This window comes from Geobacillus sp. TFV-3 (genome assembly GCF_009901865.1).
Lineage (GTDB): Bacteria > Bacillota > Bacilli > Bacillales > Anoxybacillaceae > Geobacillus > Geobacillus thermoleovorans_A.
The window spans coordinates 1,400,001-1,457,295 of the sequence record NZ_MPSP01000001.1; the positions used below are offsets into that span (position 1 = coordinate 1,400,001).

The 57,295-nt window shown below is 49.7% G+C and carries 53 protein-coding genes, 5 tRNA genes, 1 rRNA gene and 4 pseudogenes (2 of these 63 only partly in view); 47 read left to right on the plus strand and 16 right to left on the minus strand.

What is annotated here, in order from left to right; all coding sequences use genetic code 11:
• The 5 genes from BJQ97_RS07125 to BJQ97_RS07145 all read left to right on the plus strand — a co-directional run.
• A 23S ribosomal RNA gene (locus BJQ97_RS07125) occupies nt 1-1,333 on the plus strand; it begins 1,597 nt to the left of the window's first position.
• 56 nt (nt 1,334-1,389) lie between these two features.
• Nucleotides 1,390-1,461, plus strand: a tRNA-Gly gene (locus BJQ97_RS07130).
• Between the two features lie 10 nt (nt 1,462-1,471).
• A tRNA-Arg gene (locus BJQ97_RS07135) sits at nt 1,472-1,545 on the plus strand.
• 101 nt (nt 1,546-1,646) lie between these two features.
• Nucleotides 1,647-1,717 (plus strand) — tRNA-Gly (locus BJQ97_RS07140).
• A 313-nt stretch (nt 1,718-2,030) separates the two neighbouring features.
• A tRNA-Arg gene (locus BJQ97_RS07145) sits at nt 2,031-2,107 on the plus strand.
• Between the two features lie 132 nt (nt 2,108-2,239).
• On the opposite strand, the gene BJQ97_RS07150 is transcribed toward BJQ97_RS07145, so the two are convergent.
• From BJQ97_RS07150 to BJQ97_RS17625, 5 genes and pseudogenes are all read right to left on the minus strand, one after another.
• Nucleotides 2,240-3,376 carry a tyrosine-type recombinase/integrase gene (locus BJQ97_RS07150; protein WP_160156047.1) on the minus strand — a complete coding sequence of 379 codons (1,137 nt, stop codon included), beginning with the start codon at nt 3,374-3,376 and terminating at the stop codon, nt 2,240-2,242.
• 199 nt (nt 3,377-3,575) lie between these two features.
• The gene (locus BJQ97_RS07155; RefSeq protein ID WP_160156048.1) at nt 3,576-3,872 is read right to left on the minus strand and encodes a hypothetical protein; all 297 of its coding nucleotides are present in this window, start codon (nt 3,870-3,872) and stop codon (nt 3,576-3,578) included.
• Between the two features lie 44 nt (nt 3,873-3,916).
• Nucleotides 3,917-5,380, minus strand: a complete 1,464-nt coding sequence (locus BJQ97_RS07160) for a transposase (protein WP_160156049.1) — start codon at nt 5,378-5,380, stop codon at nt 3,917-3,919.
• Between the two features lie 311 nt (nt 5,381-5,691).
• A pseudogene (locus tag BJQ97_RS07165) lies at nt 5,692-6,069 on the minus strand (helix-turn-helix domain-containing protein); the annotation flags it as partial.
• A 152-nt stretch (nt 6,070-6,221) separates the two neighbouring features.
• Complete coding sequence (locus tag BJQ97_RS17625) at nt 6,222-6,767, minus strand: DUF6431 domain-containing protein (RefSeq protein ID WP_160156050.1); 546 nt, start codon at nt 6,765-6,767, stop codon at nt 6,222-6,224.
• A gap of 298 nt (nt 6,768-7,065) precedes the next feature.
• On the opposite strand from BJQ97_RS17625, the gene BJQ97_RS07175 reads away from it, so the two are divergent.
• The 12 genes and pseudogenes from BJQ97_RS07175 to BJQ97_RS07230 all read left to right on the plus strand — a co-directional run.
• The gene (locus BJQ97_RS07175) at nt 7,066-7,341 is read left to right on the plus strand and encodes a hypothetical protein (RefSeq protein WP_033011808.1); all 276 of its coding nucleotides are present in this window, start codon (nt 7,066-7,068) and stop codon (nt 7,339-7,341) included.
• 272 nt (nt 7,342-7,613) lie between these two features.
• Nucleotides 7,614-8,801, plus strand: a complete 1,188-nt coding sequence (locus BJQ97_RS07180) for an MFS transporter (RefSeq protein ID WP_160156051.1) — start codon at nt 7,614-7,616, stop codon at nt 8,799-8,801.
• Nucleotides 8,802-8,863: 62 nt separating this feature from the next.
• The gene (locus BJQ97_RS17885; RefSeq protein WP_201451656.1) at nt 8,864-9,394 is read left to right on the plus strand and encodes an IS630 family transposase; all 531 of its coding nucleotides are present in this window, start codon (nt 8,864-8,866) and stop codon (nt 9,392-9,394) included.
• Nucleotides 9,391-9,930, plus strand: a complete 540-nt coding sequence (locus tag BJQ97_RS17890) for an IS630 family transposase (RefSeq protein ID WP_268892780.1) — start codon at nt 9,391-9,393, stop codon at nt 9,928-9,930. Before BJQ97_RS17885 ends, BJQ97_RS17890 begins: the two co-directional genes overlap by 4 nt.
• A gap of 107 nt (nt 9,931-10,037) precedes the next feature.
• On the plus strand, nt 10,038-10,649 hold the full coding sequence (locus BJQ97_RS07190) for a flavoprotein (RefSeq protein ID WP_053414193.1): 612 nt from the start codon (nt 10,038-10,040) through the stop codon (nt 10,647-10,649).
• Between the two features lie 149 nt (nt 10,650-10,798).
• Nucleotides 10,799-12,193 carry a radical SAM/SPASM domain-containing protein gene (locus BJQ97_RS07195; RefSeq protein WP_066234541.1) on the plus strand — a complete coding sequence of 465 codons (1,395 nt, stop codon included), beginning with the start codon at nt 10,799-10,801 and terminating at the stop codon, nt 12,191-12,193.
• Nucleotides 12,194-12,746: 553 nt separating this feature from the next.
• Nucleotides 12,747-14,381 (plus strand): annotated as a pseudogene (locus BJQ97_RS07200) (IS1634 family transposase).
• Entirely contained in the window at nt 14,375-14,812 is a 438-nt protein-coding gene (locus BJQ97_RS07205; RefSeq protein WP_066234546.1) for an MFS transporter, read from the plus strand. Before BJQ97_RS07200 ends, BJQ97_RS07205 begins: the two are co-directional and overlap by 7 nt.
• Nucleotides 14,809-15,207, plus strand: a complete 399-nt coding sequence (locus BJQ97_RS07210) for a YvaD family protein (RefSeq protein WP_066234552.1) — start codon at nt 14,809-14,811, stop codon at nt 15,205-15,207. Before BJQ97_RS07205 ends, BJQ97_RS07210 begins: the two co-directional genes overlap by 4 nt.
• A gap of 363 nt (nt 15,208-15,570) precedes the next feature.
• Entirely contained in the window at nt 15,571-17,100 is a 1,530-nt protein-coding gene (gene istA / locus BJQ97_RS07220; RefSeq protein WP_160156053.1) for an IS21 family transposase, read from the plus strand.
• Complete coding sequence (gene istB, locus BJQ97_RS07225; protein ID WP_160156054.1) at nt 17,072-17,824, plus strand: IS21-like element helper ATPase IstB; 753 nt, start codon at nt 17,072-17,074, stop codon at nt 17,822-17,824. The genes istA and istB overlap by 29 nt, the downstream gene beginning before the upstream one ends.
• A 52-nt stretch (nt 17,825-17,876) precedes the next feature.
• Nucleotides 17,877-18,197: pseudogene (locus BJQ97_RS07230) on the plus strand (sigma-70 family RNA polymerase sigma factor); the annotation flags it as partial.
• A 26-nt stretch (nt 18,198-18,223) separates the two neighbouring features.
• Here the strand turns inward: BJQ97_RS07230 and BJQ97_RS07235 are convergent.
• The 3 genes from BJQ97_RS07235 to BJQ97_RS07245 all read right to left on the minus strand — a co-directional run bounded on the left by BJQ97_RS07235 (nt 18,224) and on the right by BJQ97_RS07245 (nt 19,092).
• Nucleotides 18,224-18,634, minus strand: a complete 411-nt coding sequence (locus BJQ97_RS07235) for a type II toxin-antitoxin system HicB family antitoxin (RefSeq protein WP_160156056.1) — start codon at nt 18,632-18,634, stop codon at nt 18,224-18,226.
• Between the two features lie 25 nt (nt 18,635-18,659).
• Nucleotides 18,660-18,764, minus strand: coding sequence for a type II toxin-antitoxin system HicA family toxin (locus tag BJQ97_RS07240; protein WP_236567151.1), 105 nt, complete (start codon nt 18,762-18,764; stop codon nt 18,660-18,662).
• A 223-nt stretch (nt 18,765-18,987) separates the two neighbouring features.
• Nucleotides 18,988-19,092 carry a type II toxin-antitoxin system HicA family toxin gene (locus BJQ97_RS07245; protein ID WP_160156057.1) on the minus strand — a complete coding sequence of 35 codons (105 nt, stop codon included), beginning with the start codon at nt 19,090-19,092 and terminating at the stop codon, nt 18,988-18,990.
• A 230-nt stretch (nt 19,093-19,322) separates the two neighbouring features.
• Here BJQ97_RS07245 and BJQ97_RS17635 point away from each other — a divergent pair, with 230 nt between their 5' ends.
• From BJQ97_RS17635 to BJQ97_RS07260, 4 genes are all read left to right on the plus strand, one after another.
• The gene (locus tag BJQ97_RS17635; protein ID WP_236567152.1) at nt 19,323-19,532 is read left to right on the plus strand and encodes a hypothetical protein; all 210 of its coding nucleotides are present in this window, start codon (nt 19,323-19,325) and stop codon (nt 19,530-19,532) included.
• Nucleotides 19,484-19,849 (plus strand): IS630 family transposase, encoded by a 366-nt coding sequence (locus BJQ97_RS17640; RefSeq protein ID WP_236567153.1) that lies wholly within the window; start codon nt 19,484-19,486, stop codon nt 19,847-19,849. Before BJQ97_RS17635 ends, BJQ97_RS17640 begins: the two co-directional genes overlap by 49 nt.
• A gap of 488 nt (nt 19,850-20,337) precedes the next feature.
• Nucleotides 20,338-20,562: a phage scaffolding protein gene (locus BJQ97_RS07255; RefSeq protein WP_236567155.1), complete on the plus strand. Its 225-nt coding sequence runs from the start codon at nt 20,338-20,340 to the stop codon at nt 20,560-20,562.
• 193 nt (nt 20,563-20,755) lie between these two features.
• Nucleotides 20,756-23,569 (plus strand): tetratricopeptide repeat protein, encoded by a 2,814-nt coding sequence (locus BJQ97_RS07260; protein ID WP_160156058.1) that lies wholly within the window; start codon nt 20,756-20,758, stop codon nt 23,567-23,569.
• Nucleotides 23,570-23,672: 103 nt separating this feature from the next.
• Here the strand turns inward: BJQ97_RS07260 and BJQ97_RS07265 are convergent, their stop codons facing one another.
• Nucleotides 23,673-24,914 (minus strand): aminopeptidase, encoded by a 1,242-nt coding sequence (locus tag BJQ97_RS07265; RefSeq protein ID WP_160156059.1) that lies wholly within the window; start codon nt 24,912-24,914, stop codon nt 23,673-23,675.
• 288 nt (nt 24,915-25,202) lie between these two features.
• Here BJQ97_RS07265 and BJQ97_RS07270 point away from each other — a divergent pair, with 288 nt between their 5' ends.
• From BJQ97_RS07270 to BJQ97_RS17370, 8 genes are all read left to right on the plus strand, one after another.
• The gene (locus tag BJQ97_RS07270; RefSeq protein ID WP_160156060.1) at nt 25,203-26,639 is read left to right on the plus strand and encodes a sodium/proline symporter; all 1,437 of its coding nucleotides are present in this window, start codon (nt 25,203-25,205) and stop codon (nt 26,637-26,639) included.
• 515 nt (nt 26,640-27,154) lie between these two features.
• Nucleotides 27,155-28,810, plus strand: a complete 1,656-nt coding sequence (locus BJQ97_RS07275) for a class I adenylate-forming enzyme family protein (RefSeq protein WP_160156061.1) — start codon at nt 27,155-27,157, stop codon at nt 28,808-28,810.
• 58 nt (nt 28,811-28,868) lie between these two features.
• On the plus strand, nt 28,869-30,419 hold the full coding sequence (locus tag BJQ97_RS07280; protein WP_160156062.1) for an acyl-CoA carboxylase subunit beta: 1,551 nt from the start codon (nt 28,869-28,871) through the stop codon (nt 30,417-30,419).
• 347 nt (nt 30,420-30,766) lie between these two features.
• Nucleotides 30,767-31,051 (plus strand): autorepressor SdpR family transcription factor, encoded by a 285-nt coding sequence (locus BJQ97_RS07285; protein ID WP_160156063.1) that lies wholly within the window; start codon nt 30,767-30,769, stop codon nt 31,049-31,051.
• Entirely contained in the window at nt 31,041-31,673 is a 633-nt protein-coding gene (locus BJQ97_RS07290; RefSeq protein ID WP_160156064.1) for an SdpI family protein, read from the plus strand. The genes BJQ97_RS07285 and BJQ97_RS07290 overlap by 11 nt, the downstream gene beginning before the upstream one ends.
• 22 nt (nt 31,674-31,695) lie before the next feature.
• Nucleotides 31,696-32,478 carry a YhfC family intramembrane metalloprotease gene (locus BJQ97_RS07295; protein ID WP_160156065.1) on the plus strand — a complete coding sequence of 261 codons (783 nt, stop codon included), beginning with the start codon at nt 31,696-31,698 and terminating at the stop codon, nt 32,476-32,478.
• Entirely contained in the window at nt 32,475-32,843 is a 369-nt protein-coding gene (locus tag BJQ97_RS07300) for a VOC family protein (RefSeq protein WP_160156066.1), read from the plus strand. Before BJQ97_RS07295 ends, BJQ97_RS07300 begins: the two co-directional genes overlap by 4 nt.
• 13 nt (nt 32,844-32,856) lie before the next feature.
• On the plus strand, nt 32,857-33,063 hold the full coding sequence (locus BJQ97_RS17370) for a hypothetical protein (protein ID WP_201451744.1): 207 nt from the start codon (nt 32,857-32,859) through the stop codon (nt 33,061-33,063).
• A gap of 46 nt (nt 33,064-33,109) precedes the next feature.
• Here BJQ97_RS17370 and BJQ97_RS07305 read toward each other — a convergent pair whose 3' ends face one another.
• Nucleotides 33,110-33,292 carry a small acid-soluble spore protein H gene (locus BJQ97_RS07305; RefSeq protein WP_011231614.1) on the minus strand — a complete coding sequence of 61 codons (183 nt, stop codon included), beginning with the start codon at nt 33,290-33,292 and terminating at the stop codon, nt 33,110-33,112.
• 207 nt (nt 33,293-33,499) lie between these two features.
• Here BJQ97_RS07305 and bioF point away from each other — a divergent pair, with 207 nt between their 5' ends.
• A complete protein-coding gene (gene bioF, locus BJQ97_RS07310) occupies nt 33,500-34,669 on the plus strand; it encodes an 8-amino-7-oxononanoate synthase (protein WP_160156067.1) in 1,170 nt (389 codons plus the stop codon).
• 142 nt (nt 34,670-34,811) lie between these two features.
• On the opposite strand, the gene BJQ97_RS07315 is transcribed toward bioF, so the two are convergent.
• The 3 genes from BJQ97_RS07315 to BJQ97_RS07325 all read right to left on the minus strand — a co-directional run bounded on the left by BJQ97_RS07315 (nt 34,812) and on the right by BJQ97_RS07325 (nt 35,870).
• Nucleotides 34,812-34,885, minus strand: a tRNA-Pro gene (locus BJQ97_RS07315).
• Between the two features lie 295 nt (nt 34,886-35,180).
• Entirely contained in the window at nt 35,181-35,408 is a 228-nt protein-coding gene (locus BJQ97_RS07320; protein ID WP_160156068.1) for an MBL fold metallo-hydrolase, read from the minus strand.
• Complete coding sequence (locus tag BJQ97_RS07325) at nt 35,409-35,870, minus strand: Uma2 family endonuclease (protein WP_160156069.1); 462 nt, start codon at nt 35,868-35,870, stop codon at nt 35,409-35,411.
• Between the two features lie 222 nt (nt 35,871-36,092).
• Here BJQ97_RS07325 and BJQ97_RS07330 point away from each other — a divergent pair, with 222 nt between their 5' ends.
• The 8 genes from BJQ97_RS07330 to BJQ97_RS07365 all read left to right on the plus strand — a co-directional run bounded on the left by BJQ97_RS07330 (nt 36,093) and on the right by BJQ97_RS07365 (nt 44,707).
• Nucleotides 36,093-36,668 carry a Uma2 family endonuclease gene (locus tag BJQ97_RS07330; protein WP_160156070.1) on the plus strand — a complete coding sequence of 192 codons (576 nt, stop codon included), beginning with the start codon at nt 36,093-36,095 and terminating at the stop codon, nt 36,666-36,668.
• A gap of 173 nt (nt 36,669-36,841) precedes the next feature.
• Nucleotides 36,842-37,768, plus strand: coding sequence for a glutaminase A (glsA, locus tag BJQ97_RS07335; RefSeq protein WP_160157565.1), 927 nt, complete (start codon nt 36,842-36,844; stop codon nt 37,766-37,768).
• Nucleotides 37,769-38,022: 254 nt separating this feature from the next.
• The gene (locus tag BJQ97_RS07340; RefSeq protein ID WP_160156071.1) at nt 38,023-38,427 is read left to right on the plus strand and encodes a cytosolic protein; all 405 of its coding nucleotides are present in this window, start codon (nt 38,023-38,025) and stop codon (nt 38,425-38,427) included.
• Nucleotides 38,428-38,858: 431 nt separating this feature from the next.
• Nucleotides 38,859-40,172: an ABC transporter substrate-binding protein gene (locus tag BJQ97_RS07345; RefSeq protein WP_201451668.1), complete on the plus strand. Its 1,314-nt coding sequence runs from the start codon at nt 38,859-38,861 to the stop codon at nt 40,170-40,172.
• 182 nt (nt 40,173-40,354) lie between these two features.
• A complete protein-coding gene (locus BJQ97_RS07350) occupies nt 40,355-41,662 on the plus strand; it encodes a carbohydrate ABC transporter permease (RefSeq protein WP_160156073.1) in 1,308 nt (435 codons plus the stop codon).
• A gap of 15 nt (nt 41,663-41,677) precedes the next feature.
• Nucleotides 41,678-42,505, plus strand: coding sequence for a carbohydrate ABC transporter permease (locus BJQ97_RS07355; protein ID WP_160156074.1), 828 nt, complete (start codon nt 41,678-41,680; stop codon nt 42,503-42,505).
• Between the two features lie 247 nt (nt 42,506-42,752).
• Nucleotides 42,753-43,199, plus strand: a complete 447-nt coding sequence (locus tag BJQ97_RS07360) for a MaoC/PaaZ C-terminal domain-containing protein (protein ID WP_160156075.1) — start codon at nt 42,753-42,755, stop codon at nt 43,197-43,199.
• 212 nt (nt 43,200-43,411) lie between these two features.
• Nucleotides 43,412-44,707, plus strand: coding sequence for an MFS transporter (locus BJQ97_RS07365; protein WP_160156076.1), 1,296 nt, complete (start codon nt 43,412-43,414; stop codon nt 44,705-44,707).
• Nucleotides 44,708-44,785: 78 nt separating this feature from the next.
• Here the strand turns inward: BJQ97_RS07365 and BJQ97_RS07370 are convergent, their stop codons facing one another.
• Complete coding sequence (locus BJQ97_RS07370; protein WP_160156077.1) at nt 44,786-45,223, minus strand: GNAT family N-acetyltransferase; 438 nt, start codon at nt 45,221-45,223, stop codon at nt 44,786-44,788.
• Between the two features lie 708 nt (nt 45,224-45,931).
• Between BJQ97_RS07370 and BJQ97_RS07375 the strand changes: the two genes are divergently transcribed.
• The 5 genes from BJQ97_RS07375 (at nt 45,932) to BJQ97_RS07395 (ending at nt 51,234) form a co-directional block, all read left to right on the plus strand.
• A complete protein-coding gene (locus BJQ97_RS07375) occupies nt 45,932-46,936 on the plus strand; it encodes a LacI family DNA-binding transcriptional regulator (protein ID WP_160156078.1) in 1,005 nt (334 codons plus the stop codon).
• Between the two features lie 140 nt (nt 46,937-47,076).
• A complete protein-coding gene (locus tag BJQ97_RS07380) occupies nt 47,077-48,156 on the plus strand; it encodes a Gfo/Idh/MocA family protein (RefSeq protein ID WP_160156079.1) in 1,080 nt (359 codons plus the stop codon).
• A 78-nt stretch (nt 48,157-48,234) separates the two neighbouring features.
• On the plus strand, nt 48,235-48,984 hold the full coding sequence (locus BJQ97_RS07385; protein WP_160156080.1) for a ThuA domain-containing protein: 750 nt from the start codon (nt 48,235-48,237) through the stop codon (nt 48,982-48,984).
• Nucleotides 48,981-50,135 carry a Gfo/Idh/MocA family protein gene (locus BJQ97_RS07390; RefSeq protein WP_160156081.1) on the plus strand — a complete coding sequence of 385 codons (1,155 nt, stop codon included), beginning with the start codon at nt 48,981-48,983 and terminating at the stop codon, nt 50,133-50,135. The genes BJQ97_RS07385 and BJQ97_RS07390 overlap by 4 nt, the downstream gene beginning before the upstream one ends.
• Before the next feature lie 127 nt (nt 50,136-50,262).
• Nucleotides 50,263-51,234, plus strand: a complete 972-nt coding sequence (locus BJQ97_RS07395; RefSeq protein ID WP_160156082.1) for a sugar phosphate isomerase/epimerase family protein — start codon at nt 50,263-50,265, stop codon at nt 51,232-51,234.
• A gap of 180 nt (nt 51,235-51,414) precedes the next feature.
• On the opposite strand, the gene BJQ97_RS07400 is transcribed toward BJQ97_RS07395, so the two are convergent.
• Both BJQ97_RS07400 and BJQ97_RS07405 read right to left on the minus strand, forming a co-directional pair.
• Entirely contained in the window at nt 51,415-51,891 is a 477-nt protein-coding gene (locus BJQ97_RS07400) for a CBO0543 family protein (RefSeq protein WP_160156083.1), read from the minus strand.
• A gap of 149 nt (nt 51,892-52,040) precedes the next feature.
• Complete coding sequence (locus tag BJQ97_RS07405) at nt 52,041-52,340, minus strand: hypothetical protein (RefSeq protein ID WP_160156084.1); 300 nt, start codon at nt 52,338-52,340, stop codon at nt 52,041-52,043.
• Between BJQ97_RS07405 and BJQ97_RS07410 the strand changes: the two are divergent.
• The 4 genes and pseudogenes from BJQ97_RS07410 to cas7i form a co-directional block, all read left to right on the plus strand.
• Nucleotides 52,317-53,768, plus strand: a pseudogene (locus tag BJQ97_RS07410) (DEAD/DEAH box helicase); the annotation flags it as partial. The gene BJQ97_RS07405 and the pseudogene BJQ97_RS07410 overlap by 24 nt on opposite strands.
• A gap of 483 nt (nt 53,769-54,251) precedes the next feature.
• On the plus strand, nt 54,252-54,977 hold the full coding sequence (cas6, locus tag BJQ97_RS07415; RefSeq protein ID WP_160156085.1) for a CRISPR-associated endoribonuclease Cas6: 726 nt from the start codon (nt 54,252-54,254) through the stop codon (nt 54,975-54,977).
• Entirely contained in the window at nt 54,974-56,773 is a 1,800-nt protein-coding gene (locus BJQ97_RS07420) for a type I-B CRISPR-associated protein Cas8b1/Cst1 (RefSeq protein ID WP_160156086.1), read from the plus strand. Before cas6 ends, BJQ97_RS07420 begins: the two co-directional genes overlap by 4 nt.
• On the plus strand, nt 56,770-57,295 hold the 5' portion of the coding sequence (gene cas7i, locus BJQ97_RS07425) for a type I-B CRISPR-associated protein Cas7/Cst2/DevR (RefSeq protein ID WP_044737285.1). The gene runs 362 nt beyond the window's last position; only the first 526 of its 888 coding nucleotides appear in the window; its start codon is at nt 56,770-56,772; the stop codon falls past the right edge of the window. The genes BJQ97_RS07420 and cas7i overlap by 4 nt, the downstream gene beginning before the upstream one ends.

The following is a 57,295-nucleotide window of genomic DNA, read 5'->3' on the forward strand; positions in this document are numbered from 1 at the left end:
CCTGATTCCACACTGCCAAGAAAAGCCTCTAGCGAGGGAAGAGGTGCCCGTACCGCAAACCGACACAGGTAGGCGAGGAGAGAATCCTAAGGCGCGCGGGAGAACTCTCGTTAAGGAACTCGGCAAAATGACCCCGTAACTTCGGGAGAAGGGGTGCTCTTTCGGGTGAAGAGCCTGGAAGAGCCGCAGTGAAAAGGCCCAAGCGACTGTTTATCAAAAACACAGGTCTCTGCGAAGCCGAAAGGCGACGTATAGGGGCTGACACCTGCCCGGTGCTGGAAGGTTAAGGGGAGCGCTTAGCGGAAGCGAAGGTGCGAACCGAAGCCCCAGTAAACGGCGGCCGTAACTATAACGGTCCTAAGGTAGCGAAATTCCTTGTCGGGTAAGTTCCGACCCGCACGAAAGGTGTAACGACTTGGGCGCTGTCTCAACGAGAGACCCGGTGAAATTATACTACCTGTGAAGATGCAGGTTACCCGCGACAGGACGGAAAGACCCCGTGGAGCTTTACTGCAGCCTGATATGGAATTTTGGTATCGCTTGTACAGGATAGGTGGGAGCCTGGGAAGCCGGAGCGCCAGCTTCGGTGGAGGCGGCGGTGGGATACCACCCTGGCGGTATTGAAATTCTAACCCGCACCCCTTAGCGGGGTGGGAGACAGTGTCAGGCGGGCAGTTTGACTGGGGCGGTCGCCTCCCAAAAGGTAACGGAGGCGCCCAAAGGTTCCCTCAGAATGGTTGGAAATCATTCGGAGAGTGCAAAGGCACAAGGGAGCTTGACTGCGAGACGGACAGGTCGAGCAGGGACGAAAGTCGGGCTTAGTGATCCGGTGGTTCCGCATGGAAGGGCCATCGCTCAACGGATAAAAGCTACCCCGGGGATAACAGGCTGATCTCCCCCAAGAGTCCACATCGACGGGGAGGTTTGGCACCTCGATGTCGGCTCATCGCATCCTGGGGCTGTAGTCGGTCCCAAGGGTTGGGCTGTTCGCCCATTAAAGCGGTACGCGAGCTGGGTTCAGAACGTCGTGAGACAGTTCGGTCCCTATCCGTCGCGGGCGGAGGAAATTTGAGAGGAGCTGTCCTTAGTACGAGAGGACCGGGATGGACGCACCGCTGGTGTACCAGTTGTCCCGCCAGGGGCACCGCTGGGTAGCTATGTGCGGACGGGATAAGCGCTGAAAGCATCTAAGCGTGAAGCCCCCCTCAAGATGAGATTTCCCACCGCGTGAAGCGGGTAAGATCCCTCGAAGATGACGAGGTCGATAGGTCCGAGGTGGAAGCGTGGCGACACGTGGAGCTGACGGATACTAATCGATCGAGGGCTTGACCTATGAGCGGCTTCTTCCGACGGTTATCTAGTTTTGAAGGAACGAATTTTTATCATGATGCGGAAGTAGTTCAGCGGTAGAACACCACCTTGCCAAGGTGGGGGTCGCGGGTTCGAGTCCCGTCTTCCGCTTTTCCATCATGCGCTCGTAGCTCAATTGGATAGAGCATCTGACTACGGATCAGAAGGTTAGGGGTTCGAATCCTCTCGAGCGCGTTTATTCATTAACTTCAAAAAAGATATTGACAAAAAAAACAATTAGTGATTATATTCTTATTGCAGTCGTTTTTGAAGACAAGTTTAATGATATCGATCATGCGGGTGTAGTTTAATGGTAAAACCTCAGCTTCCCAAGCTGAAGTCGTGGGTTCGATTCCCATCACCCGCTTTCCTTTATTTTATCGTGAATATCGTATAGATATTGTTCCGGAAGCTCAGCAGGATAGAGCAACGAGCCGAGGCTTCTGTGAACCAGCAGCGAGTTGCCCCGACACATCTGGCTTCATCGAATAAGCTTGCAGAGGAAGGGGCAGCGGGATGATGAGAGTGTTATGATCGCCATGTCCCAGTAGCTCAGCAGGATAGAGCAACAAGCAAAGTCATCTTCGAAATGGCTGCGAGTTGTCCCGACGCACCATGCTTCCTTGAATGGGATTGTAGAGGAAGGGACAGCGGGAATATTGGAGTGTACTGTTGATTATGTCCCAGTAGCTCAGTCGGATAGAGCAGCGGCCTTCTAAGCCGTCGGTCGGGAGTTCGAGTCTCTCCTGGGACGCCACTTACATACGATCGGTTCGGGTTAACAGTGCTGAAACCCTTGATATGACCGCGTTTGCGGTCATTTTTCATTTTTTGGGAATCCCGAAAAAAACGATAGAATCCGAAAAAATTTTGCACGAATTTTGCACGGCTATTTAGCATGGTACAGCTCCTCCATTGCAAGGTCAACTTGCCGAGACTCTTTTTGCTCCATCTCATCTAAAATATGCGAGTACGTTTGTAGAGTGGTTACAATATCTTTATGGCCAAGTCGCCGAGATACATACTTAATGTTCACGCCTTTATATAAAAGCATGGAAGCGTGCGTATGACGAAGCCCGTGGCAGGTGATGGTTTTAACCCCGACTTTTTTGCATAGTGCACGCAATGTTTTATTAACCGCGTTATTCGTTACAACTTCCATTTTTGTGTTGATGAATACTAAATTTTTCGTATTTCTCAATCCAGTCTTCATCGCCAATTCGTTTTGATGTTTTCGCAGTTCTTTGAGCATATTTAACGTCTCGTTATCGACCGTAATGGTTCGTTTTGAATCGAATGTCTTTGTATCGCTAAAGTCATTTGCCCCTTTAAAGTCCCAAGTCTTATTAATCGTGATTGTTTTGTTTTTGAAATCAACGCAATCCCATGTCAGGCCCATGATTTCCGAGAAACGAGCGCCAGTGGCGATTGCGAATAAAATGATGTATCGAGAGATATATTTAGGTTTCATGTCCTTTTTTATTTCTGCTATCAACTTCTTCACTTCGTCAAAATTGAGATATTTCAATTCTTCCGATTTTGCTTCTACTTCTCCCTTTATGACCACTTTATACGTGGGATCACGGGTGATAATTCCTTCTTCAATCGCATCACGGAGGCACGACTTAATATATGTGTGTCGTTTTCGTACTGTCGCTGTGGTATGGTTTTTGCCGATTTCGTTGATGAACTTTTGGTACATATCGCGCGTCAAATCTTTCAATTTAACCCCAGCGAAATATTCTTCAACCAATTGAACGGATAACTCAATGTTTCTTTCGTGCGCTAAGCTGTATTTCCCCTTTTTATACAACTCGAACCAATTCCGCATATATTCAGAGAAGAGTTGATCCCCTGCGTTGATGTCGTATCCTTTGTGTAGCTGTCTCTCCAATTCAGCGGCCGCAAGCTCTGCCTCTTTCTTGGTGCGGAAGCCGCCTTTTGTTTTCGTTTTATATTTTCCGTTTTCTTTGTACGAAACGCGATAGCGCCAACGGCCATTTTTCATCTTTTGAATACTGGCCATGTCATCTCCCTCCCTTTGAAGCAATGTAGAATATATGTTTGGTTTAGAAGTCAAAGTTTTTTAGATGCACCACCTCCTTTGAAAGAGCGTGCAAACGTTCCGAAAGAATGTGCAAAATCCGGAACAATCCGCAAACATTTTGCACATTATTTCAGAATCCATCTGAAATAATTTGAAAAAGTGATTCTGAAATAATGTGCTAATTTACAAGCGGGATTGCAAATACAATACCTGGTTCAATGTTAGGAGCCTTTTTTCTCTTTTTCAATTTAAATTTTACATCGGTGATTTCCATTTCCTCCAATTGTTCGGCTATATTTGAATCAAGTTGCATTGCCTCCATAATCAATGCTTCCAATTCAGCTACAGTTGGTTTTCTTTCTAAATCTTCCTCATAAATCTTTCTTATCTCTAAAAGAGTATCACTTAGTAAATCGACTGCATCTTCACTTAAAATAACTGTTTCTTTATTCTTAATACTCTTCCAAAACGCCATGAAATCACCACCCATATCCTCTTATTACTTCTTTATAAATACTTCTAGAAGGCCGGTGAATTAATGGGGCATAGACTTCCCTCATGTCGAATTTTGGAGACCATTCTCCCCGCTATTTGGCGCCAAAGGACGGGAGGACGAGCAGGACTTCCTGCTCCAAATTCCGTTTTTGCGCACGCCAAAGAGCCGGTCCCCCTCGTTTTTTTTCGAAACCGGCACAATCGCTTCAGATTTTGCACGACGGCGGTCAACAACACCTGTTCTCCCATGGCGTCCAGGCCCCGGCTTCGGGCCCGATCCAGCCCATGACATTCCTTCCCTTCGGCGAACACATGCTCACAACGCGTACGAAGGGCTTGAATGGATCGATAACCGCCCTGTTGCGGAAGGAGCCTCGCTTGGTTGCGAATCTGAACGTCTCGGACTTTCGCCTGGCGTTGTGCTTCCTGAGCGGGATCCTTCGCCCGGCGCTTCCAGGTTGGAATCTCCTCCATCTCCTTGCGGCGCAGCGACACGAGCGGCGTAATGCCTTGGGCGAAGAGCGCTTCCAAATACTCCGTGGTGCCATATGCTTTGTCCGTAATCGACGGGTGGCGGAATCGAATCGAAGCCAGCTGCTCCAAACTCGTCTCCCGTTCCGCCGTTCCGGTGGCCACGCTCGCTTTTCGAGATAACATGACGCGTGACCGGACATCGATGACATCGTGTACCCAATACCGAGGATACGCTTCCTGCCCTTTGCCTTTCTTGTACAACCGAGCATCCGGAGCCGTCACGCTTCGACGGGTTTGATTGGAAAACGTGGTTCCACGGAAGTTTCCTCGTTCTTCGGCATGGGCGCGCTCTCCTGATTGGGGAGACGGAGAAGGCGGATCGTCATCGGGATCCCGGTCCGCCTTCGGGGACTCAGTCTGTTCATCTTCCCGAGCGGTGCGGGCCAGGTAGTCTTCCAACGTCTCCACCGGAGCGAGCTTGACCTCCCGCAAGCTGTGGATCGAAGCATTCGCCCGCACTTGGGTGCCATCAGCCGCCGCATGGACATCCGGAGAGACCAGCCCCGCCGCGATGCACTGGTCCACCACATAGGTCATCAGCCGATCAAAGATTCCGTGTTGACGCCAGCGTTTCCGTGTTTTCACGAGCGTCGTTCGATCCGGAAGCGTGGGATGATGCGGGTCGGGATGGAACACGGATTCAAAGTCAAGACCGCAAAACCACAGGTATCCGGCATGCATCGGGAGGATCTCATACAACTCCCGCTCGGAGTGATTAAACAAATACGAGAGCAGCATCAGGCGAAGCAGCCGTTCCGGATCCGCCGCCGGGCGACCCGTTTTTTTCGTGTACAGGGGAGCCGCCCAATCGTGAATGACGGAAAAGTCAACCGCTTCGTTGATTTGGCGCAGGATATGATGTGGGGGAACCAGGTCCTCCATGTCGATGACTTGAAACAGCCGAGGCTGAGTCGAAGGGTTTTTGGGGGCTTTCATGATCCAGTCACGCTCCATTCCAACGGTTTTTCCTCCTTTTTCGACATAAGCCCCCTAAATCCCTGCCTTAGAGTGTACTTTTTCACCGGCCTTCTAAATCTATATAAGTTGCAATTTTGTTTTACATGGCATTGTTCGCTCTTCTTGTCACCGTGCCAGCTTGTCAGGTGATAAAGACGGGACATGGAGATCGGAAATTCTTTATTACAACCTATATAAGTTGCAATAAAGAATTTCCGATTTTTCGTTTCCGTTTTCATCTAAATACAAACCGATATGATATAACGTGGTGAAGTGATCCGCTGGATGTAAAACAAAATTTCAACTTATATAGTAAAGTAAGAGGTATGGTTTTCTGGGATTTCCCCCTGCTCGATTAGGTGTTCGTAGAACACCGTCACGGGCATGGTGGGATGTTCTTTTCTTAGGGCTAAAATATGATCCTCATCATCGGGCGACAGACGCCTTGAGCGGCCGCGGTCCGAACGGCGCTTCGGCTTTAAGGCGTCAAAGCCCCCTTTTTTGTATCGGGTGCACCAATCGAGGATCGTCTTGGCTGCGATTCGTTTGTCGCCTTGGTGGGGAACATGGTGCACTCGCTCGCTCACCTCTTTCAGATACGTCTTCGGTTCCACCTGCCCATTCACCAACGGAGCGATTAGCCCGTACCGAAACAGGGCAATGTCGTGTCTCATCGACTCATCCATTCGAATCTCCTCCTTGTCTCACTTGGAATCAGGACCGTTCCGGTCCTCCTGCCCTTATCGTACCGAATTGCTTTTTCTCCGTCGATAGGAAAGGTTTGTGGGAACCTAAATCATTTCCAATTTAGGATATGTATGTAAAATCAGGACCCCATTTAATTCGCAAAAGGGTGTCGGAATCCGTCCTCCCACATGTCTCTGATGACCGAATAGAGACCGTGTTCCTCCAACGTTCGGATCCACCAGGAAGCCCGTTCCTTTTCTTTTTTCACGATAGGGCCTATAATCCTCCACCGCCTTGCAAAAAAGCTGTGAAGGTTTGATAGGTTTCGGAAGAACCGTCGGACATAAAAGATGATGCCGTCCTTTGTCGGGAGGAACGGATCTTGGTTCGTTCCCTCGGTCAATCCCAACTGCTCTTTCACGACTTGCCATATAGCGGACAACGTATACTGAAAATACGGGAGGAGAAAGGAAGGCAGCACACTCACCGTCTTCAAGCATTCCCGGCAGCGATACCGGACAATCCAAATGCGATCATCACCATGTGGGGTCAATGCGTTTCGCTCATAGTAACCGTGGCGGTGCAACGGGCGCTTGGCCCGGCAATGCGGACACTGTGTCAGAAGAGGGAAGTCGTTTTCTTTTCCACGCTCTGCATACGTTTGGACGTCAATGCCAAAGTCATGAAATTGAATCACGTCCTCCTCCCCTCCTCTGAACCGATGGATTTTCTCTTCCGAAATAATTCACAAAAAATTTAGCACATTCTTTCAGAAAAGGGGAGAGGGCTTTCTGAAGGAATGTGCAAAAAAATGGCTCTTTTGTTCCGAAATAAAGTGATAATTTACACCTACTAAACGCCTTAAAATCGATGCGGTTGTTTTTTGGAGGACGACATCGTATTTTAAATGATTGATTCAGATTTCTTTCATAACTATTCCCTTTGATAAATATAATCTATGGCGAATGTCCATTTACGAGGGGGATACGATACGTATGGAGAGTAAGTTTACAATTTCTGCAGCTCGGGAAATTCGCGAGAGACTGGACGAAATTCAATTCTTAGCAGTTAAACACCGTTCCGACAACGGCGAACTTTTTGATATCATCGACCATTTAGCTAGGGTAGGCGGCATGTTTGCGGATGTGAAAGTACAGGAATTAGAAGGGTACGTGCAAACAGCTGATCCTCAAGATTACATTTTAAAAAAGTTATCCATCGCTTACAGTTTAATGAAGCGGTATGATGAAAAGTCGGAAAAAGTTCTATAAAAGCGGTAAAGAAGCCACTCGTTGGCTTCTTTTTTTGTGTTTTCAATTATTCAACATAACAAAAGATATGTTGCATTCAACGATATCCGACAAAACGAGACGAGGTATTACAAAAAAACTCTTTACATTACCGTATTTTCCCGATAAAATAATTATTGTAATAATTGTAATATAATGAATCTTTAGTTATATTAAAACCGCCCCTTATCCTATGTTTTGATTTTGTTCTGTTTCACAAGTGCATTACATGCCTAGTCTCAATCTTTCTAAGGGTGATCATTTTGAACGCTACAAAATTTTGTATAGCAACGTTTCTTTCAAACTTGGGGGATGTCATATACAGTGTTGTTATAGCTTGGTATATTGCTGATGTTTTACAATCAGGTTTTTTGATGGGAGCAGTTTTATTTTCCCTAGGTTTGTCGAGATTTATTGCTGGGCTTCTTTGCGGACCGGTTATTGATCGAATAGGGGCAAAGTTGTTTCTGTGGTTGTCAGACATGATAAGGGCAATCATTGTGTTAGTTTTGGCTATTCTGTTATGGGATCTTACTATCTCTTTTGTAATTCTCATAATGGTCTCCGTTTTGTTTGGAGCGATTGATGCTTTTTATTGGTCAGCCTCAGAATCAATAAAGCCAAGATTAGTCGCTACTGAATATTTGAGTCGTCTCAATAGTCAATACTTCACTGTTGTAAGAACAACGATCATTTTGGGCCCTTTAATCGCCGCTTGGATGGTTGAATCAATCTCAATAGAACATTCCTTGATAGCCATTTCTATCTTATATGTATTTTCAACTTTTTTAATTTTGTTTATTGACTCTAAAAATAGTCATCTTGAAAATATGAACGATAATAATGACAAAACTTCTTACTTTTCGGATTTAAGACTTGGTTTTAGTTTTTTGAATAGACAAAAAATGATTTTTTATTTGGTTATAACTATGTTTTTTGTAAATATTGGAGCAAACGGGGTTAATGTATTGTTCCCTTTTTTAGCTAAAAATGTTAGTGGTGATGCTAAGTATTTAGGATATATATATTCATCGATGTCAATGGGAAGTTTGTTAACTGGTTTAATCTTTTCAGTTAAAAGCATTCACAAGGTTGAATTGAAGATTATTTATTTATCTTTTCTTTTACAAGCTACTGGTATTGCCGCACTATGTTTCACCCAAAATTTTTTGATTATTCTAATTTTCGTTTTTGTAATTGGCTTAATTACTGGTTTTATAGGAGTCCTTATACCTACTTTTGTTCAACGTTCTGTGCCTATTCATTTATTAGGAAGAGTTAATAGTATTATGATGGCGATTTCAATGCTTTCAACGCCAGTAGCCCAGTTTATTTTTGGGGTCAGTGTTGATTATTTCAATATAAAATATCTTTTCTTCATTGCAGGTGCTTTGGGTATAGTTACTATATACATGCTCATTAAAAAGTTAACCTTCGTATAACCGGTGCACACTCCGGTTATCCTGTTCCTAAGGAAACCTATGGAAAAGGAGCGGGATCATTCATGAAACGTCTCAACATCACCCATGATCACGGATGGACGCCACGGACGCTTCGCAAACAGGAACGGAAAATCAAAAACGCGCTTCTTCGCCAACGGGTGATGGCGGTTCGTTTGGTCATGGAAGGTTATTTGGGCAAAGAGGCGGCCTCCATGGTCAACGTGTGCCGACAAACCGTTTCCCATTATGTGTCGCTGTTCAACGAAGGCGGTCTGGAGCTCTTGCTTCATCGGGATTTCGCCCCCGGACGGGAGCCGTTTCTCACCGAAGAACAGCAGGAAGAGATCAAACAGCTTGTGTTGACCACCACTCCCGCGGAACTGGGCTGGGACGTCGCTTCGGCGTGGAACACCAAACTCCTGCAATCCTATGTCGAAAAGCACTTTGGTGTTTGGCTTTCCCGTGAAGCGCTGCGAAAACTCCTGCACCGTCAAGGTCTGTCATGGACTCGCCCTACGTACACGCTGGCGAAAGGGAATCCGGATGAGCAAAAGCAATTTGAAAAGCAAATGGATTTGATAAAAAAAACTTGATCACCAAGGAGACAGAAGATGCCGTTCTTCTGTACATCGATGAAACGCATATCCGCTCTTATCATGTCTTGCGATCCACTTGGTCCGAGGTCGGCCGTCAAAAACGTGTGCCGACATTCGGCCATCATGCCCATGTTTCGGTATTTGGCGCCGTGAACGTCCACGATGGGGACACCGTGCTTCACCAAGCAGAAGCCGCCAACGCCACGACGTTCTTGGATTTCTTGCGCCTGCTCAAAGAGCGGCATCCCAACCGGATGATTGCGCTCGTCTTGGACAATGCCCGGATTCATCACGCTCGAATGGTGAAGGACTTTTTGCGAGAAGAAGGACAATGTTTTCATTTCCTGTATCTGCCGCCCTACTCGCCGCAGCTCAACCCGATCGAGCGTTTGTGGAAATGGCTGAAGGATACGGTGATCGCCAACGCCTTTCACAAAGACCGCCACGAGATCCTGCAAGCGGTTCAACGATTTGCTCATTACATTCAGGAACGCCCGGAGGAAGTGTTGCGGCGCTTGGGGTGTGCCGCGTAATCGAAAAGTTAACTTTTCAAGGTGCATTTATATAGTTTATCTTCGTTATTAATTAATGAGAGAAAAGGTACGCCAAGAGAAACTGTAATGTAAAGGAGGTGTTAAGCTTGAATATATTAGTTGGCGTTACAGGTTCTTCAGGAGTTGTTGAACTACCTATGTATTTACGAGTTTTTAGAGAAAAACTAGATGCTAACATTAGACTAGTTTGTACATCGAACGTTCAGAAATTTATTGATGTCAATTTTTTAGCGGCGCACGCTGATGCTCCTGCATATCAGGATATGTACGATTTTCCAAAGGAGTATACACGAAATAGAGTTCCTCATTCCTTTTTACATGACTGGGCGGATATTTTCATCATTTTGCCTTGTACTGCTAATACTTTAGCGAAGTGTGCAAACGGAATAGCTGATAATTTGTTAACCATGCTGGTTTTATGCTCTCCAAGACCTGTTGTCTTTTTCCCAAATATGGGGCCAAACATGTGGGATGCAAAAGTTACACAATACAATGCTAAAAAGCTGATCAGTTTTGGACATAAAGTTGTATTTCCTAGTGGAAATGCATGGATAACTGCAACCGGAGAAAAAGTAGATTATGGACATGTACCTCCCCCATATACAGTAGCTGAGTATATACAGAGACATATACAGCAGTCAGACAATGAATTGAAAGGAGGTGAATTGCATGAATCAGGAAATGCTTCAAATTCTTGATGAAGGCTTCGATGTCTTGAATCCAACAGCAGAAGACGTTCTTCTTTCTTTTGCACCGACTAACACAAACTGCGGAGGATGCTGATCATATTCTTTTGTCATCGGGGATAGCTATATTAAGCTATCCCTTGATTATAGGAGGGGTAAAAATGGAGCCGTTTTCTACTATTCCCAAAGAGGTAAAATCAGATGTGAATGATAGATGGGTAGCATCGCGATTTAATATTCTTTCCCATGAAGAGAATGGGGATCTTTATATATGTAATACTTATACGGGGGCATTTTTACGTGTTCCACAAGCTCATGCTAATAAGATTAAAAATATTCTCCGATCGGGATGTGATGAGCTTGATGATACTGCAAAGATTCTTGCTAATTATGGCTTTTTAATCAAAAGTAATGTAGACGAATTTAAAAGAGCCCGAATTTTACATGAAATCAAAGGAAGAAATCCTGAAAATATGTATTTGATTTTTTTAGTCACTGAACAGTGTAACTTTAGGTGTACATATTGTTATGAAAATTTTGAGAAAGGAAAAATGTCGGATGATGTTATTGAAGGTGTAATAAAATATGTTGAGAAAAGAGGGCCTCAACTAAAAAATTTGAATGTCCATTGGTTTGGAGGAGAACCTCTTCTCGCATTAGATGTTATTGAAAAATTATCAAATCAATTCCTTTTATTAAGTGAAAAGTACAATTTCAAGTTTCGTGCTGGTATTACTACTAATGGATTCCTTTTAAACAGTGATACGGCGACAAAATTATTAAAGCTAGGTGTTGACAATTTCCAGATAACTATAGACGGCCCTGAACATATTCATGATCAAACACGTAAGTTAGTGGGAGGACAAGGAACTTTCAAAAGAATATTTAATAATTTGAAAAATTTGAGTTGTTTGGAATATGATTTTCAGGTTAGGATACGTGTCAACTTCGATAAAAGTAATGAACCTTATATACGCGATCTTACAAAAGAGCTTTCCGAAACGTTTTCCAACGATGGAAGGTTTCACGTCAACTACTTTCCTATTGGTCGATGGGGCGGACCGAATGATGAAGATTTAGATATATTTGATACAAAAATAAGAGCAAAAGTAGCACTAAGTTTGTGTGAAGATGCTTTAAATCAGGGGTTATCGACTACATTAGGTAGCATTCTTCAACCTGGTGGTTATGTATGTTATGCGGCTGATCCTAATTCTTATGTAATTGGATCAGACGGTACTTTATATAAGTGTACAGTAGCGTTATATAATGAAAAAAATAAGATTGGAAAAGTTGAAAAAGATGGGAACTTTAGAATAGATATAGATAAATTTGCTTTGTGGGTTATGAACGATGAGTCTGAAGATGAGGGCTGTAAGAAGTGCTTCCTAAGACCTTCTTGTCAAGGATCTGCTTGTCCTCTAATTAGGATTGAAACAGGAAAAGCCCCGTGCCCACCTGAAAAACAGTATATAAAGCAAGTAGTACGGGTTGTTGGTCGACAAAAGAAATTTATTAGCGAAAGAAAAATTAAAGTGACTAAAAGCTATTCGTAATATGCGATGAGCACTTGAATCTTTGGCCTATGTGCTTTTCGGTTTTGAAAATTCTAGTGAAACCGGGTACCGTCAAGAATTTTGTGTAATGTAAGATAGTAGGGTATCTCTGAAATGGATTTAAAATGGATAGGTGATGAGTTTTCTCCACTCATAAGACTGAATATTCAGTCTTATGAGTGGAGAGGGAGAATCTCCTTATCTCATCGTTTTACATTATTTGGTTAATTATAACGTTCTTCAAACATTCGTTGAAAGGCTTCCTACGCTTCGGCAAATCCTCATAAATTCGGTATACTTTTAGACATAGTTAGGGTTCTCCTTTCTCTGGAAGGTTGTTTTTAGCCAAATCAGAGAATACCCTACCTTTTTCTTTTGGTCTAGCACAATGCTTTACACAAAATTTTATACATCATCTTAAAAACCATCTTAAATACGAGATATATGCTGGATCTTACATTTCGCACCCTCTCGACAAACATCGGGAGGATTTTTTTATCTTCCTGTCGAATGAATCCTTGAAACACAAGAGAGGCAAAGGAGTTTCTACATCATGAGCGTTCAAATCCGTGCCATTTATGAAAGTTCCTATTTGAATATAATAAGCACTATTTTCAAGAACCTTGGTCTCCCTTCGTTAATCGACCGTCTGGTTCCGGTGGATCCGCAATGCCAAACCCGAGCCAGCGATGTGGTCTGGCTGCTCACCTTGGATATCTTGAGCGGTCGGCAAGCACTCGTTCATGTGGAACGATGGGCGCATGACATCGATTTGCCTAAGCTGATCCGACCAGGGCTTTCCCCTTCTTGGTTCAACGACGATGCCATCGCGCGCCATCTGGATCGGCTGTACGACGCCAATATCCACGCGGTTCTTTCGGCTTGTTTGGTGCAGATTTACAAGAAAGAGGGAATCCCTCTTCGGGTGTTCCATGCCGATACGACCGATGTATCGGTTTACGGTACGTATGAATCGGCCTCACCGGATGCTTTGCAGATTACGCATGGCTACAACCGGCATCATCGTTGGCAAAAGCAGATCGGATTTGGGCTGATTGGCAACGAGGATGGCATCCCGTTTTATGGCGATGTACACGACGGCAACCTGCCGGATAAAACGTGGAATCCCGAGGTGTTGTCCCGTGTGCAGAAACAGCTGAAGCAGGCCAAAATCGAAGACGAATGGATTTACGTAGCCGATTCTGCGGCCATGACGAAAGACACGCTGGCGCAAACGAAGGCCGCCAACGCCTTTTTGATCACAAGAGGTCCTTCTTCGCTCCGGATCGTCAAAACCGCGCTGGCTAAAGCCGATGCCCAAGACACGCCGTGGAGCGATCCGTTCTCCTTCGCAGAGAAAAACGGAGCCACCTACCGGGTGTGGGAAACGACATCGACGTACGAAGGTCATTCGGTCCGGTTGATCGTCGTCGAATCCAGCGCGCTCGACCAACGAAAAGGAAAGATGCTCGAAAAAGAGCGAAACCAAGAAGAGGAGTTTCTTCGGCAGGAACAAACCCGATGGGAAAGCCGCCTGTTTTCGTGCCGGGAAGACGCCGAACAAGCCCTAGCGTCTCTAAAGGCGTCCCTTCGTCCCCGGTTCCATCGCGTCGAGGCGTCGGTCGAAGCGATGGTGCGCCCGAAAAAACGGCGCGGACGTCCGAAAAAAGGGGCGGAACTGGACATGGAGACGGTGTACGCCCTTCGCTTGAACGTGGAATTCGACCAAGCTGCGTGGGAACAGGCGAGACGGAAAGCGTCCCGATTTGTCCTTGTCACGACCGTTCCGAAGGAATGGAAAGGTCAGCCGATGGATGCGAAAGAGATCTTGAAGTTGTATAAAGGTCAAATCTCGGTGGAAATGAACTTTTCTTTCTTGAAAGACCCGTTCTTTACGGATGAGATTTACGTGAAAAAACCGGAACGAGTCGCGGTATTAGGCTATTTGTTTCTGTTGGCCTTGGCGATTTACCGTGTCTTCCAGCGCCGAGTGCGTCCGTTCATCACCCCGGAACGCCCATGAAAGGGCGCGGGAGGTCGGAAACTGACCCGACCGACCGGACAAGCGATTTTTCAATTGTTTTGGTATGTTAGGGTCGTCCTGTTGGAACTGCCGGATGGACGAATCCAACGCGCGTTAGGTCAACCGCTCACGTACGAGCAGCGAAGGATTCTTATGGAATGGTAAGTCCCTTAGCTGGTTGGTTATCTGATCGATGCGGAACTTTTTCTTTGATGATGGCAGGCCTGCTTATTTTAGCCGTTTCTCTTCCATTGGTCATACTCCCTAACTCGTTAATATTAGAAGGAGCCGTACTTTTTTTGGTAGGGGCAGCGGCTGGTTTTGTCTTAACGCCGACTTTGCCGGAATTAGCGAATTCTGTTGATCGTTTAGGTGGGGGGCGTATGCTACTGCATTTGCTGTTTTTAATATGGCCCTATTCCTTAGGGATGATACTTGGTCCAATTGCAGGAGGAGGACTGGCCGATTTATTTGGTTTATCAACAGCTCTTTATATCATGTGTTTTGTTTTAATATGTTACAGTTTGTTTTCTAGGTTGATGAAACATGAGCAGAAAATCTGTAGAATGGATGAGTTGTGTTGGAGGAAAAAATGAAGTGTTTAAAACCGTTTTTTTTAGTAACGGATATTGGGTTTATTATATACTGGCTCATTACCTTTTTCCATCTTATACCTGAAGAAGTAGCGTTTAAAGACTATGATAACCCGATTATTATCGCATGGAACTGGTCGTTTTTCCCATTAGATATTTTCATTTCTATCACTGGTCTTTACAGTATATATTTATATAATAAAAACAACCCGGCATGGCGGAACTGGGCTCTGATTTCTCTTGTGTTGACTTTTTGTTCCGGATTGCAGGCCATTGCATTTTGGGCTTTTAGCAAGGATTTTGACATTACTTGGTGGGCTGCCAACTTGTATTTGATGATTTACCCGTTGTTTTTTATTAAAGATTTTATTGCCGAAAAGAATAAGGACCGTCTGTGAAGGTATGATGGATCAAAATCGTTGGTGAAAATGTGGTTATGACTTATTTAAGAAAAAGGGGTGTTGATCGTGTATTTTCTTATTTGGGGCTTTCTTGTTTGGTTAGGAGCAACCCTCATTTTCCGGTTTTTTGGCCATTTTTTCTTCCATCCAGAAAACGCTTTACTTCTTCTTTTGTCCTATCTGCTTGTTGTTCCAGTCATTGCTTTGTTCACCTATCCTGTTTAGTGCAAAATAAAAATACAGAGTTCTGCAACGAAACGTGCAGAGCCTAAGGCAAAGAAAAAAGGCTTGCCAGCCCCTAACATTTCCTCTACTGTGGAAGTTGTGAACACATAAACCAAACAGTGGAGGAGCGAAAGGATGCTGGCAATGCCCGAAATGAATCGTATCAGAAAACTGCGTGAAAAGAAAGGGTTATCGATTGCGGAAATTTCCCGCGAAACGGGATATAACTGGAGAACGGTCAAGAAATACGCGGATGGCGGCATTTCTGTCCAACCAACCATCAAACGCAAAAAGGGGATGATGGAGGAAGAAGGATACGGGCAAATCATTGATGACTGGTTGGAGGAGGATGCCAAGCTGCCGAGAAAACAACGGCGAACGAACAAGACGATGTTTGAAGCGCTTTGTCGTGACCATGGATTTCAAGGCTCGTATCGCACCGCTTGCGCGTACGTGCAAAAACGAAGACCGCAGCTCAAACTCGAGAAAGAACAGCGCTATGAACGACTTGAGCACCCGCCAGGCGAGGCGCAGGTGGATTTCGGGAAGATGACGGTGGTGACGAAGGAGGGGAAGGAAGAAGAACGATCGGTTTTGATCGTAAGCTTCCCGTATAGCAACGCTGCGTTTGCTTATCCGCTGCCGGCGGAAAACAGTGAATGCTTCCTCCATGGGTTGACGCAGCTGTTTCGTCAGGCTGGGGGAGTGCCAAAGGCATTGCGCATTGACAATTTGTCCGCGGCCATCGTGTCGATTCGAAAAGGGGGAGAACGCCAATTCACCGAGGCTTTTGAGAAATTTCAACTCTACTATCGGTTTGATGTACAAGTGTGCAATCCATACAGCGGACATGAGAAAGGAAATGCGGAGCGAAAAGTCTATTACACTCGCAACCTTTGTTTCGTCCCGGCTCCGTTGATCGAGTCGGATCCGGAGCTGGTGGAGTGGTTGCATCGCAAGATGGTCGAGGACCGAAACCGCCCTCATTATGAAAAGGGGCGGTTGATAGAGGAGCTATGGCAGGAAGAGCGGCCGGAGCTGTTGGCGTTGCCGGAACAAGATTTTCCGATCTTCTCCCTCGATCACGCTTACGTGAATAAGTACGGAGAAGTGATGGTGGATGGGAAGGCGTTCGTCGTCCATGGCCTGTCCGTCCCCAACCGGGTATTGGTGAAAAAAGAGTGGGATCGTTTCTTTGTGCTCTCTCCTGACGGAGGCATACATCTTGAGATGCCAAGGCCGTATACGAACGTGAAACGCGAGATCCCTTGGAAAGAGATTTTCGCTGAGTGGGAGACCAAACCCCAGGTTGTCGGGCATTCCCGATACGGGGCGTACTTGCCGGAAGCGATCCGAACGTATCTGGCTGGCACCCCGCCCCAGGTGGCGGCCCGTTTGAAAGGGCTGCGAGCGCTGTTGGATCGTTGCACGCTTTATGAAATCGCCCAGTGGCTCGATGAGAACCAGCGATGGGACTTGGCTCCTCATGAAATCGGGGTGTTGATGGAAGCCGAGCAATCCCATTACCCGGCCAAGTGGAAAGAATCGTACACCCCTTCCGTCCTGATCGACTATGAAACGGACTTAACGGTGTATGATCAACGTCTTCATCCTGTTCGGGAAGGGGTGTCCAGGGATGAGAGCAGAGGTGAAAGAGATTTGTAAAGCCCTGCATTTGGCCTATATCGCGGATCGATTCGAGGAGGTGATGTTCGAAACGAAAGAACAGTTTTTGCGGGATGTATTGGCGCTGGAGCTGTCGTGCCGCCAGCAGGCGAAACAGGCCCGGCTGATCAAGAAAGCCAAGTTTCGGGAGTTGAAATGGCTGAAGGATTACGAATGGTCGGATCACATCCACTGGCCGACCACGACATCGAAGAAGGAATTGTGTGACCTTCGCTTTTTGGAGCGAAAACAAAACGTTCTGCTTTTAGGCTCGCCCGGGACAGGAAAAACCCATCTCGCCACAGCGCTCGGCATCCAGGCGTGCCAACAAGGCCATGAGGTTCGGTTTTTCCGCGTTGCGGATCTCGTCGCCCAGCTGGAAGAGGCATTGAAAAATGGCACGCTCGGGCGGCTGAAACGAAGCATCGATGCGTGCGAACTGTTGATATTGGATGAACTCGGCTATGTGCCGTTTCAAAAGCAAGGATCGGAGCTGTTGTTTCATATTATCGCCGACTGTTATGTGCGAAAAAGCGTCATCGTGACGTCGAATCTGGAATTTGGACAGTGGAATCGGGTGTTTGGGGACAACCGCTTGACAGCTGCGCTGGTGGATCGCTTGGTTCACCATGCCCACATCCTGGCCTTTACGGGAGAGAGCTATCGACTGCGGAACGCTCTCTCCGCGATCCAGCCGTCCTCTTCCCCCGGTCTGGAACCTTAAGTCTTGAGCTGGCAAGCCTATGTATTTTTTCTTGCACTTCTCTGCATTTTTTGCTTGCAAAAAACAAAAATTATTCGACCCATTGCTTATACAAAAGTATTTTCGTTCCAGTGAGCCTATTTATAAATGGGATGACCACGAAAAAGAAAGTGTCATTACGAGCTGGGATCGGGAACGTATTGAGGATGTTTTATCGGTGCTTACGGAGCGAGAAAAAGAAGTATATCTGATGTCACGTGGATATTACATAACTTATAGCGAAATTGCAAATTATTTGTGTATTTCTTCAAGCAGCGTCCAGACGATGATTGAACGGGCGGAGAAAAAAATTAAAAAACGTATAAACGAAAGCCTCTTCTGCCTGTGCAGGTGAAGAGGCTTTTTTTAGAATTTATTGAATTATCGGTCGGTGGCGCCAAGATGCTTCTTTAATGCCTCCTGAAGGATTTGGGAATAGTTTACGTTATGTTCTCTCGCTAAATCGTCAAGCCATTTTGGGATAGTCAGTGTTTTTTTTACCGCTTTGTTTTCCATTTCGTGTCGAAAAGGTGGCATCCATACCTCTATGAACACGATTACCTGATTGTTTTCTGTTTGAATTTCCGATACTTTTGAAGGATGAGGAATCTCTTCATTTTCCTGCTCCAAGCCGTATAAGTGTAATGCCATCGCCTCTTTGGCCATTTTAAAAGCTTCTTCCTCTGTATCTCCGCAGGTAAAGCAGCCAGGAAGATCAGGAAACTCAACAGATATTCCATCGCTACTGTAATCGAAAATAGCTGGATAAATATAGCGGTCTTTTTTATTCATATATGTTAACCTCCTTTAGGAGGGCTTATAATAGCCCCGCCTGTTTGAGTATGCTTTTTACTGTTTTGATCGGTAAGTTTTTCTTTGGATGAGGGATGGTTACTAGTCCAGGTTTACTATATAGATGCAACGAAAAAGTTTAACATATCCTTGACGGAAAAGAGGCTTGTCCATTTTTCGACTGTCGAAGGCAAGCCACAGGCTTGCCCCCGTCACGCTTTGGCGTGACGGAAGACCGAACAACCACCCGCTTCACAGACCCATACATGGGTCTAGAAGCGGGGTTGTTCGGTCACCCGACAGTCGATCAAATGCTCGGTAAAAGCGACAAATGTTAAAGCTTCAAATTGCATCTATATAGGATGTTTAAACTGATGATGACTGCCACTTGTTCTTACTATGTACCATCCATCTTGTTGTATGATTTTTATTAATTCCTTTGAAGAGTAACTCTTCATTTCCCTCCCTCCTTGATTACATTATAACACGTGTTATAATACGTATCAATAACTTTTAATCAATTTTTTGTTTTTTGTTGTGTAAATGCCACTAATAAGTAGAATGGCGATTTCCTCCTTTCATGAGTGCCTATATACATGCTCATTAAAAAGTTAACCTTCGTATAACCGGTGCACACTCCGGTTATCCTGTTCCTAAGGAAACCTATGGAAAAGGAGCGGGATCATTCATGAAACGTCTCAACATCACCCATGATCACGGATGGATGCCACGGACGCTTCGCAAACAGGAACGGAAAATCCAAAACGCGCTTCTTCGCCAACGGGTGATGGCCGTTCGCTTGGTCATGGAAGGTTATTTGGGCAAAGAAGCGGCCTCCATGGTCAACGTGTGCCGACATTCGGCCATCATGCCCATGTTTCGGTATTTGGCGCCGTGAACGTCCACGATGGGGACATTGTGCTTCACCAAGCAGAAGCCGCCAACGCCGCGACATTCTTGGATTTCTTGCACCTGCTCAAAGAGCGGCATCCCAACTGGATCATTGCGCTCGTCTTGGACAATGCCCGGATTCATCACGCTCGAATGGTGAAGGACTTTTTGCGAGAAGAAGGACAATGTTTTCATTTCCTGTATCTGCCGCCCTACTCGCTGCAGCTCAACCCGAACGAGCGTTTGTGGAAATGGCTGAAGGATACGGTGATCGCCAACGCCTTTCACAAAGACCGCCACGAGATCGTGCAAGCGGTTCAATGATTTGCTCATTACATTCAGGAACGCCCGGGGGAAGTGTTACGACGCTTGGGGTGTTCCGCGTAATCGAAAAGTTAACTTTTCAAGGTGCATTTATATAGAAGGGTTTGTTCGCGATTATTGCGATGGGGAAGACAGTGAGGATGGAATAGATAGATTAATAATTACAAACGAAGAAACAAAAGGGCAGGGATACGTTTTTGGTGTGCTGGAAACCGAAATAAAATCGATTGAGATCATTGGCTAGAAGCACTGAATCACATTTTAGGTGGTTGGGTGCTTTTTATTTTCACAAAATACACTAACAAAAGGGAGATGAATAAGGAGATGAGCATGAACAAGGAAATCGAAAACAATTTTAAGTATAAAGAAGGGCAGCCCTAATCTTGAGCAAAGTGTCATGTGGGCGAATGCTTCTATCGCGCGAAATGAGTAACTGGTTATTTGTTCGTCTTTTTACCACGTTAAAAAACGTAACCGGGAGGAATACCATGAAACGCGAATTTCTTGAAAGTTTAGGTCTTGAAAAAGACGTCATTGACAAAATTATGGCCGAGCATGGAAAGTCCGTTGAAGCTCACAAGACAAAAGTCGATGAGTTGAAAGCCAACCTTGATGATATGAAAAAGCAGCTTGAACAACGCGATCATGATTTGAAACAGCTTAAAAAGCAGGCGGAAGGACATGAAGAGCTGCAAACGAAGCTCGTGGAATAGAGGGAGCGTTATCAACATGAAAGGGACGTCATGGGATAGAACTGTAAATTGATGATCCTTGGGGAAGTGAATGATGGCAGTTGATCGGCGCCGAGTTTTTGTCTTGCAACTGAAAACAAATTGAAACGTTCCTTTCCACGAAAGTTTGGTAAAATGTATAGAATAGAAATAAAATCATAAAACGTGCCATACAATGAACATGCATGGCAACTATACGAGTCAGGTGATCGACATGGGGTTTGAACAGCAACTGGTTCATAAAACATTTTACGAGACGCTGATCGAGGCAGGGCAACGCGATGTAGTTGGCGTGCTTGGTGATATGTTTTTCGCGGCTCATCAGGATGGCGCTGATTTGTCGTCGATTCGCTTTGCCCAAGGGGAAGTGTATTTCCACCGCCGCGACTATGAAACGGCGATCTTTAAATGGGAACAAGTCCATCGCAGCGATTTGCGCCCATGGGCGCAAAAAAACATCGCCGACAGTTACTATGAGCTTGGACGGCTTGAGTTGGCCGAGGAGCTGTACCGCTCGATTGATACAGAAAGCGAAACGTTGCAAGCGGAAATCATTTTGCGCCTGTTTTCGCTCTACCGCGAGTCGGGGGAGAAAGAGAAAGCCGATGACACGATTAAGCGCGGCGTGACGCTGTATCCGGATTACCCGAATATGACCGAATGGGCGCGCGCTTTTTTCGAGGAGCAAGGCGACTGGCAAAGTGCGGTTGAACTGGCTTTAGGTGAGGCCGTGCGGACATCGGCGCGCCGCTGGGCGGACATCTTGACTGGCTACGTGGAGCAAGGACATGCGCGAACGATGACGCCTGCGCGGTTTTCGCGCTGCCTGGCGCTATTGTATGAAATGGATCGCGTGAAGTTTGAACGGCTTGTGCAGGCGCTATGGAACGGTTATCGGGATGGAGACCTCTATTTTTCGTGGCTCGCGGAGTGGAACCGCCTCTATGATGAGTTGGCGATCAGCCGCGACTACGACTGGAAGCGAATTCCTGGCCTTTTAGGGGAAGCCTATGCGGGATTGATGAAAGGGCCGTACCGATTGAAAGAGTTGGTGGAAGTGGTGCCACCCCTTGTAAAAAGTTGGGTGAGTTTAGCTGACGGTCCCGAGACCGCAGTGGCGGCAGCTGCCTTGTTGGCGTGGAGTGAGAAATTTCCTGAGGCGTTTGAAGAAGAGACGGTGAACGACGCCGCTAAGCGGCTCGTCGATGCGAAACAGCCAGCTCGGGAAGCTGGTGTGTCGCTATTTGAAGAAATTGCCGATTGGGCGGAAGAGCAGCGGGCGGGCTCGCATTTCCGCTTCCGTTGGCTCGTGCGGCAGCTGTCCGATTCGCGGACGCATTTCGTTTTGGTCGCTGGGGCGTCACGCCATGAGCGGTTGGCGTTTTTGCGGACGTTGGTCGGCGAGGCAGCGTTGGCGGCGCCGTCTGCGCCGGTGCTTGTGTGGAGAAACGGCGGGGAGATGGAAGTCGTGAACATCAGCGACGACCAGTTTACCGTTTTTTCAAGCATGGATGAATTTCAACAGGCAACGGGAGAACGCGGAAGCCGATTCTCCGATGACGTTGTCATTGAATGCACGGCGCCGTTTTCACTCGTGCCGCAAGGGATTGTCTTGTTGGATATCGGTCCGCTCGGCGGGCGCGCTTCATCCGAACATGAAGCGCTCGTGTCGCTTTCACTCGCTGACAGCATTCTCTTTCTTCTTAACGGCGAAGATCCGTTTTCTAGCGCCGATGAACAGTTGATGCTGCAGCTTTGCGAGCGGGCGCCGCATGCGCCGATGTACGTTTTGCTTCCTCCAGGCGACGGGATGGTGGATGAAGAGGAGACGGCGAGAATCGTTGAGGAAGTTGAAGCGCACATTCGTACGATCGTTCCGGGAGCCAGCGTCATTGTCTATTCGCCGCATGCGCCAAGCCGCAAGCAGCAACAAGCCCTCGTCGGTTGGCTTGAGGAGATGCGTCGCCATGTGTCACCGGTCCGCCGCGAGGAAGCGATTTTAACGACGATCCGCCAGTTCATCGCTCATTTATTCCGACAGCGGGCCGAGGCGGAAAGCCGCTTGGCGGAGCTGGTCGTGTGGAAAAAAGAAATGGCGGCCAAACTCAGCGGCGCTATTCATCAGCTCGGCGACCTGCAAGAGGAGAAAACAGCCAAAGCAGCCAAGTCGTTCCGCACTGTGTTGGCGGAAGTGCGGGCCGAGCTGTCAGCGGCGATTCCCGATCTGTTGCGCAACATGGCGGAGCTTGTGAGCGAAGACAGCGATTTTTCCCGCTTGCATCTTGAACTGAACGACAAAGCGAACGAACGGCTTCGCGCTTATCTCAACGAAGAGGTGTTGCCAAAGCTGCGCCGCGCCATGGAACATTGGATTGCAGCGACGGAAGATGAATTTAACGAATGCCAGGTGTTTTTGCATGAAATGGGCGAAGGGTTTAACGCCATGTTCGGCGAGGAGCGGCTCAAGCTCGAATGCGATTTTCGCATTCTCGCCGATTGGCGGCGTGATGCCGATCGGTTGACAAGTGGAGCGCAAATGGAAAAGGTGAACGTTTTCCTGCGCAGAACGCCAAGCCAGCTGCTGTTGAAAGGGGCGGGCAAACTGCTCGGCGCCTTTGCGCAAAACAAGGCGATGCTAGTGCAAAAGTATAAACAGTTCATCCAGACGCAAGATTACACCGAGGTGGTGGAAGCGGTCATCGAGCAGTTGCTGCTGCCGTTTGAATGGTTTGCCAAATCGCTTGAGCGCGATGTCACCCAATTTTTCCATGCGCCATTGACGGCGCTTGAGGAAACGTTGAAACGGCTGGAGCTGGAGATCGCCGCCCAGGAAGGCGAGCTCAAACATATGCGCAAAAACCCGGAGGCGTACCGCGACCCGCTCGTGCTCTTTGGCATTCGCTTGCGGCAATGCGAGCAGCTGGCGCAGGCCGCATCCGCCGCTGGGCAATGGCTGCAGGACGAAAACAAACCAATCCGTTCGGTCTAATGGTTCCGTGCGGAACCGTGTTTGAACGGAATAAGGCTGCGTCAACGATCGGGTCTGGCCGATCGTTTGGCGCAGCCTTATTGTTTAGAACCGGTGGAACCGATTACGACAGTTCGAATGCCCAGCTGCCGTTGCGGAAAATCGGTTCGCGTTTGCCGTCTTTTGTCACGCCGTCAATGTTCAGCTCAGCCGAGCCGATCATAAAGTCGACATGGACGAGGCTGTCGTTGACGCCGCGACGGTCAAGCTCGTCTTTGGACAATGAAGCGCCGTTTTCGATGTTCGTCGGATACGCCTTGCCGAGCGCCAAATGGCAGGCGGCGTTTTCGTCAAACAGCGTGTTGTAAAAAATGAGGTTCGACATCGACACCGGCGATTCGTGCGGCACGAGGGCGACTTCGCCGAGGCGGCGCGCCCCGTCATCGGTGTCAAGCAAATGCTTCAGCGTTTCATACCCCTCTTCGGCGCTGAAGTCGACGACTTGACCATCTTTGAACGTGAGCGTAAACCGATCGATCACGTTGCCGTTGTAATTGAGCGGCTTCGTGTTGCGCACCGTGCCGTTGACGCCGTCTTTATGGGGCATTGTGAATACTTCTTCTGTCGGAATATTTGGATTGAAGCGCACGCCGCTTTGACTTGTCGCCGCGCCGCCGTGCCAGACGTGCCCGTCGACGAGCTCGATGGTGAGATTGGTGCCAGGCGCTTCATAAACGAGCTGTTTGTATTGCTTGGCATTGAGGTAATCGACGATGCGGGCGAGCCGATCGTTATGTTCGCGCCACGCAGTGATCGGATCGTCTTGGTCGACGCGGACGATGCGGAAAATCGCTTCCCATAATTGGTCGATGGCTTCTTCATCACGCAGATCGCCAAATACTTTTTGCGCCCAAGCAGCCGTCGGAACGGAAATGAGCGACCAGCAGTTCCGGTCGGCCATAATGGCGCTCCGGTAGTTGGCGAGCGCTTGAGCCGCTGTTTTATTGGCCGTTGCGATCCGCTTTGGATCGACGTCTCTTAACAAGTCAGGATTGGGAGCGTAAATCGATAAAAAGGCAGCGCCTTGTTCGGCGAGTTCTTCCATCGCTCTCGCCCGCCACATCGGATATTCGGAAAATGCTTCATCCGGTGCGTGTGTAAATTTGATGTATGTAAGCGCCTCGTCGTTCCATTCGACATACACGTGCTTCGCCCCGGTTTCGTACGCGGTTTTGGCGATTTTGCGGACGAGCGGCGCCGCCTCAAGCGGGGCGTTGACAAACAGCGTCTGTCCGGGCTGAATGTTCACGCCCACCTTCACCGCCAGCTCGGCATATTTGGTTAATTCGTTTTCCCAACGATCCACTTCGGTCACTCCTTTTTTTGGTGTCAAGTCCACTTTAATACAATGTTGTTCCCTTTGGCAACTTTCATACATCCCGGCCGCCGGAATAAACGACATACCACGATCATAAAAGTAATAATAAAAGAGAAGACAGCAGGAAGGGGAAACGATTGGACAACAGCGCCGGCATTGTCGTCTCCGCATGAGGACAATGCTGGCTTTTTCTACGAAAGGAGGGATGGCTGGAAGAGAAGGTGAGAACGGTGCGATGACAGCCGGGAGAAAATGATACAACGGGGAGGAGAAACGATGAATGGCATCATTTTGGCAGAACTCGTGCTGTATTGTCTTGTGATGGCGGCGCTTGGCTATTGGTATGGGAAAAAGGAGATGAGCCATTCCGACTTTTTGCTTGGCGGAAAACAATTGCCCGGCTGGGCGCTCGCGTTTTCCGAGCGGGCGACGGGCGAATCAGCATGGCTGCTGCTTGGCTACACGGGTTTTGTGTTTGCGAGCGGGCTTTCTGCCATTTGGGTGGCTGTCGGCATCGTCATCGGCATCGTGTGCGCCTGGCTTTTTTTAGCGGATCGGTTCCGGCAAGAGGCGGAGCGATACGGCGCCTTGACGTTGCCAGGCTATTTAGCCAAACGGTTCGGTGCGCACGGGCAAACGATTTTATGGCTTTCCACCGTCTTAATTTTCAGTTTCATGATGTTTTACTTCAGCGCGCAAATCGCTGGAGCGGGCAAGACGCTGTTTGCCGTGTTTCATATCGATCCGAAGCTTGGCATGATCATCAGTGCGGCGATTGTCATCCTTTTGTCGTATACCGGCGGATTTGTCAGCGTCGTCTGGACAGATATGATTCAAAGTGTGCTTATGCTGGCCACGCTCGTGATTTTACCCATCGTGGCGGTGGTGGAAATTTACAGCGGCGGGCTGTCGATCAGCGCGGCTCTTCATCAGGCCGAGCCGAATCTTGACTCATGGACGGGAGGGGCGGCGGGTTTCGCGCTCGGGCTGCTGCTGTTTAACAATTTTGCATGGTTTTTCGGCTATCTTGGCGGCCAACCGCAACTAAGCGTCCGCTTCATGGCATTAAAAGATGCCCGCGAGGCGAAAACGGCCAAAACAGTGGCCATCATTTGGACGTTGCTGGCCTATGGAGGCGCGTTTTTGATTGGCCTTGCGGCGATCGCTCTTTACCAAAATCAATCGCTTGCCGATGTTGAAACGGTGTTGCCGCACATGGCGCTGGATTTATTGCCGCCGTGGCTCGCCGGGGTGCTTTTGTCGGGCATTTTGGCGGCCATCGTGACAACAGCCGATTCGCAGCTGCTCGTGATCACCAGCTCCATTAGCGAAGATATCGTCCGCCGCTCGCTGCGCCTTCGCCTGTCGGAAAAGCAGCTTGTCGCCCTTTCCCGCGCGGTTGTCGTCATCGCTGGGCTGCTTGGCTTGGTGCTGGCGATGACATCCGAATCGCTTGTGTATCTTATCGTCAGCTGGGCGTGGGCGGGAATTGGCTGCACGCTGTCCCCGGCCATTTTGTTAGCCTTCTTTTGGAAACGGTATTCCGGCATCGGCGTCATCGCGACCATTGCGGCCGGTTTTATCAGCACGGTCGTTTGGATTTCCTCGCCGCTTGAAGCCATCATTAGTTCGCGGTTTACGACGTTTGCCATTGCTTTGGCCGCCGGCGTGCTGTTCAGTCTGCTGTTCCCTGATCGGCAGCGGGCGAAGTAATTCGCCCGACGGCCGTTATCGACAAAGGTATCCTAAAAGAGATTGGGATGCCTTTTTTCATTCAATTCAAGAAAATGTGTTGCGCTTTGTTTGAAAGGAAATTCTCTGCCGAGCCCTTGTCCAAGGCGATGGTAATGGATTGAGAAAAGCGGCGCTGTTCACTGTTTGTCCATCACTTCTTGAATATATTGTGAAATAGTGAACGAATATATTTCGCTTGCTAAAAAGTGTAAGCAACATCTTCCAAAACGTCCGGCAGCAGCGTATAAATGACTGCCATCACGCCGCGCAGGCTGCTCCGGGCTTCCTAACAGCCGCTCCTTCTCCAATGTGGAAGGGGCGGCTGTTTGCCGCATCGGGGAAAATGGTTGGCTGTTCGAAAAAGGAAAACGGGCGAATGATGGCGAAATGATATGCATATGGATGAAGCAGGGGACATGAACAACCGTTTGAGAGCGTTTTCTGATAGAGAACATACCAACCGTTCAGTATTTTAACGAAGGATGGTGAAACTGATGAACGAAACGCGCCCATACTGGCCGAGCGGGCTGCCGACGGAGCTCCGCTACGTGCTCGGCGAACAGCCGCTCTATCATTATTTGCGCCATCGCGGCGAACGGGAGGAAAACCAGCCGGCGTACATCTTCTATAACAAGGTGATGACGTGGGGAACATTGCTCGATCACGTCCGCCGTTTTGCCCGCTATTTGCGGGAAAAAGAGGTGGGAAAAGGAAGCTATGTCGCCTTGTACATGCAAAACTGCCCGCAATACATCATCGCCCATTTTGCCGTTCAGCAGCTCGGCGGCATCGTTGTTCCGCTCAACCCGATGTACCGGGAATCAGAGCTTGCCTATTTTTTCGCTGAAGTGCCGCTTGTCGGCATCATCGCCGGAGAAGAAGGATTGCCGCGCGTGCGACAAGCGGAACAACAAACAGCCCCGTTGTCGTTTATCGTGGCGTGCCATTACGGCGATTACGCGGACCCGGCAGGAGGCATCCCGCTTTGCGCCGAGCTCGTGCAACCAAAGCAGTCAAACGGCGAGGCGGACGATTTTGCGGCTATCATCGCCGCTTATCCGCCGCTCGATGAGGCCGCTCCCATTGACTTATGGAACGATGTCGGGCTGATCATTTTCACATCCGGCACGACTGGGCGGCCGAAAGGGGCGATGCTGACGTATGGCAACGCCCTGTTTAAGACGGCCGCGTCTGCGCAGGCGAACCGGTTGACGGAAAAAGCGGAAGTGCTGATGGCCCATTCACCGCTTTGCCATATCGCCGGGATGGTGATGGGGCTGAATACGCCGGTGTACACGGGGAATCCGTGCGTGCTGTTCACCCGCTTTGACCCGATGGCAACGATCAAGGCCGTTGAAATGTACAAGGTGACAGCCTGGTACAGCATCGCCCCGATGAATGCAGCCCTTTTGCAAGTGCTGCCAACCACTTCTGCCGACTTGTCAAGTTTAAAACGCAACTTGGCGACGAGCTTCGGTCTGCCGGTGACGAAAGACCTTGCCGCGCGTTGGGCGGAAGCGACCGGCGGGTGCTCGCTGTATGAGGCGGCATATGGGCTGAGCGAGACGCATACGTGCGACACGTTTATGCCGGATGATCGCGTGAAATTCGGCTCGTGCGGCATCCCAACGTATGAGACGGACATCCGCATCATCGACCCGGAAACGAAACAGGAGCTTGGGCCCGGACGGTCGGGGGAAATTGTCGTCAAAAATCCAGGTGTCTTTAAAGGTTACTTCCGCCGCGATGACGCGACGAACGAGACGCTGAAAGACGGGTGGGTGTACACAGGTGATATCGGGTATATCGATGAAGACGGCTATTTGTATTTCCAAGGCCGGTTGAAAGAAATGATCAAAGTGTCCGGCTACAGCGTCTTTCCGGAAGACGTCGAGGCGCTGTTGAACGAGCATCCGGCCGTTAAGCAATGCGCGGTCATCGGCGTGCCTGACCCGGCGAAAGGGGAAGTGCCGAAAGCGTTTGTCGTTCTCCATGATTCGTACAAAGGAAGGGTGGCGCCGTCTGACTTGATCGAATGGGCGAAAACACATATGGCAGCGTTTAAATATCCGCGCTATGTCGAGCTGATTGACGAGCTGCCGGCGACGCCTTCCGGAAAAGTATTGCGAAAGTTGTTGCCAAGGGGCTAACATAGCGGCGGGGTTTGATGCGGGCCGCCCCGCCTTTTTCTGCCAAAGGGGGATCGCGATGAAACATTTGCGTCAATTAACAGACGAACTGATGGCGAAAAAAGCACGCGCCGCGCTAGGCGGCGGAGAAGAGAAAATCGCCAAGCAGCACGCGAAAGGGCTGCTGACGGCCAGGGAGCGGATCGAACGGCTTGTGGATGCCGAAACTTTTGTCGAGTTCGGACAGCTGAACGCGTCCGACCAACCTGGTTTGGAAGAAACGACGTATGGAGACGGGCTCGTCGCCGGCATCGGCAAAGTAAGCGGCCGCCCTGCCGTCGTGATCGCCGGGGATAAAACGGTGCTCGCTGGCACGGAGGGAAACGTCCATTTGCGCAAATCGCGGCAAATGCATGCGTTGGCCGTGAGAAATGGCTTGCCGATGTTTTTCCTCCATGAAGGCGGCGGGCTGCGCATGCCGGACGGAATGGGGTCGGACGGGATCAGCGACAAATTGTTTCCGCGCGAGCTGCTCACTCATCACCGACAAGTGCCGACAATGGTGGCGATTTTGGGAGACAGCTACGGCGGTCCGACATGGACGGCGGTCAGTTGCGACTTTGTCACGCAGCTGAAGGGGACATGCATGGCGATCGCCGGGCCGCGCATGCTCGAGCTGGCAAACGGGCAGCGCGTTTCTCCAGAAGAGCTTGGGGGCGTAGACATTCATCACCAGTATACAGGGCAAATTGACGCCGATGGCGAGACGGAGGAGGAATGCATCGGGCAGCTGAAACGATTTTTCTCGTACATGCCGCCAAACGCGAACGAGCGGCCGCCAATGCGGAAGACGGACGATGACCCATACCGGATGGTGGAGGAAGTGTTTTCGATTTTGCCGGACAGACGAAGCCGCGTCTATGATATGCGAAACATCATCGCCTGCCTTGTCGATGACGGCGACTATTTTGAGTGCCAGAAAAAATTCGGCAAAGCGCTCATCACCGTTTTGGCTCATTTGAACGGCCATGTAGTCGGCATCATCGCCAATCAGCCCAACCAATACGCAGGAGCGCCCGGGCCGCAGGAATGCCAAAAGGCGACGGAATTCATTTGCTTGTGCGACTCGTACCATATTCCTCTCATTTTTTTGCATGATACGCCTGGCTTTCGAATCAGCGTCGAGGCGGAAAAAGCGAAAATGGCGACGAAAATTATGGTGTGGAATCAGGCGCTGGCGTTATCAACCGTCCCGAAAATTTCGGTTGTCATCCGCAAAAGCATCGGCGCGGCGTACGGCAATATGTGCGGACCGGGGATGGGAGCGGATGTGGTCGTCGCCTGGCCGAGCGCGGAAATCAATTTCACCGGTCCAGAAGTCGGTGTCAACGTCGTATACGGCCGCGAGCTTGAACGCGCCGACAACCCGCATGAGCGGCGTCAGGAGTTGCTCAAACAGTGGTCGTTTGACAGTTCGCCGTATGGGGCGGCGCGAAAGCATTTGATTGATGACGTCATCCATCCGGCAAAGACGCGGAAGTTCCTTTGCCAAACGCTCGAATACTTATTGACGTCCAAGCGCGAAAAAAGCGAGCGTTTGCTTGCCGCTTGGCCGACGGGGTTTTCATAGAAGCCAGTGAGAAGTCCCCCTCTACCAATGGTGGAGGGGGCTGCGCTTGGCTGTTCGCCTCTCTTTCGTCGAGGGGTAGCTATCGGTTGCCGCATGTGGGATGTTAAAAGTCGGGAAAGACATTGACAATCCAATGGAAATGGAATATTCTTTAATTAGAAAGATGTCTAAATATCGAATGTTTTACTCTATATTTAGACAGTTTTCTAAATGTCTAACTATATACATGCATGAAAAACTGCTTGCATGTGCCGCATAGGAAATAACGACAAACGAAAGATACCCCTCAGCGGCCAATCCAACTCTTGAAGGTGTATCCAAAACTCGTTCACAAGGTGGGATCGCCATTGTCGTTCAACGAAGCGTTTAAAGCGATTGCCGACCCGACGCGCCGGAAAATTTTATCCTTGCTGCGAAAAGGGGATTTGACGGCAGGGGAGATCGCTTCGCACTTTGATATGCAAAAACCGAGCGTATCGCACCATTTAAAAATTTTGAAACAGGCTGATTTGGTGCAGGATCGTCGGGAGGGCCAGCATATCTATTACTCGCTCAACACGACGGTTTTTCAAGATTTGCTCCGCTGGTTTTACGATTTTGTCGAAAAGGGGGAGAGAAACGATGAGGATTAGCCGACTTGCGATTGTGCTTACTGCTTTGGCCTATTTATTAAGTTTGGCCGCCCTCCCGTATTTGCCGGACCAAGTGGCGGTTCATTGGAATGCTTCCGGTGAAGCGGACGGCTTCAGCAACAAATGGTTGGGCGCGTTTCTTCCGCCCTTATTGATGACATTTCTCATCATTTTGATGGGAGTGCTGCCGAAGTTCGATCCGAAAAAAGAAAGTTACGGCCGTTTTCAAAAAAGCTACGGCATTTTCAATGCGGCGCTCGCATGCTTTTTCTTTGTGCTGCACGTCGTGACATTGGCGTACAATCTCGGGTTTCCGGTCGATGTTGGGCTGCTCGTGCCGCTTGGCGTCGGGGCGCTGTTTATTGTGCTTGGAAACTACATGCCGAAAATCAAACATAATTATTTCGTCGGCATCCGCACGCCGTGGACGTTGGAAAGCGAGACCGTTTGGAACAAAACGCACCGCTTCGGCGGCAAAGTGTTTATCGCGATGGGGATTTTGTCGATGCTGACCGTGTTTTGGCGCGGGGAGATGTTTATCCTCGTCATCGTTTTTGGCAACATATATGTCATTGTTCAATCATTTCTCTATTATCAGCAAGAGCAGCGCAAACGTTCATGAATAGGTGGAAGGGGGATATAATATGGGCATGGCGGGCGCAGTGGCGCAGTTATTCATTTCGCTGTTGGTTCCTATTGGACTTGTATGGTATGGGAGGAAAAAAGGGTGGCTTTCATGGAAGGCGCTCGGCATCGGGGCACTAATCTTTCTCGTTTTCTCACAAGTATTGGAAAAAGCGTTGCACATCGCCGTGCTTGAACCGGGGCGCCCGGCGTTGAAAGGCACGGACAGCGTCTGGCTCTTTGTCCTATACGCCGCGCTTGCCGCCGGCGTGTTTGAAGAAATTGGCCGCTATGTCGGGTTCCGTTGGCTGCTAAAGCAACATCGCGGATATGGCGATGGTTTATCATTCGGGCTTGGACACGGCGGGACGGAAGCGGTATTGCTCGGGGTGGTTGGCGCGGTCAACGTCATCGTGCTTGCCAGCCTGATTCAATCCGGATCATTCGACAAAACGATCGCCCCGTCGCTTTCGCCCAGGCAGGCGGAGCTGATCAAGGAGCAAGTGCTGCACACGCCGTTTGCGATGTACGTGTTAGGCGGCTTGGAACGGCTGTTTGCCTTGGCGGTGCACGCGGCGCTGTCGCTACTCGTTTTGTTTGGGGTGCGCAAGCGGCAATTCCGCTATGTCCTGTACGCCATTTTGCTTCACGCCGCGATGGATGTTATGCCTGCCTTGTATCAGGTGAAAGTCGTCACGAATGTTTGGGTGGTGGAAGCGGTGCTATTGATTTGGGCGGTCGCCGCTGTTTTATTCATTGGCCGCATGAAACCGGCATTCGAAAGGGGAGGAGAGAAACGATGATTCGTGTCAAACGGCTTGACCATGTGCAAATTTGCATTCCATTTGGCGCCGAAGACGAAGCGCGCGCTTTTTACACCGGTGTGCTTGGTTTTCAAGAAATCGAAAAGCCGGAATCGTTGAAAGGAAACGGCGGACTTTGGTACAAAGTCGGGGATATCGAGCTTCACATCGGGACCGAAAAACGCGACGGCTATAACAGCAAAAGCCACCCGGCGTTTGAAGTGGAAGATGTGGAAGCGGCGCGCCGCTATTTGGAAGAGCGCGGCGTCGCGACGCAAGACGAAAAACCGATCCCGGGGGTAAAGCGGTTTTCGTTTCGCGATCCGTTTCACAACCGGATCGAGTTGTTGGAAAAAATCGAATAAACCGGTGTTCTAGATGAAGGGGTTGGCCGCTCTTTCGCCGCATCATTGGGGGCATGCTAGAGGCGAAAGGAGAGATCGCGATGAAAATGAAACCGAACAACAAGCGCGACGGGCAGCCCGCGCGGTCGACGCCAAAGCAGCAGGCCGTGCGTCGACGTCGATGAGGGAACAAGCGGTGCAAGACGCCTGCAAAGAGCGGGAAGAGATGACGGCTGACTAAGGGAAAAAGCGGGAGAAAGGGCGGTTCCTTTCTCTCGCTTGTTTCGTTACGAATGCTCTTCTAAGCTTGCGACCGGCACGCTTTGCTTTTGGTTCGGGTTGTCAAGCGGGTGGATCGTCGCCACGCCTTTTTGCTGGTCGACATGTTCGATGTAAATGCGCTGGCCATTGTACGTGACGTTCGCCATCACTGGCGACGACGCAATTTCTTGCGCTCGACGGACATCCATTTCCAACACCTCCTTTTTGTCGATAACACGTATAGTATGACATGTCTGCGATTGGACTATGCATGCGGTCGAGGGTGGAAATGAATAATTCACAGAACCATGTGCTAAATAATCAATAAACGAAACTGCTCATCTTTTCCTAGCCGATTTGCGGGTTTTAATGTAAACTATTTTTTATAAACAGTTTACATATAAGGGAGGATACGGATGAAAGCCGAACTAACCGCCCAACTGCACGAATGGGAACAAAAAGCGCAAAAACGTCAGCTGCGCCGGGCTGAGGCTTCAGGCGCTTCGGTCATCCTGAACGGAAAGCCGATGTTGAATTTAGCGTCCAATAATTATTTAGGGTTGGCGGATGACAAGCGGCTCATTGAAGCGGGCTGCGAAGCGATGCGGTCCTACGGAGCCGGAGCGGGAGCGTCGCGGCTCGTTGTCGGCAACCATCCGCTTTATGAGCGGGCAGAAGCTGCATTGAAACAGTGGAAAAATGCGGAAGCGGCGCTCATTTTCAACAGTGGTTACACGGCCAACATCGGCGTGCTGACAGCGTTGATTGGTCGAGATGATCTTGTCTTTAGCGATAAGTTGAACCATGCGAGTTTGATTGATGGCATCCGCTTGAGCAAAGCAACCTGTTTCCGCTATCGACATAACGACATCGATCAGCTGGAATCATTGTTAAAGCAATCTCCGCCTGCGAAGCGGAAATGGATCGTCACCGATGCTGTCTTCAGCATGGACGGCGATATGGCGCCATTGAAGGAGCTTGTCGAGTTGAAGCGGCGTTACCGTGCCGTTTTGCTCGTTGACGAAGCGCACAGCGGCGGCGTGTTCGGACCGAACGGCGAAGGGCTGCTTCACCATTTCGGGCTTGAGAAGGAAGAGGATGTGATCGCCATCGGCACCTTCAGCAAAGCGCTTGGCAGCTTCGGAGCATATGTAACAGGAGAGCCGTGGCTTGTCGAGTACTTGGTCAACAGCGCCCGCAGCTTCATTTTTACAACCGCTTTGCCGCCTGCTGTCCTTGCCGCCAATGAAGCCGCCATTCGCATCGTCCAATCTGAGCCGGAGCGGCGCGAGCGGCTGCATGCCTTAAGTGAAAGGTTCCGAGCCAAGCTGAAGCGGCTTGGGTTTGATACAGGCGGCAGCGAGACGCCGATCGTTCCCGTGATCGTCGGTCCGAACGATCGGGCTGTGGCCATGAGCGAGTTACTGCAGGAAGCGGGCATCGCGGCTGTCGCCATCCGTCCACCGACCGTTCCTGAGGGGACAGCGCGCATTCGTTTTTCCATCACCGCCGCGATGACGGAAGAAGACATTGATATGGCTGTTGACTGCATTGCGTTGGCGGGGAAGCAGGTAGGGCTGATTTAGTTTGAGGGAGAAACGGGAAGGCATATGCCGTCCTTGCTGCTGGACGGCAAGCACCTTAATTGTTTGTGCTTCGTTTTCAACATGTTGAACGCGGGCTCAGAAAAGCAAAAAACCAGCTGGATTTCCTTCCAGCTGGTTTCGATCGGGATGACAGGATTTGAACCTGCGACCCCACGCACCCCATGCGTGTGCTCTACCAAGCTGAGCTACATCCCGAAATGGATGGTGAGACATTTTCGATTATACAAGAAAAGCAGGACAAAATCAATGGCGAATTTTGCGTTGGTGGGAAAAAGGATGCAGTTGACAGGACAACGACATCCCCATTGTTTGCAAGCCGGCCCCAGATTTGTTTGGCCGTTTGATTGGCATTTGATTGACCGCGCCGTCGAGAGAACTGGCATGGAACGTCACATTCGGCTCAACAGCAAGGTTTCCCTATTTGAAAAGCTATGCGAAACCGTTCTTCTCGCCATAACTATCGGTTTAGGGAGACAAGGCTGTTTTGAAGTCATGCCGTTGACGAGGTGATTCGCTCCAGCTGTTCGCGAATGTTGCCGCGGCACAATCCGCCGCGGCAACAGACGACCGTCTCGATGTGAAAATCGAGCCATTTTTGCACCGAGCGCATCGCTTCCTTCATATCAAGCGTAAACGCTGGATTCGGTCCATAGAGCCGCCCGTCTTTCGCAGTGAGCGCGTCCCCGTCCCCAGCGATCAACAAGCGGTGTTTCGGCAATTAAACACCTTGGAAAACGAGCGCGGTGTCAATCGTTCCGATAACAGAATCGAACGTTTCTCCGCAGGCGATGATCGTCTCGGCGTATCGATCATGTTCGAGTGTGCACTGGCGGGTCGTTTTGTTGTATGGGTCGGCGATCCAGTATTCTTCCACTCCGTAGGCGCAGTACAAATCTTTTTTCAGCGTCACATCGATTTTGTATGTTGACGGGTTGACAACTTCGATGACGATGAGCGGCCGCCCCTTATAGCCGCCGGTGATTTTTTCCGGCCGTTCGCAATAGACGGCGACATCCGGCTGGATAAACTCGTTCATCACTTTTCCGTTCTTTTCGAGTTTCACGGATAAGTTTGAAATCGGTTGACATTGGCTTTTTCCTTTGATCATGGAAACAAGATTGTCGCAAACGATTTGATGTTCCCATGACGGGGACGGGGACATGTTGATGGCTTCTTGCATGCTTCTCACCTCTTTTTCATTATACTTGAAACCGTTCTCCCTTGCCTACAACAGGTTGTTGAGAAAAAAGAAAACGCTAGGTTGCCGGGCAGCGTTTCAAGTATACTAAAAAGAAAAGAGGAAAGGATGTAAGGGATTTTGTCGAAAAATATTTTTTTGACACCCCTGAGAGGCCGCAAAGCCTTGATACATCAACATTTCTAGATGGAGGAGGCCGTTTTGATGCCGATGTCGGAAAAAGGGCAGCCGTTCACCTATGCGCAATACATGATGCTCGACGAAGATGTACGATATGAGGTCATTGACGGCCAAGTCTTCAACATGTCTCCCGCTCCGACGCCGAAACATCAGGCAGTGCAACGTGAATTGTTGGTGGAATTTGCGACATATTTGCGGGGGAAAGAATGCACCGTATTTGGCGCTCCGATCGACGTTTGTTTGGCGGAGAGAGATGATCCGGAACAAATTCGCGAATGGGTTGAGCCGGATCTTGTCGTTGTCTGCGACAAAAGCAAAATTCGTGAAAAACGAATTGTTGGTGTGCCGGATCTCGTTGTGGAGATTATTTCAAAATCAACGGTGCGCAAGGATAAAATCGTCAAATTTCACCGTTACGAGCGGGCAGGGGTGAAAGAATATTGGATTGTCGATCCGGTGAATGAGACGATTGATGTCTATGTGCTTGAAGAAGGGAGATTCCGCCATCAAGGGATGTATGTCCGCGATGATACGATTCCTGTCCGCCTGTTTCCCGGATTTGCGATCGAATTAAAAAACGTGTTTGCCGAAGAAGAATAAGAAAAACGGCTGCTGTTCAAACAGCAGGCTCAGGCTGCCGACTTGAGAGGAGCGGGGCGGTTTTTTGCCGGCGGTCCGCTTGGCGAGGGCAAAGCGCCCCCCGTCGGAAACCGCCGATGTTTGAATCGTTTGGGCATAGAAACGGAAAAAATAGGCGATACTAACCATCGGTGATGCTTGTGTACAACCAAGAAGAACTGGCCCGCTTTGTCGAAGAAGCGAAGCAGTACGCCCGCTACGGAAAAGTAGCCGATTACATTCCCTCTCTAGGCAAAGCGAATCCGAATGAACTGTCGGTCGCCATCCACACTTCGGACGGCAAGGTGGTGAGCGCCGGGGACGTGACAGTGAAAGTGACGCTGCAAAGCATTTCCAAAATGATTGCGCTCGCCCTTGTGCTGATCGACCGCGGCGAGGATGAGGTGTTCCATAAAGTCGGCATGGAGCCGACGGATTATCCGTTTCATTCCATTGCCAAATTAGAGGAAAAGCCTGCCAAACCGCTGAATCCGATGATTAACGCCGGTGCGCTTGTCGTCACGTCGATGATTCAAGGCGGCTCGGTGTCCGAACGGCTGGAACGGTTGTTAGCGTTCGTCCGCCGTCTCGCTGGCAACGAACGCATCTCGTACTCCGACGAAGTGGCCCGCTCCGAATTTGAAACAGCGTTTTTAAATCGTTCGCTTTGCTATTTTCTAAAGCAGCACGGGATGATTGACGAAGATGTCGAAGAACTGATGGATTTGTACACGAAACAGTGCGCCATCGAGATGACGTGCATCGATTTGGCGCGCATCGGCTTGGTGCTGGCGCTTGACGGACGCGATCCGCATTCGGGCGAGCCGCTCATGCCGCTTGATGTCGCCCGCATTTGCAAAACGTTCATGGTCACGTGCGGCATGTACAATGCGTCGGGGGAATTTGCCATCAAAGTCGGCATTCCGGCGAAAAGCGGTGTCTCGGGCGGCATTCTCGCCGCCGTCCCCGGGCGGTGTGGCATCGGCATTTTCGGCCCCGCTCTCGATGATAAAGGGAACAGCTTGACCGGGGTGAAACTGCTCGAGCGGCTGTCGAAAACGCACTCATTAAGCATTTTTTAACGTAATTTCAGAAAGAAGTCTCCCGCCTCAAGGAACGTGAAGGGCACAGCCCAGTGAGTAGGCGGGAGATGAATTTCGGTTGCCAATCGCCAACGAATATGATAGTCTATGGTTAGAACGGACACCTTCGGAATGAAGGGAAGCGTAAAGGGTTCTTGTGTGTGGCTTACCGTTCAGCAAACACGCACAAGTCGCTTGAAGCCTCCACCTCTAAGCGAAGTGTAGGTGGCGGGTAGTTCACGGAGGAAATCACGATGAAAACATTTACGGTTCAGTTTCACCGCGAAGATGACGTCGAGGCGATGAACGTCGGCAAATTGAGCCCAGAAGAGTTTGACAAGGCGACCGAAGGCGGGACGCGGCATCTGTTTGACCTTGACACGAACATCGGCTATTTCGTCTTTTTTGATGCCGAGGATAACGAAGGCAAGGTATCGTATTTAATGCTTCAATACGAAGAAGACAACGAAGACCCGAGCGCGTGCTACAGCTTTGAGCTCAAAGACTTTTACGAATTTATGGCGCTGTATTTGAACGACCTTGAATTCTCCGACGAAGAGGAAATGGCGGAAGACGGCGAAGAGGAATACGGCCCGATCCACCATTTGGCCCATTTGCTTTACCATATCGTCGAGGAAGGGAAGGGAGTGGAGGTGTGAGGCATATCCCAAGCAAAACGGCTTGGGGTTCTTTGTTTATATGACAAAAAAAGAATTTAGGGGCTTGACGAACAATTTTGCGGCGATGTAAGATGGTTTTGTAATCGATTACATAAATAAAAAGAAGCCGGCGAAGCGGATAAGGGCGCGACGATGATAGACAAGTTGCCTTCATTGAAAAGGGGAATGTATAGGCGATGCCCGCTTTTCGGCTTTGTCGAGAAAAGAACATACAAGCGAAAATAAGAATTATTCATCGATTTTTATGTAATCGATTACAAACAATCGATGCATAGACAAGCAGTGGGGGATGCCAAGTCAAAAGTCAATGGATGTCATGTCCGGGGGGTGATTGGGGCAGTCGAAGCAACCACTATACGCGATGTCTTGCAGTGTTTGACTAATCCAAAATTTGAAGGGGGAGAATGACGATGAAAAAGACATTAAAAGCATCGGCTGTTTTGTTAGCGCTTACGATGGGGCTCGCAGCATGCTCCGGCGGCCAAAGCGAGAGCCAGACGGGCACAGACAGCAAAAAAGAAGAAGGGAAAACGGTTCAATCTGAAAAAGTGAAAATTGTCTATGCCCGCGGCCAAGATTCCACGAAAGCCACTGAAAAAATCATCGAAGCGTTCGAGAAAGAGCACCCGAACATCGATGTGGAATTTCGCGAAATGCCGGCTGACACCGGGAAGCAGCATGACGCGTACGTCACGATGTTAAATGCGCAGTCCTCGGAAATCGATGTCATGGATCTCGACGTCATTTGGCCGGCGGAGTTTGCTCAAGCAGGCTATACGCTGCCGCTCGACCGCTTCATTGAGAAAGACGGCATTGACCTCAGTAAATACAACCAAGGGGCGCTCTCCGCCGGCAACTTCAATGGCAAGCAATGGGCGATGCCGAAATTCATTGATGCCGGCATGCTGTTCTATCGCACCGACCTTGTTCCAAAGGACAAAGTGCCGAAAACATGGGATGAACTCTTAAAAGAGGCGAAAGAGCTGAAAGGAAAAGGCGGCACGAAATTCGGCTATTTGATGCAGGCCAAACAATATGAAGGATTGGTGTGCAACGCAGTGGAATTTATCGCCTCTTATGGCGGACAAATCGTCGATCAAAACGGGAATGTCGTGATCAACAGCCCAGAAACGATCAAAGGGCTGAAGAAAATGGTGGAAATCGTCAAGTCCGATGTTGTGCCGAGCAACATCACCACATTCACCGAACCGGAATCGCATACCGCGTTCATTGAGGGGCAATCGCCGTTTATCCGCAACTGGCCTTATCAATACGCGTTAGCGAACGACAAAGAACAATCGAAAATTGTCGGCAAAGTCGGCGTGGCTCCGCTTCCGGCCGGGGACAAAGGTTCGGCTGCCGCGCTGGGCGGCTGGATGACTGCGATCAACAAGTATTCGAAACATCCGAAAGAAGCATGGGAATTTGTCAAATTTATGACGGGGCCGGAGGGGCAAAAAATTTCCGCGATTTACGGCGGTTTAGCGCCAACACTTCCGGAATTGTTTAAAGACCCGGATGTCTTAAAAGCCAATCCGTTCTTTGCGGAAGAAGGGTTTGTCAATGCGTTGAACGCCGCCGTGCCGCGCCCGGTCGTCCCGAACTATCCGGAAATTTCGGAAATCATCCAAATTAACGTATCGAAAGCGCTGGCCGGGGAGCTGACGGTCGAACAAGCCGTGGCCAATATGGAAAAAGAAATGAAAGCAGCCTTGAATAAGTGAGGCGAATGGCTTGGCCGGCGCGCTGCAGCCGATCGGAATCCGGCCAACGCCGGCCAATCCCCCATCAGCCAAACAAAGAACGCGATTTTGTTCCACCACTTTCGGTTCATTAGCCTTCAGGCCGCCATCTGCCCGGTGCTGAAGGCTAATATCCTTTTCCAAGCAGAAGGGAGAGAACAGCGATGAGGAATGAAAAGCGAATGGAGCGCCTACTAGGCTATTCGCTTGTCGCGCCGGCCATGCTGCTCATTTTGGCGATTGCCATTTGGCCCGTCATCCAGTCCTTTTATTACAGCTTATTCGACTATCGGCTCAACGACCCGACCAAATCGTCGATTCACTGGAGTTACAGCCTCGATCTCGAAGGATATCTGCAAAACTATCCGTTCCTCAAGAGCGCTCTCAAGCAAGAAATGGCAACAGCAGATGGACAAACGAAACAAACGTTGGCGCAAATCGAACAAAAACTCGCGAAACTGGACGCGGCGATCCGTTCCGATGATCAAGTGGCGAAGCAATATGACAAAGTGAACGAAGTGCTCGACAATTTCGAGACGCCAAGCGATGAGCTGAAGATCGCCGAGCTGGACAAACAGACGGCCGAGAAGCTGACCGACACGGTTCATGATGTCGTTCGGACGCTCAAGGAAATGAAAAAAGCGGGCGAACTGCAGCAGGCGGATAAAGTCGTCGGCTTGGCCGAAGGGCTCGAAGGGGTCGTGATTGAGCCAAACTTTGTCGGCCTCAAACATTACAAGGACAGCTTCAGCGACATGCGCTTATGGAAAGCGTTATGGAATACGACGTTCTTTACGGTGGTGTCGGTCGCCATTGAGCTTGTGTTGGGGCTCGGGATTGCGTTGCTCATCAATAAGGCCTTTTTTGGCCGCGGGCTTGTGCGGGCGACGATTTTGATTCCGTGGGCGATTCCGACGGCCGTATCCGCGCTTATGTGGAAATTTTTATACGATGGACAAAACGGCATTGTCGCCCACTATTTCGAAACGGTCGGCCTTGTCGACCGGATGGGGGATTTGCTGACGACGGAAGCGGGGGCGATGTTTGCGGTCATTTTTGCCGATGTATGGAAGACAACCCCGTATATGGCGCTCTTGCTGCTTGCTGGGCTGCAAACGATCCCGAGTTCGTTGTATGAGGCCGCTTCAATCGATGGAGCCACCAAATGGCAGCAATTCACGCAAATCACGCTGCCGCTGTTAAAATCGAGCATTTTAGTGGCGTTGTTGTTCCGCACGCTCGATGCGTTCCGCGTGTTCGATTTGATTTACGTCCTAACCGGAGGAGGTCCAGCGAACTCGACGGAGACGATCTCGATTTTAGCCTACAAAGTCATGTTCTCGCAGACGAATTTCGGCGCGGGGTCGGCGCTCGCGGTCATCGTGTTTCTCTGCGTGGCGGTCATTTCCATGATCTATATTCGCTGGCTTGGGAGAGATTTGCTGTCTGATGGCTCCAGCGTCAAACGATAATGAAGGGGTGAGACGATGCAAAAAAAAGCCGGTCCATTCTTTTATGTGTTTTTGGGTCTGTTCGTGTTCTTTGTAATGTTTCCGTTTTTATGGGTTTTGCTCAGTTCCGTTAAGCCGCTCAGCGAATTGTTTGGCGACAAAGCGTTCAATTGGTTTACGAGCCATCCGACCTTGAAATCCTATGTGTCGGTATTTGTCCATTACCCGTTTTTGCGCTATTTATGGAACAGCACGGTCGTGGCGACCATTACGACGGTGTATACGGTATTTGTCGCCGCGTTTGCGGCTTATGCGATCGCGCGCTTGGAGTTTAAAGGCAAGACGGTCATTCTCGGCTTGGTGCTGGCCGTGTCCATGTTTCCGCAAATTGCCACCATTTCTCCGATTTACATGTTTGTGAAAAAGTTCGGGTTGACGAACAGCTATTTAGGATTGATCATTCCGTATACGACGTTTGCCTTGCCGCTCTCGATCTGGCTGCTCGTCACCTTTTTCCGCAAGATTCCGTTTGACTTGGAAGAAGCGGCGAAAATGGACGGGGCGACGCCGATGCAAACGTATTTTAAAATCATTTTGCCACTCGCGGTGCCCGGGGTGTTTACGACATCCATTCTCGTCTTCATTGCCGCATGGAACGAATTTTTATTTGCCTTGACGATCAATACGGCGGAAAAATACAAAACCGTTCCGGTCGGGATTGCCATGTTCCAAGGCCAGTATACGATCCCGTGGGGCGAAATTTCCGCAGCCACCGTGGTGGTGACGATTCCGCTCGTCATCATGGTGCTGTTGTTCCAGCGCCGCATCGTCTCTGGGCTCACGTCCGGCTCGGTAAAAGAATAAGGAACGAACATGAAAAAGGATGCCAAGCGAGCATCCTTTTGTTTTTGGAAACATGAAGCCGTGAAGGAGAAGTTCTATCAGCCCTGCTTCGTTCATATGTTAATGGCAGACGACAAGCGGGGAGGGATGCGCAAAGGAAGACCTTTTCAGTTAATATTCTGAATATTATAAAAATATGGGTGTCAGGCCGGAAGGGGGTGGAATTTGATTTTACTCTTTTTTGCACCAATCAAGGGGAGGGGAAGGCGTGCGGTTTGACCGTCCGTTTGAGCAGTATGTGGTAGGCGAACGCCATCGTTCGCGCGGGCGGACGATTACGGAAGCCGATATTGTACAGTTTGCCGGCGTTTCCGGAGATTTTTATCCGCTGCACATGGATCAGGAATACGCCAAGCAGACGCCATTTGGCGAACGGATCGCCCATGGGATGCTGACGCTGTCGGCGGCGACGGGGCTGTGGACGATGAAGCCGAGAATGGTTCTGGCGTTTTATGGCATCGATTCATTGCGTTTTGTCCGTCCCGTCAAGATCGGCGATACGATTTATGTGGAATCGGAAGTCAAACGGTTAACCGAACGGGGAGAAACAGCGGGGATCGTGACGGTGCATCAGCGGATCGTCAACCAGCGGGAAGAAACGGTCGTCGATGCCGTTGTGCATATGCTTGTGGCACGGGAAGGGAAAGCTCCGTGACAGGGGTTGCGGCGCGGCGTGTGACAAAGAAGCAGGACTGCGATCGTTCATTTGATGGTGGAAGCGTTGTCATTTTGTTCGTTTTTGCTATCATCTATTCGTTTTTCCGTTTCCGTGAAATGGCATTTTCATGCCGGGCGAGGGGCAAAACGTTGCCCATGGAGTTTTCCGTGAAATGTGTTTCGTTTGATTGCATGAAAGGGGTGTCATGAATGACAGTGACAACGATGGATGCGGCGGAATTGAAACGGCAAAAAAAGCGGGCTGCGATTTCCAGTGTCGTCGGCACGACAATTGAATGGTACGATTTCTTTCTCTATGGAACGATGGCGGCTCTCGTGTTTCCGCAATTATTCTTTCCACAAGGAGATTCGTATGTCGCCCTGATGCAATCGTTTACGACCTTTGCATTAGGATTTATCGCCAGGCCGGTCGGCGCCGCGATTTTCGGCCACTTTGGCGATCGGATCGGGCGGAAGGCGACGTTGGTGGCCACCTTGCTTTTGATGGGGTTGGCGACGGCGTTGATCGGCTTGATGCCGACCTATGAACAAATCGGTTTGTGGGCGCCGGTATTGGTGACCGCGCTGCGTCTCATTCAAGGCATTGGCGTCGGCGGGGAATGGGGCGGCGCTATATTGATCGCCATGGAATGGGAGGAAGGCAAGCGGCGCGGATTGATGGCTTCGCTGCCGCAAATGGGCGTGCCGTTCGGACTGTTGTCCTCTTCCCTTGTGACGACGCTTATGTTGGCCATTGGCGGCGACAGCTTTTATGCGTGGGGCTGGCGCGTTCCGTTTCTCATAAGCTTCCTTCTCATCGCCATCGGGCTGTACATCCGGCTGAAAGTGCTCGAATCGCCGCTGTTCCAAGAAGCGATGAAAAAACAAGAAACGAGCAAGATGCCGGTCGGCGAGGTGCTGGTCAGGCATCCGCGCGAAATTCTATGGTCAGCGCTGGCGCGGGTGATTGAAAACGGGTCGTTCTACATTTTTGTCACGTTTATCGTCAGCTATGGGACGACATTTTTGGGGATGGAAAAAAGCATTTTCGTCAATGTGACGATTATCGCCGCGCTGATCAACGCGCTTTCCATCGTGTATTCCGGGCATTTATCCGACCGGTGGGGCCGCCGCCGCGTCTACATGACGGGTACGATTTTGCTGATGCTTTGGGCGTTTCCGTATTATTGGCTTGTCAATACGAAAAGTGTCGGGCTCATCTTTTTGGCGACGGTTGTGGCCATGGTGTTCCACGGCATGTTGTATGGCCCGCAGGCGGCGATGATCGCGGAAAACTTCCCGACGCGCCTGCGCTACAGCGGCGCTTCGCTCGGCTACCAATTGGCTTCCATCATTGCCGGCGGTCCGGCGCCGCTCGTGAGCACGTGGCTACTGCACAAATACGGCAGCGCCACGGCCATCTCCTTCTATATTGTTATCATGGGCTTGATCTCGCTGGCCGGGGTGAAAATGCTGCAAGACCGTGCACGCCAGGCGATTGACTAAAATCGGATGGGCGCCTTTGCTTCAACGCAAAGGCGCTCTTTCACATCGCCTGCCCGCGGTGTGGACGAGCGGACTGTTTTAAATGTCCATGCTCATCGTAATGGTTTTATGTTTGAATCCTAATGTTTCATACAGTTTAATCGCTCGATTTCCTGCATATACACGTAAACGAACCTCTGAATACCCATCTTGTTTGAGATGTTCGATGCCAGTTTTTATCAATTGTTTTGCAATTCCCTTTCCCCTAAATTCCTCTAACACAAACAATTCGTAGATAAATCCATATATTTTTTCAGTAAATGGGTCTTTGCCTGCCCCGATCAGAATCCAACCTATGAGGTGATCGCCATCCGTTGCGATCAAATAATAGCCTCCTTTTTGCAATACAGGTTCAATAAGTCGCTTAGCTTTTTCATTTGATGGCTTTGCTTCACCTAATGTGCCCTCGAATAATGCTTGTGGTGTGAGTGATAAAATTTTTTTGTATTCCGAATCGTTTGGTTTTCTAATTTCCATGGAGTTCTCCTCTCCCAACGATATTATCATCCTAGCTCCAATCGCACCAACATGAGCAAAAACTCTTCTTTCTCATTTTTTCAATATACCACATTTTACGTTTCTCGATTTCTTGCGCCTCTCGAAAGAGCGGGATCCCAAACCGGATGATTGCGATCATCTTGGATTTTCCCCATATTCACCACAACTCAATCCGATCGAGCGCTTATGGAAATGGCATCAATGTCTTTCACAAGGACCGTCACGAGATCCTTCAAGCTGTTCAACGATTATGTTTATCTTTAAAAGTCAAGTACATCTTTTGGTTAGTAACCATAAATTGCTATAAATTCTATTTTAATACATATAGAAATGGGAAAGGGGATTCGTGTGCCCTTTTTGACTTTGCTCATTGGAAATGATAGTTTAATATAAAAAATACAAAAAGCATGTGAGGGAAACACCAAAAGAATACATCGGATTGTACAATCTTCCTCACAAAAAACAACATCGCAAAAAGCTCCTATGTATTTTTTTCATGCAGTTCTCTGCATTTTTTGCCTGCAAAAAACACAACGCATCTGATCGAGTGTTTGTGAAAATTTTTAGCATATGAGAAATAGGTAAATCATGTCTAAGGCGGATCGAAAAAACAACGCTTGACAACCGCCCTGTCTTTTCGATACGATGGTGATGTAATCGATTACATAAGCGAGAGGACTACGATCAATGGCAAGCATAAAAGACGTGGCGAAGCGGGCGAACGTATCGACGGCCACCGTGTCGCGCGTGCTGCGCAACGCGGGCAACGTCACCGAAGAGACGAAACAGCGCGTGCTCGAAGCGATTGAAGCGCTGAACTACCAGCCGAATGTGCTCGGCCGGTATTTGCGACGGATGGAGACCGAGACGGTTCTCGTCGTCGTGCCTGATATTACGAATCCGTTTTTCTCGAAAGTGCTGCGCGGCATTGAAGCGGTCGCCCTCGAGCACGGCTATCAGGTGCTGCTTGGCGATACACAAAATGACGCCCGGCTTGAGGAGCAGTATTTGAATTTGCTGCCGCAGCGGCAAGTCGACGGGATGATTTTTTTGACCGCCCGCATCCGCAAAGAGCTGGTGGAAGAGATGGCGCGGCAGTTTCCAATCGTCTTGGCGTGCGAGTATTTGGAAGGGACGGACATCCCGACCGTTTCGATCGACAACATCAGCAGCGCCCGCAAGGCGACAGAACATTTGATCCGCCTCGGCCATCGCCGCATCGCCCACTTGTCCGGGCCGATGAACATCATTTTAAGCCGCGACCGGCTGCGCGGCTATTATCAAGCGCTGGCGCAGCACGAGATCGAAGTCGATGCGGCGCTCGTGCAAGAGGGCGATTTCACCTATGAATCGGGATACAACTTGGCGCTGAAACTGCTCGCCCTTGAGAAGCCGCCGACGGCGATTTTTGCGGCCAATGACGAGATGGCGATCGGGGCGGTTAAGGCCATTCGCCATCGCGGCGGGCGCGTTCCCGACGATGTGGCCGTTGTCGGATTTGACGACATTCAAATGGCCTCGATTGTTGAACCGAGCCTCACGACGATCGCCCAGCCGATGTTTGAGATCGGCCAAAAAGCAATGGAGTTGCTGCTTGGGCTCATTGAAGGAATCGATGTTGAGCGGCGTCAGCTCGTTCTTCCCGACCAGCTTGTCATCCGCGATTCGTGCGGAGGAGGGCGCTCTGCCTAAAAGGGGGACAGCGCTCTCCGTCCGATGCGGGGAACGGCGGATTTTTTTGCCCGGTGATGTAATCGATTACATCGCGGGAAATGGTCGATGAACCGATGAAGTATGGAAACAGACAAAATGAACGCAAGGGGGAAAAGGACATGGAAAACACCCTTCCAATCCGCCTCGGCTTGATCGGGGCTGGGGGCATTTCCAACGAACACATCAAGGCGGCGTTAAAACTTTCGGAGCGTGCTGTCTTGCAGGCGATTTGCGACGTCAATGAACAAGCGGCCGCGGAAAAAGCGAAAACATACGGCATCCGCAACGTATACCGCGACTACAAGGAATTGATTGCGTCGCCCGATGTCGATGCTGTCATCATCACCGTGCCGAACTTTTTGCACGCCCAAGCGTCGGTCGACAGCTTGCGGGCCGGGAAACACGTGCTTTGCGAAAAGCCGATGGTGACGAAAGCGGAAGAGGCGGACGCCATCATCCGCGCCCGCGATGAGTCGGGCAAACAGTTTATGGTGGCGCTGAACAATCGGTTCCGCCAAGCGGCGCAATGGCTGCATGAGCGAATCCAATCCGGCGCGTTCGGTGAGATTTATTACGCGAAAACGGGCTGGGTGCGCCGACGCGGCATTCCCGCATGGGGGGCGTGGTTTTTTGACCGCGAGCGCTCCGGCGGCGGGCCGCTCATCGATTTGGGCGTCCATATGCTCGATGTGACGCTTTGGTTGCTCGGGAACCCGAACCCGGTCGCGGTGACGGGGAAAACGTACGCGAAGTTCGGCCCGCGCCGCCAAGGGGCTTGGCCGGGGACATCGTTTGCGCCGAATGCCGCGTATACGGTTGAAGATTTTGCCACAGCGTTCATCCAGCTCGAAAACGACGCGACGGTGCTGCTTGAGACGAGCTGGGCGTCCCACATTGAAGAAGAACGGGCGTATGTCGAGTTTCTCGGCACGGAAGGCGGCGTGCGCTGGGAGTGGAACATCGCCGGCAACCGCCAAGAAGTGAAATGGTTCCGCAACGAACACGGCGTCCCGGCCGATGTGACGCTTCATTTTGACGATCAGGGCGAGCGGGTGGCGCTCCTTGACCACTTCTTGACCAGCATCACCGAAAATACGCCGCCGCTTTGCACCGCCGAACAAGGGCTCATGATTGCCAAAGTGTTGGAAGCGATTTACGAATCGTCCGAACAAGGCCGGCAAGTCCGCATCGAATGGTAGGAAGAAATCGAAAGAACGATGGGCCTGACCGCCTCCATATGGCGCGCGGGTCGAAAACGAATGGCAGGGGGAACGAATATGGCTACACCAATCCGCGTTGTCGTCTGGAACGAATTTCGTCATGAAAAGAAAGATGAACAGGTAAGAGCCATTTATCCGGAAGGAATGCATACCGTCATCGCGAGCTACCTAGCCGAAGCCGGGTTTGACGCCGCAACCGCTGTGCTCGACGAACCGGAGCACGGCTTGACGGACGAGGTGCTCGACCGGTGCGACGTCCTTATCTGGTGGGGGCATATCGCCCATGACGAAGTGAAAGATGAAGTGGTCGAGCGCATCCATCGCCGCGTGCTCGAAGGAATGGGGCTCATCGTCCTCCATTCCGGCCATTTCTCGAAAATTTTCAAAAAGCTGATGGGGACGACATGCAACTTGAAATGGCGCGAAGCCGATGAAAAAGAGCGGCTTTGGGTCGTCGCCCCGGGCCATCCGATCGTGGAAGGGATCGGACCGTACATTGAGCTTGAGCAGGAAGAAATGTACGGCGAGTTTTTCGACATCCCGGAACCGGAGGAAACGATTTTCATCAGCTGGTTTGAAGGCGGGGAAGTGTTCCGCAGCGGCTGCACGTTCACGCGCGGGAAAGGGAAAATTTTCTACTTCCGCCCCGGCCATGAAACGTATCCGACGTACCATCACCCAGATGTGCTGAAAGTGATCGCCAACGCCGTCCGCTGGGCCGCGCCGGTCAACCGCGGGGAAATCGTCTTTGGCAACGTCAAGCCGCTTGAGCCGATCAAAGCGAAACAAGGGGGAATGACGCCATGAAACCGATCAACGTCGGCATCATCGGCACCGGCTTTTCCGCTTCTTCCCATATTGAGGCGCTCCGCCGCCTGCCGTTGGTGAACATTGTCGCCATTGCCTCAAGCAGTCAAGAAAAAGCGGAGGAAGCCGCGCGCCGGTTCGGGATTCCGAAAGCATACGGCGACTACCGCGCCTTGATTGACGACCCGGACGTCCAAACCGTTCACAACTGCACGCGCAACGTCCTCCATTTCCCGATCAACAAGGCGGTGCTTGAGGCGGGAAAACATTTATTGTCGGAAAAGCCGCTCGCCATGGACAGCGAACAGTCGGCCGAATTGAAGCGGCTCGCTGAACAAAGCGAAAGCCTTAGCGCGGTCTGCTTTAACTACCGCCACTACCCGCTCGTTGTCGAGGCGAAAGAGCGGCTCGCCCGTGAGGCGAAGCGCGTCCATTTCGTGTACGGCGGCTATGTGCAAGACTGGCTCTTGTATGACACCGACTACAACTGGCGGCTCGACCCGGCGCAAAACGGCCCATCGCGCGCCATCGCCGACATCGGTTCGCACTGGTGCGACACGGTGCAGTATGTGCTCGGCAAGAAAATCGTCGAAGTGTTTGCCGACTTGCGCACCGTCCATCCGGTTCGCTACAAGCCGAAGCATGAAGGAAGTACATTCACAGCCAGCGGTGCTCAAGACGCCGAACCAGTCCAGATTGACACCGAAGACGGCGGCAGCGTGCTCGTCCATTTTGACGACGGCACCCACGGGGCGTTTACGATTTCCCAAGTGAGCGCCGGCCGGAAAAACCGGCTCTATTTTGAAATTGCCGCCGATGAGATGACGCTCGCCTGGGACCAAGAGCACCCGAACCGCCTCTGGATCGGGCGCCGCAACGGTCCGAACGAAGAAATCGTCCGCGACCCAGCGCTCTTGTCGCTGAAAGCCGCCGCTTACGCCCATTACCCGGGCGGCCATGAAGAAGGCTGGCCAGACGGGCTGAAAAACTTGTTCCGTGATTTTTACAGCGCCATCATCCGGAAACAGCGCGGCGAGGCGCTCGGGGAGCTGCCGTTCGCGACGATCGCCGACGGCCACCACACGATGGCGATTGTCGATGCTATTTTGGAAAGCCATCGCACGAAACGGTGGGTGCGGGTGGCGGAATAACCGGCGCCAGCTAGGTGACAAGCCTAAATGCGTTCGTGAGATCAGTTTGCCCAACGCGAAACGAAAATAGAGCGGCATAGCAACCGCCCAGTCGGTTCGCGCCGCCAAAAAGGGGGAGAACACATAAATGAAAGTAGGCGTATTTACCGTTTTGTATCAACAGCTGCCGTTGGAGGACATGCTTGACAAAGTGGCTGCCATGGGCATTGAGGCCGTCGAGCTTGGCACCGGCAATTACCCGGGCAGCGCCCATTGCGACCCGGACGTGCTGTTGGACCAGCCGGAAAAAATCAAAGCGCTGAAAAAAGCGGTTGCCGACCGCGGCCTTGTCATCAGCGCGTTAAGCTGCCATGGCAACCCGCTCCATCCGGACAAAACATTCGCCAAAAACTCGCATGACACCTGGCGGAAAACGGTACGGCTCGCTGAGCAGCTTGAAGTCCCGGTCATCAACGCCTTCTCCGGATGCCCGGGCGACCATCCCGGCGCCAAATACCCGAACTGGGTCACGTGCTCCTGGCCGCCGGATTACTTGGAAATTTTAAAATGGCAATGGGACGAAGTCGTCATCCCGTACTGGCGCGAAGAAGCGGCGTTCGCCAAAGCGCACGGCATCACGCAAATCGCTTTTGAAATGCATCCGGGCTTCGTCGTCTACAACCCGGAAACGCTCCTCAAACTGCGCGAACACGTCGGCGACGCGATCGGCGCCAACTTCGACCCGAGCCACCTATTGTGGCAAGGCATCGACCCGGTGGAGGCGATCAAACTGCTCGGCCGCGAAAAAGCGATTTTCCACGTCCATGCGAAAGACACGTACCTAGACGAAGCCAACATCCGCAAAAACGGCGTGCTCGATACGAAACATTATAGCCAAATCCTCGACCGCTCATGGGTGTTCCGCACCGTCGGCTACGGGCAAAGCGAAAAACTGTGGCGCGACATCGTCAGCGCCCTGCGCGCCGTCGGCTATGACTACGTGCTGTCGATCGAGCATGAAGACATGCTCGCTTCGATTGATGAAGGACTGTCCAAAGCCGTGGCGCTTTTGAAAAAGGTGTTGTTTAAAGAAGAATTGCCAGAGATGTGGTGGGCGTAAGAAAGACAGGCGGCAAGGAGACTAGGGCACTCTTTGCCGCCTGTATGCTTGCTTCGGCATGTGCCGCCAAGGGGGTCTCGCGTGTTCGCCATGGGGGCTTCATGCCGACATTCGTCCGGCCGCAAACAGTTTTTTGTGGAGAGCCAAAATTGGCACGGGTGCTCCTATAAAGAAAAGCGGTCATGAACGCTGGCGAACCATCTCTTCCCAACGGTTGATCCACTTCATCAGCATCCGGACGAAAAACGACAGAAGGAAAATCGTGACAAACGAATGCATCCATGTCCACGTATGGTACGTAATCAAATTGGTATACTTTTCGTAAAGAACTTCCACGAAGGTCAAAGCGGCCGTATACAAGGCGCATTGTCCGACAATGCCGAAAAAGCTCGAATGGTACGACGTTCGATAAAAATACACGCACATAATCGGATACAGAAAGTATTCAAACAAGATGCTCGTGTCGAAGTATTGCCCCAAAAACCTCACGGGATAGTCGAGCAAATGCTTTTCGACTACAATGACACCGAAAAAGGTGGAAAAATAAGCTTTCAATAAAAACACGAGAATCACGTCTTTAATGGGCGGCTTGCGCAAGCTGAACACCAGGAGGATGAGGCCCAGCACCAGCAACACCCATAAGTGGATTCGATCCATGTCTTCATCCTCTCCTGCCAGGGGTTCTGTTGTTCAGCCTGTGCGGCTGATGGGAATGTCATAGATCCGCCAGGCGTTTGATCAGGCGTGTTCCATGCCTGTGTCGTCGATTCATTTAGGGCGGCGATTGCGCGCAGCAGCCGTTTCGTTTACATAGCGTGCGCCGTCTGGCTGTGGACGCGCCCCTTCAGCAATAGGAGCTGATGCCCGTCCACCGTCAAATCAATCATCGCCCCGTTCAATATGTCCTCGCCTGACTTCCGTCCGTTCGCCTGCAAATACTTCACCCGATACCATTTTCGTCCATATTCAAAATAGAGATACTGCCCGCGCCGAAAATCGATCCAAAACTTCACCCGCTCGCCGTTCACTGTCTTCCATACATACCCCCACGCCCGGTCTTGGCGGATCGGCGCCATTTTCGAATTGTTGTCGACGAATTCCATCATGCGGCGGCCCGCTCGTACGAACGCGTCCTTCGTTATTTTCAGCCGAAATTTTTACTCGGCATCACCGCTACCCCGGATCGGAGCGACAATAAAGACGTCTATGCCATTTGCGATGGCAATGTCGCTTACCGCATTGATTTTATCGAAGCGGTGCAGCGCGGCTGGTTGGCTCCCTTCCGTTATTACGGGGTCTACGACGACACAGACTATTCGCAAATCAAATGGCTCGGCAACCGTTATGATGAGGAAGAATTGCTCCAAGTGCAGCTGCGCGAGGAGATGGCGCAGAACATTTTGCAAGCGTGGAAGACATATAAGAAAACAAGGACGCTTGTCTTTTGTTCATCGATTCGGCAAGCTGATTTCCTGTCCGGATATTTTCAACGCCACGGCTACCGTACGATCAGCCTTCATTCGAAGCAGACGGCCATTTCGCGCAAGCAGGCCATTGCCATGTTGGAACGCCGTGAATTGGACGCCATTTTCACCGTGGACTTATTCAATGAAGGAGTTGACATTCCTTCGGTTGATACGCTCTTATTTGTAAGGCCGACTGAATCATTAACTATCTTCACCCAGCAAGTTGGGCGCGGGTTGCGGCTGCATGAAGGCAAGGACTATTGCGTCATTATCGACTTAATCGGAAACTACCGCAATGCGGATGTCAAACTGCGCCTGTTTGATACGCGGCGAGGTGAAGCGAAGAAAAAGGCGCGGGAATCCGTTGTGCCAACGGTTCCGGAAACGTGTGAACTGCATCTCGATGTTCAAGCCATCCATCTTCTCGAGGAGATGCAGAAAAAGCGCCAGCCGCGCAAAGAACGGCTGCTTGCTGACTATAGGCAGCTCAAGCAGGAGCTTGGCCGTCGCCCGGCCTACTTGGAACTGCATTTGCACGGCAGAAGTGAAGCGGCGGAGTACAAACAAGAGTTTGACTCTTATGTTGGTTTTCTATATTGGGCGGGAGAGTTGTCGGAGCTGGAAAAGGAAGTGTTCCTAAAATACGAACCGTGGCTTGTTGAAGTGGAGCGCACGGTGATGTCGAAAAGCTACAAAATGGTGGTCCTAAAAGTGATGCTGGAGCGCGGGCCATCGGGGTGGCATCAACCAATCACCCCACAAGAGGTTGCCCCATTCTTTCACCAATATTTAACGGGAAAAGAATATCGGAAGCGCATTGATTTTTCCGATGGGGAAACGAAACGTCTTTGGGAGTACAATGAGGAAAAGGTGAGCAAACTGATCGCCCGCATGCCGATGACGAAATGGAGCGGCAGTTCGAATGGGCTGATTTCCTTTGAAAACAACATTTTTGCTCTCCAATTTCCCATCGCGCGCGAACACGAAGAAATATTGTACAACTGGACAAAAGAGATTTGCGAGTATCGGTTGCATGCGTATTTTGAAAGGAGGGGGGATGAAAAATAGCTGTTTTTCACTAGCCTTTTAGGGGGATGAAGAAAAATGAAAGGGATCGTGTGTAAAGATGTCAGAGACATAGAAATTATACAAAGTGTTAAAAAACAAAACATAGGAATTACACTGTAAGACCGTTTAACCGATTTAATGTTGAAAAATCTGTGTGGTGGATTATCCCTTCTATCGCTTATCCAGCTTACAGATTTTTGTTTGAGTCGTTTGAAAGATGGGTGAAATAGCGCTACTTATGAGAGGGTTAACATTTCGACGATCGTGTATGGGGTGGTAAATCCTAAAAATATCAAAGCGAGTTTTTGACTGTTAAAATTAAAACAGGGAAAGCGTTTGCAAAATGTGTGATAAGAGGGATTTTGCTTTTTTATTCAATGAATACAAAAGCAACAAAATTCATCCATAAACGTTATTTGACGACAAATTTTGACAACATTTTCATCCATAATAGGGTAATATATAATCAAAAGGAGGTGCGTCATGAGGCTTACTTGCTCTTTCAAAGTGGAAAGAATGCCTGTTTCATACCGCATGATGTTGGTGTCGGTGATAAAAGAAGCATTGCGAATGTCGGATGAGCAATATTATGAGCGTTTATACGAGAGCGCTTCAATGAAGCCGTTTGTATTTTCTGCGTATTTAAAAAATTTCCATTTTGTTGATCAAGAGGTTTATTTAGAGGGTATGACAATGACTGTCAGTTCGCCCGATCATGAGTTTCTTTTGCACTTATACAACGGCTTGCAACAAAAACGAGCATTCTCGTATAAGCAATATCAACTTGTAAAAGAGAAAATCCGCATGTTGCCGGAGAAAACGATCACAGATTCTACGGTGGTGTTTCGCACCCTTTCTCCCATGCTTATTGAGGATGAAAACCAGAAGCCGGTTAGTCCGGATACCCCCAACTATGAGGAGCATGTGAATTATTTATCTGACCTTATTTTGCGACAGTATCGGGGAAAAGGGTTATCGTTGCCGCTGATTGTGCGGCCGTTGCGATGGCGCAAGGTGGTAGTGAAGGAGACGAATCACGAGTTTGAGGCAACGCATGGGAACGGCGACGTTTTATATTTTACAGCGTACCAAAACCTCTTTTCCCTAACCGGTCATCCAAGTGATTTGCAACTGTTGTACCAGCTTGGGTTGTCAAAACGGCGCAGTCAAGGATTCGGCCTGCTGGAGATAGAGGAGGTGAGGGGATGAAGCTCGAACTCCGCATGGGTGAGTGGATGGTGACAATGGGGCTTGTCGGTCTGTATCGGGTATTTGAGTATGGATTGCGGAAAGGGGTTATCGACCCGCAGTACCGACAAAGCGTTTCCATTCACCCTCAGGGGCTTGAGTTGGGGACAGAGGTGCTGCCACAGTTGCCCCGGGCGTATTTTCTTTATTTGATGGATGAATACAGCGTGGCCAAGCGAGATGGAGAGAGATTGCTCCATTACCTCGGACAGGCCAAAAAAGAAAACTCGTTTTCAATGGCCTTATTCAATATAAAAGAGATGGTTAAGAATAGGGGAAAGAAAATTCAAAAGTATTTCCCCGATGAGCCGGTTGATCGGTTGCTTGAAACGCTTAAATCGATAAAAAAACCGGATCAGCTTGAACAATTGGAGCAATGTATCGCCGAATTCCAACAACTTGTCTCCAAAGATGCCATTAACGAAAAACTGACATTAAACTATTTTAAAGAAGCTGTCCTAAAGTCGTTTTTCGGACAAGTATCGTTTTTGAATGTTTCAAAAAATAATCTGGATTTGGAAGGGCACATTGAACAATTTCAGGTCGATTATATTGTTCCGGTGCAATACGACCTTCAATTTGAACACGTCTTGCGCTCTGCTTCGACAGAGAATGAAGTTCTTCATTTCCTGGACGAGCATGCCGAATATGGGCCGTTTAAAGCGTTGAAGAGAGCGTGGAGAAGGAAAACGTTGCCGCAAATCAGGGAAGAGATGGGCATTATGTATGAATGCATGCTTTTTCCTGGGCGCGTTGCGTTTTATAACTTTGAAGAAATGACATTTTCCCCAATTGGGGTATCTGCAGGCAACGCTCTTAATTTCAACTGGAATTTGCAAGACAAGCAACCGAAACCGATTTCATCTTTGGCGAAACTTGTGTTGTTTTTTGCGCCTGCTGGTGCGGCTATTTATTTAAAGAAAGAGGGTTTTCAAGGGCAATATAAGCACAGCATGTACGCAGGCTTTGTCCAATCCGATGCGGCATTCCCTGAGATTTTACAGAAAAACAACCACTTGAAGCAAATGAAGCAACAAAAGGATCCGTTTGACCGCATCGTAAGCAAGCTCATTCAAAGCGTAACGAAAGAAGCAGCTTATGTGATCGACCATCTCTTTTTCTTAGAATTTTCTTCTGATTATGACAGCAAAAAAACGCACTTGCACTATTACCATCTTCCTTTGTATTTGGCTCGCTATTTTGTTGAATATCCAGGAAAGTTGGATTACGTCCATTATGACTATCGTGAACAATTCATCCAAGACGTGTTGCGCGGAGTCGACCCTGCTCGAGTCATTTATCAATATTTGCGTGATTGTATTGAAAATGGACGTTCCCACATCGGCCCTTACATCGCTGTTCGCGAACGCAGCCGAATTATACAGTTGAAAAGAGGAGGAAAAGAAATGGAGAAAACAGACAAAAGGGTATATGCCCTATATCGGTGCGGCCAAGAGATTCGGAAGGCATTGGAACAGGCTGGAGGCGCTAAAACGGCCGACCGTTATTCTGCCAGCCCGAGTAAAAAAATTAGCGCGATTGCCTATTGGTTGTTAAACGCAGCGAAAGCAGGAGACCGGAAAAGCTTCTTGGATACGTTGTTCCGTCTCCATATGTCAGCGGACCAGCCGATTTCCCCGCTTTTCTTAAATGCGCTGCATGAGCGGGATTTAGATTTTCCGGCTGTAGCCAACGCCTTTATTGCTGGATTGCTGTCTCAAGAAGGACAAAGAGAACAAGAGGAGGTTGTATCATGACGAAAACGGTGACGATGACAATTGTCTTTCAAGCGGGATCGCTAAACTATGGAGAGGGTATTGCGAATATTTCCGAATTGAAAAAGTTTCATCGTGGCAATGGAGACGCGTATACATACGCATCACGGCAAAGTTTGCGTTACGATATCGTTCGTTTAGGAAATGAACTGTTTGGCTGGAACTTAAATACTGTCGATAAAGCGAGCGGTGTTGTTCAGTTCAAAAAAGATGTTACTATTGAGGATTCCGTTGAAATGGATTTATTTGGGTACTTAAAAACGGATAAAAACTCGCAAAAACGAGCTGCTGTCGTGCGTTTAAGCCATGCCATTTCCCTCGAGCCGTATAAAAGCGATTTGGAATTTTTAAATAATATGGGGCTGGCCAACCGAATTGGGGCTGACCCGAATTTGGCTCAAATCGAGCAGCATCAAAGCTTCTATTGTTACACCATCACGATTGACTTGCATCGCATTGGCGTTGATGGGGAAGTGGAATTGCCCAATCAAGAAAAAGCGAAGC

Excerpts from the sequence above, each read along its gene's own strand:
- BJQ97_RS07150 (WP_160156047.1), bottom strand. The coding sequence starts at position 3,376 with ATGGCCAGTATTCAAAAGATGAAAAATGGCCGTTGGCGCTATCGCGTT.
- BJQ97_RS07155 (WP_160156048.1), bottom strand. The coding sequence starts at position 3,872 with ATGGCGTTTTGGAAGAGTATTAAGAATAAAGAAACAGTTATTTTAAGT.
- BJQ97_RS07160 (WP_160156049.1), bottom strand. The coding sequence starts at position 5,380 with ATGGAGCGTGACTGGATCATGAAAGCCCCCAAAAACCCTTCGACTCAG.
- BJQ97_RS07175 (WP_033011808.1), top strand. The coding sequence starts at position 7,066 with ATGGAGAGTAAGTTTACAATTTCTGCAGCTCGGGAAATTCGCGAGAGA.
- BJQ97_RS17885 (WP_201451656.1), top strand. The coding sequence starts at position 8,864 with ATGAAACGTCTCAACATCACCCATGATCACGGATGGACGCCACGGACG.
- BJQ97_RS07195 (WP_066234541.1), top strand. The coding sequence starts at position 10,799 with ATGGAGCCGTTTTCTACTATTCCCAAAGAGGTAAAATCAGATGTGAAT.
- BJQ97_RS07205 (WP_066234546.1), top strand. The coding sequence starts at position 14,375 with ATGGTAAGTCCCTTAGCTGGTTGGTTATCTGATCGATGCGGAACTTTT.
- BJQ97_RS07210 (WP_066234552.1), top strand. The coding sequence starts at position 14,809 with ATGAAGTGTTTAAAACCGTTTTTTTTAGTAACGGATATTGGGTTTATT.
- istA (WP_160156053.1), top strand. The coding sequence starts at position 15,571 with ATGCTGGCAATGCCCGAAATGAATCGTATCAGAAAACTGCGTGAAAAG.
- istB (WP_160156054.1), top strand. The coding sequence starts at position 17,072 with ATGAGAGCAGAGGTGAAAGAGATTTGTAAAGCCCTGCATTTGGCCTAT.
- BJQ97_RS07235 (WP_160156056.1), bottom strand. The coding sequence starts at position 18,634 with ATGAATAAAAAAGACCGCTATATTTATCCAGCTATTTTCGATTACAGT.
- BJQ97_RS07245 (WP_160156057.1), bottom strand. The coding sequence starts at position 19,092 with ATGAAGAGTTACTCTTCAAAGGAATTAATAAAAATCATACAACAAGAT.
- BJQ97_RS17635 (WP_236567152.1), top strand. The coding sequence starts at position 19,323 with ATGAAACGTCTCAACATCACCCATGATCACGGATGGATGCCACGGACG.
- BJQ97_RS07255 (WP_236567155.1), top strand. The coding sequence starts at position 20,338 with ATGAAACGCGAATTTCTTGAAAGTTTAGGTCTTGAAAAAGACGTCATT.
- BJQ97_RS07260 (WP_160156058.1), top strand. The coding sequence starts at position 20,756 with ATGAACATGCATGGCAACTATACGAGTCAGGTGATCGACATGGGGTTT.
- BJQ97_RS07270 (WP_160156060.1), top strand. The coding sequence starts at position 25,203 with ATGAATGGCATCATTTTGGCAGAACTCGTGCTGTATTGTCTTGTGATG.
- BJQ97_RS07275 (WP_160156061.1), top strand. The coding sequence starts at position 27,155 with ATGAACGAAACGCGCCCATACTGGCCGAGCGGGCTGCCGACGGAGCTC.
- BJQ97_RS07280 (WP_160156062.1), top strand. The coding sequence starts at position 28,869 with ATGAAACATTTGCGTCAATTAACAGACGAACTGATGGCGAAAAAAGCA.
- BJQ97_RS07290 (WP_160156064.1), top strand. The coding sequence starts at position 31,041 with ATGAGGATTAGCCGACTTGCGATTGTGCTTACTGCTTTGGCCTATTTA.
- BJQ97_RS07295 (WP_160156065.1), top strand. The coding sequence starts at position 31,696 with ATGGGCATGGCGGGCGCAGTGGCGCAGTTATTCATTTCGCTGTTGGTT.
- BJQ97_RS07300 (WP_160156066.1), top strand. The coding sequence starts at position 32,475 with ATGATTCGTGTCAAACGGCTTGACCATGTGCAAATTTGCATTCCATTT.
- BJQ97_RS17370 (WP_201451744.1), top strand. The coding sequence starts at position 32,857 with ATGAAGGGGTTGGCCGCTCTTTCGCCGCATCATTGGGGGCATGCTAGA.
- BJQ97_RS07305 (WP_011231614.1), bottom strand. The coding sequence starts at position 33,292 with ATGGATGTCCGTCGAGCGCAAGAAATTGCGTCGTCGCCAGTGATGGCG.
- bioF (WP_160156067.1), top strand. The coding sequence starts at position 33,500 with ATGAAAGCCGAACTAACCGCCCAACTGCACGAATGGGAACAAAAAGCG.
- BJQ97_RS07325 (WP_160156069.1), bottom strand. The coding sequence starts at position 35,870 with ATGCAAGAAGCCATCAACATGTCCCCGTCCCCGTCATGGGAACATCAA.
- BJQ97_RS07330 (WP_160156070.1), top strand. The coding sequence starts at position 36,093 with ATGCCGATGTCGGAAAAAGGGCAGCCGTTCACCTATGCGCAATACATG.
- glsA (WP_160157565.1), top strand. The coding sequence starts at position 36,842 with ATGCTTGTGTACAACCAAGAAGAACTGGCCCGCTTTGTCGAAGAAGCG.
- BJQ97_RS07340 (WP_160156071.1), top strand. The coding sequence starts at position 38,023 with ATGAAAACATTTACGGTTCAGTTTCACCGCGAAGATGACGTCGAGGCG.
- BJQ97_RS07345 (WP_201451668.1), top strand. The coding sequence starts at position 38,859 with ATGAAAAAGACATTAAAAGCATCGGCTGTTTTGTTAGCGCTTACGATG.
- BJQ97_RS07350 (WP_160156073.1), top strand. The coding sequence starts at position 40,355 with ATGAGGAATGAAAAGCGAATGGAGCGCCTACTAGGCTATTCGCTTGTC.
- BJQ97_RS07355 (WP_160156074.1), top strand. The coding sequence starts at position 41,678 with ATGCAAAAAAAAGCCGGTCCATTCTTTTATGTGTTTTTGGGTCTGTTC.
- BJQ97_RS07365 (WP_160156076.1), top strand. The coding sequence starts at position 43,412 with ATGACAGTGACAACGATGGATGCGGCGGAATTGAAACGGCAAAAAAAG.
- BJQ97_RS07370 (WP_160156077.1), bottom strand. The coding sequence starts at position 45,223 with ATGGAAATTAGAAAACCAAACGATTCGGAATACAAAAAAATTTTATCA.
- BJQ97_RS07375 (WP_160156078.1), top strand. The coding sequence starts at position 45,932 with ATGGCAAGCATAAAAGACGTGGCGAAGCGGGCGAACGTATCGACGGCC.
- BJQ97_RS07380 (WP_160156079.1), top strand. The coding sequence starts at position 47,077 with ATGGAAAACACCCTTCCAATCCGCCTCGGCTTGATCGGGGCTGGGGGC.
- BJQ97_RS07385 (WP_160156080.1), top strand. The coding sequence starts at position 48,235 with ATGGCTACACCAATCCGCGTTGTCGTCTGGAACGAATTTCGTCATGAA.
- BJQ97_RS07390 (WP_160156081.1), top strand. The coding sequence starts at position 48,981 with ATGAAACCGATCAACGTCGGCATCATCGGCACCGGCTTTTCCGCTTCT.
- BJQ97_RS07395 (WP_160156082.1), top strand. The coding sequence starts at position 50,263 with ATGAAAGTAGGCGTATTTACCGTTTTGTATCAACAGCTGCCGTTGGAG.
- BJQ97_RS07400 (WP_160156083.1), bottom strand. The coding sequence starts at position 51,891 with ATGGATCGAATCCACTTATGGGTGTTGCTGGTGCTGGGCCTCATCCTC.
- BJQ97_RS07405 (WP_160156084.1), bottom strand. The coding sequence starts at position 52,340 with ATGATGGAATTCGTCGACAACAATTCGAAAATGGCGCCGATCCGCCAA.
- cas6 (WP_160156085.1), top strand. The coding sequence starts at position 54,252 with ATGAGGCTTACTTGCTCTTTCAAAGTGGAAAGAATGCCTGTTTCATAC.
- BJQ97_RS07420 (WP_160156086.1), top strand. The coding sequence starts at position 54,974 with ATGAAGCTCGAACTCCGCATGGGTGAGTGGATGGTGACAATGGGGCTT.